This window comes from Actinophytocola sp. (assembly GCF_035762905.1).
Lineage (GTDB): Bacteria > Actinomycetota > Actinomycetes > Mycobacteriales > Pseudonocardiaceae > DASYTH01.
The window spans coordinates 57,161-114,105 of sequence record NZ_DASUCC010000035.1; the positions used below are offsets into that span (position 1 = coordinate 57,161).

At 70.2% G+C, this 56,945-nt stretch carries 52 protein-coding genes (2 of these 52 running past the window's edge); 27 read left to right on the plus strand and 25 right to left on the minus strand.

Annotated features, from left to right (window positions below):
* The 4 genes in view from VFV67_RS06240 to VFV67_RS06255 are tightly spaced (each overlapping or abutting the next) and all read right to left on the minus strand, a layout consistent with a single transcriptional unit that may run on beyond the window.
* Window positions 1-63, minus strand: partial view of an amino acid adenylation domain-containing protein gene (locus VFV67_RS06240; protein ID WP_326467926.1) — the 5' portion only. Its footprint begins 3,264 nt before the window's first position; the window shows 63 of its 3,327 coding nt (coding positions 1-63); it begins with the start codon at window positions 61-63; its stop codon lies beyond the left edge, outside the window.
* A complete protein-coding gene (locus tag VFV67_RS06245) occupies window positions 60-3,014 on the minus strand; it encodes an FAD-dependent oxidoreductase (protein WP_326467927.1) in 2,955 nt (984 codons plus the stop codon). The genes VFV67_RS06240 and VFV67_RS06245 overlap by 4 nt, the downstream gene beginning before the upstream one ends.
* A complete protein-coding gene (locus VFV67_RS06250) occupies window positions 3,011-3,358 on the minus strand; it encodes a cupin domain-containing protein (protein WP_326467929.1) in 348 nt (115 codons plus the stop codon). Before VFV67_RS06250 ends, VFV67_RS06245 begins: the two co-directional genes overlap by 4 nt.
* Window positions 3,355-4,701: a lysine N(6)-hydroxylase/L-ornithine N(5)-oxygenase family protein gene (locus VFV67_RS06255; protein WP_326467931.1), complete on the minus strand. Its 1,347-nt coding sequence runs from the start codon at window positions 4,699-4,701 to the stop codon at window positions 3,355-3,357. Before VFV67_RS06255 ends, VFV67_RS06250 begins: the two co-directional genes overlap by 4 nt.
* Window positions 4,702-5,243: 542 nt before the next feature.
* Here VFV67_RS06255 and VFV67_RS06260 point away from each other — a divergent pair.
* Both VFV67_RS06260 and VFV67_RS06265 read left to right on the plus strand, forming a co-directional pair.
* Complete coding sequence (locus VFV67_RS06260) at window positions 5,244-5,897, plus strand: hypothetical protein (RefSeq protein WP_326467932.1); 654 nt, start codon at window positions 5,244-5,246, stop codon at window positions 5,895-5,897.
* Between the two features lie 11 nt (window positions 5,898-5,908).
* The gene (locus VFV67_RS06265) at window positions 5,909-6,400 is read left to right on the plus strand and encodes a pyridoxamine 5'-phosphate oxidase family protein (RefSeq protein ID WP_326467934.1); all 492 of its coding nucleotides are present in this window, start codon (window positions 5,909-5,911) and stop codon (window positions 6,398-6,400) included.
* A 13-nt stretch (window positions 6,401-6,413) separates the two neighbouring features.
* Here the strand turns inward: VFV67_RS06265 and VFV67_RS06270 are convergent, their stop codons facing one another.
* Together VFV67_RS06270 and VFV67_RS06275 are read right to left on the minus strand one after the other, a co-directional pair.
* On the minus strand, window positions 6,414-7,577 hold the full coding sequence (locus VFV67_RS06270; RefSeq protein ID WP_326467936.1) for an LLM class flavin-dependent oxidoreductase: 1,164 nt from the start codon (window positions 7,575-7,577) through the stop codon (window positions 6,414-6,416).
* Window positions 7,574-8,383 carry an alpha/beta fold hydrolase gene (locus VFV67_RS06275; RefSeq protein ID WP_326467938.1) on the minus strand — a complete coding sequence of 270 codons (810 nt, stop codon included), beginning with the start codon at window positions 8,381-8,383 and terminating at the stop codon, window positions 7,574-7,576. The genes VFV67_RS06270 and VFV67_RS06275 overlap by 4 nt, the downstream gene beginning before the upstream one ends.
* Window positions 8,384-8,556: 173 nt before the next feature.
* Here VFV67_RS06275 and VFV67_RS06280 point away from each other — a divergent pair, with 173 nt between their 5' ends.
* A complete protein-coding gene (locus tag VFV67_RS06280; protein WP_326467942.1) occupies window positions 8,557-9,555 on the plus strand; it encodes an AraC family transcriptional regulator in 999 nt (332 codons plus the stop codon).
* On the opposite strand, the gene VFV67_RS06285 is transcribed toward VFV67_RS06280, so the two are convergent.
* Window positions 9,513-9,992, minus strand: a complete 480-nt coding sequence (locus VFV67_RS06285; protein ID WP_326467944.1) for a hypothetical protein — start codon at window positions 9,990-9,992, stop codon at window positions 9,513-9,515. The genes VFV67_RS06280 and VFV67_RS06285 overlap by 43 nt on opposite strands.
* Complete coding sequence (locus VFV67_RS06290; protein ID WP_414636188.1) at window positions 9,989-11,563, minus strand: multicopper oxidase family protein; 1,575 nt, start codon at window positions 11,561-11,563, stop codon at window positions 9,989-9,991. The genes VFV67_RS06285 and VFV67_RS06290 overlap by 4 nt, the downstream gene beginning before the upstream one ends.
* 241 nt (window positions 11,564-11,804) lie before the next feature.
* On the opposite strand from VFV67_RS06290, the gene VFV67_RS06295 reads away from it, so the two are divergent.
* The 5 genes from VFV67_RS06295 to VFV67_RS06315 all read left to right on the plus strand — a co-directional run bounded on the left by VFV67_RS06295 (window position 11,805) and on the right by VFV67_RS06315 (window position 17,309).
* A complete protein-coding gene (locus VFV67_RS06295; RefSeq protein ID WP_326467949.1) occupies window positions 11,805-13,439 on the plus strand; it encodes an ABC transporter substrate-binding protein in 1,635 nt (544 codons plus the stop codon).
* 5 nt (window positions 13,440-13,444) lie between these two features.
* The gene (locus VFV67_RS06300; protein WP_326467951.1) at window positions 13,445-14,401 is read left to right on the plus strand and encodes an ABC transporter permease; all 957 of its coding nucleotides are present in this window, start codon (window positions 13,445-13,447) and stop codon (window positions 14,399-14,401) included.
* A gap of 73 nt (window positions 14,402-14,474) precedes the next feature.
* Window positions 14,475-15,347: an ABC transporter permease gene (locus VFV67_RS06305; RefSeq protein ID WP_326468032.1), complete on the plus strand. Its 873-nt coding sequence runs from the start codon at window positions 14,475-14,477 to the stop codon at window positions 15,345-15,347.
* A complete protein-coding gene (locus tag VFV67_RS06310) occupies window positions 15,344-16,339 on the plus strand; it encodes an ABC transporter ATP-binding protein (RefSeq protein WP_326467953.1) in 996 nt (331 codons plus the stop codon). Before VFV67_RS06305 ends, VFV67_RS06310 begins: the two co-directional genes overlap by 4 nt.
* A complete protein-coding gene (locus VFV67_RS06315; protein ID WP_326467954.1) occupies window positions 16,332-17,309 on the plus strand; it encodes an oligopeptide/dipeptide ABC transporter ATP-binding protein in 978 nt (325 codons plus the stop codon). The genes VFV67_RS06310 and VFV67_RS06315 overlap by 8 nt, the downstream gene beginning before the upstream one ends.
* Before the next feature lie 41 nt (window positions 17,310-17,350).
* Here the strand turns inward: VFV67_RS06315 and VFV67_RS06320 are convergent, their stop codons facing one another.
* Together VFV67_RS06320 and VFV67_RS06325 are read right to left on the minus strand one after the other, a co-directional pair.
* The gene (locus VFV67_RS06320; RefSeq protein ID WP_326467955.1) at window positions 17,351-18,394 is read right to left on the minus strand and encodes an SPFH domain-containing protein; all 1,044 of its coding nucleotides are present in this window, start codon (window positions 18,392-18,394) and stop codon (window positions 17,351-17,353) included.
* A 2-nt stretch (window positions 18,395-18,396) separates the two neighbouring features.
* Window positions 18,397-18,828, minus strand: coding sequence for an NfeD family protein (locus VFV67_RS06325; RefSeq protein WP_326467956.1), 432 nt, complete (start codon window positions 18,826-18,828; stop codon window positions 18,397-18,399).
* Window positions 18,829-18,970: 142 nt separating this feature from the next.
* On the opposite strand from VFV67_RS06325, the gene VFV67_RS06330 reads away from it, so the two are divergent.
* Window positions 18,971-20,122, plus strand: coding sequence for a helix-turn-helix domain-containing protein (locus tag VFV67_RS06330; RefSeq protein ID WP_326467957.1), 1,152 nt, complete (start codon window positions 18,971-18,973; stop codon window positions 20,120-20,122).
* Window positions 20,123-20,876: 754 nt separating this feature from the next.
* Here the strand turns inward: VFV67_RS06330 and VFV67_RS06335 are convergent.
* On the minus strand, window positions 20,877-23,828 hold the full coding sequence (locus VFV67_RS06335) for a BTAD domain-containing putative transcriptional regulator (RefSeq protein WP_326467958.1): 2,952 nt from the start codon (window positions 23,826-23,828) through the stop codon (window positions 20,877-20,879).
* Between the two features lie 297 nt (window positions 23,829-24,125).
* Here VFV67_RS06335 and VFV67_RS06340 point away from each other — a divergent pair, with 297 nt between their 5' ends.
* The 3 genes from VFV67_RS06340 to VFV67_RS06350 all read left to right on the plus strand — a co-directional run bounded on the left by VFV67_RS06340 (window position 24,126) and on the right by VFV67_RS06350 (window position 29,230).
* On the plus strand, window positions 24,126-26,012 hold the full coding sequence (locus VFV67_RS06340) for a S8 family peptidase (protein WP_326467959.1): 1,887 nt from the start codon (window positions 24,126-24,128) through the stop codon (window positions 26,010-26,012).
* Between the two features lie 145 nt (window positions 26,013-26,157).
* Window positions 26,158-27,555 carry a type VII secretion-associated serine protease mycosin gene (gene mycP / locus VFV67_RS06345; protein WP_326467960.1) on the plus strand — a complete coding sequence of 466 codons (1,398 nt, stop codon included), beginning with the start codon at window positions 26,158-26,160 and terminating at the stop codon, window positions 27,553-27,555.
* 88 nt (window positions 27,556-27,643) lie between these two features.
* On the plus strand, window positions 27,644-29,230 hold the full coding sequence (locus tag VFV67_RS06350; protein ID WP_326467961.1) for a class I adenylate-forming enzyme family protein: 1,587 nt from the start codon (window positions 27,644-27,646) through the stop codon (window positions 29,228-29,230).
* On the opposite strand, the gene VFV67_RS06355 is transcribed toward VFV67_RS06350, so the two are convergent.
* Window positions 29,219-30,025, minus strand: a complete 807-nt coding sequence (locus VFV67_RS06355; RefSeq protein ID WP_326467962.1) for a DUF1206 domain-containing protein — start codon at window positions 30,023-30,025, stop codon at window positions 29,219-29,221. The genes VFV67_RS06350 and VFV67_RS06355 overlap by 12 nt on opposite strands.
* 19 nt (window positions 30,026-30,044) lie before the next feature.
* Window positions 30,045-31,676: an AAA family ATPase gene (locus VFV67_RS06360; protein WP_326467964.1), complete on the minus strand. Its 1,632-nt coding sequence runs from the start codon at window positions 31,674-31,676 to the stop codon at window positions 30,045-30,047.
* Window positions 31,677-31,731: 55 nt separating this feature from the next.
* On the opposite strand from VFV67_RS06360, the gene VFV67_RS06365 reads away from it, so the two are divergent.
* Window positions 31,732-32,778 carry a potassium channel family protein gene (locus VFV67_RS06365; RefSeq protein WP_326467965.1) on the plus strand — a complete coding sequence of 349 codons (1,047 nt, stop codon included), beginning with the start codon at window positions 31,732-31,734 and terminating at the stop codon, window positions 32,776-32,778.
* 259 nt (window positions 32,779-33,037) lie between these two features.
* Here VFV67_RS06365 and VFV67_RS06370 read toward each other — a convergent pair whose 3' ends face one another.
* Window positions 33,038-33,298: a hypothetical protein gene (locus VFV67_RS06370; RefSeq protein WP_326467966.1), complete on the minus strand. Its 261-nt coding sequence runs from the start codon at window positions 33,296-33,298 to the stop codon at window positions 33,038-33,040.
* A 428-nt stretch (window positions 33,299-33,726) separates the two neighbouring features.
* Here VFV67_RS06370 and VFV67_RS06375 point away from each other — a divergent pair, with 428 nt between their 5' ends.
* The 4 genes from VFV67_RS06375 to VFV67_RS06390 all read left to right on the plus strand — a co-directional run bounded on the left by VFV67_RS06375 (window position 33,727) and on the right by VFV67_RS06390 (window position 38,349).
* Entirely contained in the window at window positions 33,727-35,199 is a 1,473-nt protein-coding gene (locus VFV67_RS06375; protein ID WP_326467967.1) for a family 43 glycosylhydrolase, read from the plus strand.
* A gap of 9 nt (window positions 35,200-35,208) precedes the next feature.
* A complete protein-coding gene (locus tag VFV67_RS06380) occupies window positions 35,209-36,183 on the plus strand; it encodes an arabinan endo-1,5-alpha-L-arabinosidase (RefSeq protein ID WP_326467968.1) in 975 nt (324 codons plus the stop codon).
* 150 nt (window positions 36,184-36,333) lie between these two features.
* The gene (locus VFV67_RS06385; protein ID WP_326467969.1) at window positions 36,334-37,710 is read left to right on the plus strand and encodes a hypothetical protein; all 1,377 of its coding nucleotides are present in this window, start codon (window positions 36,334-36,336) and stop codon (window positions 37,708-37,710) included.
* 144 nt (window positions 37,711-37,854) lie between these two features.
* On the plus strand, window positions 37,855-38,349 hold the full coding sequence (locus VFV67_RS06390; RefSeq protein WP_326467970.1) for a hypothetical protein: 495 nt from the start codon (window positions 37,855-37,857) through the stop codon (window positions 38,347-38,349).
* A gap of 81 nt (window positions 38,350-38,430) precedes the next feature.
* Here the strand turns inward: VFV67_RS06390 and VFV67_RS06395 are convergent, their stop codons facing one another.
* Both VFV67_RS06395 and VFV67_RS06400 read right to left on the minus strand, forming a co-directional pair.
* Window positions 38,431-39,165 carry a hypothetical protein gene (locus VFV67_RS06395; RefSeq protein ID WP_326467971.1) on the minus strand — a complete coding sequence of 245 codons (735 nt, stop codon included), beginning with the start codon at window positions 39,163-39,165 and terminating at the stop codon, window positions 38,431-38,433.
* Between the two features lie 170 nt (window positions 39,166-39,335).
* Window positions 39,336-40,514 carry an aldose epimerase family protein gene (locus VFV67_RS06400; protein ID WP_326467973.1) on the minus strand — a complete coding sequence of 393 codons (1,179 nt, stop codon included), beginning with the start codon at window positions 40,512-40,514 and terminating at the stop codon, window positions 39,336-39,338.
* A gap of 265 nt (window positions 40,515-40,779) precedes the next feature.
* On the opposite strand from VFV67_RS06400, the gene VFV67_RS06405 reads away from it, so the two are divergent.
* A complete protein-coding gene (locus tag VFV67_RS06405; RefSeq protein WP_326467975.1) occupies window positions 40,780-42,171 on the plus strand; it encodes an alpha/beta hydrolase in 1,392 nt (463 codons plus the stop codon).
* On the opposite strand, the gene VFV67_RS06410 is transcribed toward VFV67_RS06405, so the two are convergent.
* On the minus strand, window positions 42,162-42,932 hold the full coding sequence (locus tag VFV67_RS06410) for an IclR family transcriptional regulator (RefSeq protein ID WP_326467976.1): 771 nt from the start codon (window positions 42,930-42,932) through the stop codon (window positions 42,162-42,164). The genes VFV67_RS06405 and VFV67_RS06410 overlap by 10 nt on opposite strands.
* 163 nt (window positions 42,933-43,095) lie before the next feature.
* On the opposite strand from VFV67_RS06410, the gene VFV67_RS06415 reads away from it, so the two are divergent.
* The gene (locus VFV67_RS06415; RefSeq protein WP_326467977.1) at window positions 43,096-43,953 is read left to right on the plus strand and encodes a U32 family peptidase; all 858 of its coding nucleotides are present in this window, start codon (window positions 43,096-43,098) and stop codon (window positions 43,951-43,953) included.
* Here VFV67_RS06415 and VFV67_RS06420 read toward each other — a convergent pair.
* On the minus strand, window positions 43,912-44,217 hold the full coding sequence (locus tag VFV67_RS06420; RefSeq protein ID WP_326467978.1) for a hypothetical protein: 306 nt from the start codon (window positions 44,215-44,217) through the stop codon (window positions 43,912-43,914). The two genes, VFV67_RS06415 and VFV67_RS06420, sit on opposite strands and share 42 nt — an antisense overlap.
* Complete coding sequence (locus VFV67_RS06425; protein WP_326467979.1) at window positions 44,214-44,456, minus strand: AMED_5909 family protein; 243 nt, start codon at window positions 44,454-44,456, stop codon at window positions 44,214-44,216. The genes VFV67_RS06420 and VFV67_RS06425 overlap by 4 nt, the downstream gene beginning before the upstream one ends.
* A 131-nt stretch (window positions 44,457-44,587) precedes the next feature.
* Between VFV67_RS06425 and VFV67_RS06430 the strand changes: the two genes are divergently transcribed.
* Entirely contained in the window at window positions 44,588-45,448 is an 861-nt protein-coding gene (locus VFV67_RS06430) for a helix-turn-helix transcriptional regulator (RefSeq protein WP_326467980.1), read from the plus strand.
* A gap of 20 nt (window positions 45,449-45,468) precedes the next feature.
* A complete protein-coding gene (locus tag VFV67_RS06435) occupies window positions 45,469-45,963 on the plus strand; it encodes a DUF397 domain-containing protein (RefSeq protein ID WP_326467981.1) in 495 nt (164 codons plus the stop codon).
* Window positions 45,964-46,134: 171 nt separating this feature from the next.
* Here VFV67_RS06435 and VFV67_RS06440 read toward each other — a convergent pair whose 3' ends face one another.
* The 5 genes from VFV67_RS06440 to VFV67_RS06460 all read right to left on the minus strand — a co-directional run bounded on the left by VFV67_RS06440 (window position 46,135) and on the right by VFV67_RS06460 (window position 50,678).
* Window positions 46,135-46,854: a KH domain-containing protein gene (locus VFV67_RS06440; protein ID WP_326467983.1), complete on the minus strand. Its 720-nt coding sequence runs from the start codon at window positions 46,852-46,854 to the stop codon at window positions 46,135-46,137.
* Between the two features lie 150 nt (window positions 46,855-47,004).
* Entirely contained in the window at window positions 47,005-47,787 is a 783-nt protein-coding gene (locus tag VFV67_RS06445; protein ID WP_326467984.1) for an ATP-binding cassette domain-containing protein, read from the minus strand.
* Window positions 47,784-48,749 carry an ABC transporter permease gene (locus VFV67_RS06450; RefSeq protein WP_326467985.1) on the minus strand — a complete coding sequence of 322 codons (966 nt, stop codon included), beginning with the start codon at window positions 48,747-48,749 and terminating at the stop codon, window positions 47,784-47,786. The genes VFV67_RS06445 and VFV67_RS06450 overlap by 4 nt, the downstream gene beginning before the upstream one ends.
* A gap of 4 nt (window positions 48,750-48,753) precedes the next feature.
* The gene (locus VFV67_RS06455) at window positions 48,754-49,860 is read right to left on the minus strand and encodes a substrate-binding domain-containing protein (RefSeq protein ID WP_326467986.1); all 1,107 of its coding nucleotides are present in this window, start codon (window positions 49,858-49,860) and stop codon (window positions 48,754-48,756) included.
* Window positions 49,861-49,922: 62 nt separating this feature from the next.
* Window positions 49,923-50,678 (minus strand): IclR family transcriptional regulator, encoded by a 756-nt coding sequence (locus VFV67_RS06460; RefSeq protein ID WP_326467987.1) that lies wholly within the window; start codon window positions 50,676-50,678, stop codon window positions 49,923-49,925.
* A gap of 135 nt (window positions 50,679-50,813) precedes the next feature.
* Here VFV67_RS06460 and VFV67_RS06465 point away from each other — a divergent pair, with 135 nt between their 5' ends.
* The 6 genes from VFV67_RS06465 to VFV67_RS06495 all read left to right on the plus strand — a co-directional run bounded on the left by VFV67_RS06465 (window position 50,814) and on the right by VFV67_RS06495 (window position 55,777).
* Window positions 50,814-51,206, plus strand: coding sequence for a metal-sulfur cluster assembly factor (locus tag VFV67_RS06465; protein WP_326467989.1), 393 nt, complete (start codon window positions 50,814-50,816; stop codon window positions 51,204-51,206).
* The gene (locus VFV67_RS06470; RefSeq protein WP_326467990.1) at window positions 51,196-52,173 is read left to right on the plus strand and encodes an amidohydrolase family protein; all 978 of its coding nucleotides are present in this window, start codon (window positions 51,196-51,198) and stop codon (window positions 52,171-52,173) included. Before VFV67_RS06465 ends, VFV67_RS06470 begins: the two co-directional genes overlap by 11 nt.
* 840 nt (window positions 52,174-53,013) lie before the next feature.
* The gene (locus VFV67_RS06480) at window positions 53,014-53,388 is read left to right on the plus strand and encodes a GntR family transcriptional regulator (RefSeq protein WP_326467992.1); all 375 of its coding nucleotides are present in this window, start codon (window positions 53,014-53,016) and stop codon (window positions 53,386-53,388) included.
* Window positions 53,385-54,227, plus strand: coding sequence for an ABC transporter ATP-binding protein (locus tag VFV67_RS06485; RefSeq protein WP_326467993.1), 843 nt, complete (start codon window positions 53,385-53,387; stop codon window positions 54,225-54,227). The genes VFV67_RS06480 and VFV67_RS06485 overlap by 4 nt, the downstream gene beginning before the upstream one ends.
* A gap of 1 nt (window position 54,228) precedes the next feature.
* Complete coding sequence (locus VFV67_RS06490; protein WP_326467995.1) at window positions 54,229-54,897, plus strand: ABC-2 transporter permease; 669 nt, start codon at window positions 54,229-54,231, stop codon at window positions 54,895-54,897.
* A gap of 322 nt (window positions 54,898-55,219) precedes the next feature.
* Window positions 55,220-55,777 (plus strand): IS5 family transposase, encoded by a 558-nt coding sequence (locus tag VFV67_RS06495; protein ID WP_326468033.1) that lies wholly within the window; start codon window positions 55,220-55,222, stop codon window positions 55,775-55,777.
* A gap of 39 nt (window positions 55,778-55,816) precedes the next feature.
* Here VFV67_RS06495 and kynU read toward each other — a convergent pair whose 3' ends face one another.
* Window positions 55,817-56,945, minus strand: partial view of a kynureninase gene (gene kynU / locus VFV67_RS06500; protein ID WP_326468035.1) — the 3' portion only. 80 nt of this gene lie beyond the right edge of the window; only the last 1,129 of its 1,209 coding nucleotides appear in the window; the start codon falls outside the window, past its right edge; its stop codon occupies window positions 55,817-55,819.

Genomic DNA, 56,945 nt, shown 5'->3' on the forward strand with positions numbered 1-56,945 from the left:
GGCCGCGGAGATGCGCAGCCCGCGCGCCTCGATCTCCCGGATGACCTCGGTGGGACTACTCATACCGTGACGCCCTCCGCGGCCACTCGTTGCTCGAGGATTCCGGCCAGCCCGGCCACGTTCGTGCCGAGCAGCTCGGGCAGCGGGAGGTCGACGTCGGTGTGCCGCAGGATCTGGAACTGCACCGCGACCGCCTGCAGTGAGCCGGCGCCCAGCTCGGTCAGGGTGCGCTCGTCGACCGCCGCATCCTCGGCGAGTTGGAGCGTCTCGCGCACCAGCGCGCGCAACCACGGCAGCGGCGTGGATTCCGGCGGGTCCGCGACGAAGAACACCTGGCCGGACAGGTGAACCGCGGTCCCGGCCGACACCGGATCGACCCGGTCCGGCCAGACCGCCGGTGGCGGATCGCCGAGCGCACCGGCCAGCCGGGCGGCGAACCGAGGCATCACCGGCGTGGCACAGCGGGCCAGCAGCCGGGCCGCGGCCAATTCGAGCCCGATCGCCGCGCGGGTCTCGTCCCGCCAGGCGGCGCTGTCCGCCACCGCGCCCTCCAGCCGGGCGAACGAGACGGTGTCCTCGACGATGCCGTGCAGCTCGGCCGCGGCCCGGTTGAGCGAGAAACCCTCGGCTCCGAGGCTGTTGGTGAGCGCGGCCAGCCGGACCTCGAGCCGGCCGAGGAAGGCGTTCTGTTCGGCGGTACGGGCCGGCGTCTCCGGTGCCCGGCCGGCGCAGTGCCGGGTGACCCGGTCACCCAGGTCGGTGAGCCACCGCTGCCAGGTGCCGATCAGCACGTCCCCCAACTCCGCTTCGTACGCGGCCCGCTCGAAGTTCGTCCGGCGGCCCTCCGGGCGGGTGCGCGACAGGTAGAAGCGGACCGCGTCCACGCTCTGCGGGCCGAGGATCTCCTTGCCCCAGATGGCGTGCTGACGACTCGTGGAGAACTTGGCGCCGTCGAGCAGATAGAACTCGTTGACGTGGTAGTCGATGTCCAGCGTCAGGTCCGGGAAGGCCAGCCGGTACAGCACCGGGTAGAGGATGGCGTGGTAGAAGCTGTTGTCGTAGCCGAAGAAGTGCACGATCTTCCAATCCGGCCGGGGTTGCGCGGCGTCCCAGCTCCGGCCGGTGCGCCGGCCGAGCGCGGCGATGCCGTGCAGGAAGCCGTAGGCCATCTCCGGCCACACCCAGATGACCTGTCCGTCCACGTCGGATTCGATGGGCGGCACCCCCCAGTCCGACGGGTGGCTCACCGCGATGTCCAGCCGGTCCCGGGCGAACAGTCGCTCGGCCAGCTCGCGCAGTCGGGCCGGCACCCGTCCGGCCCGGTGATGTGCGGCGACCTCCGCCCGGAACTCGTGCAGTGGCAGGGAGAACCGGGCCACGGTGCCCGGCTCCGGCGGTATGTCGGACCGGTTGGCGACCGGGTCCACGAGATCCGCGCAGGAGTTGGGTTCGCCGCACTCCTCACAGATGTTGCCGCCCGTCGGCTCGCCGCAGGTGGGACACCGGCCGCTCACCCAGGTCTCGTACAGGTACGCGCCGCTCAACCCCTCGAACAGGGCCGGCGCCGGCCGCGGGGCGACCGAACCGGACTCGACGAGCCGGCTGAAGAACGCCTGCAGTCCCTTCGGGTAGCCGGGATCGGCGTTGGTCACCGTGTACTGGTCCGGCTCGATGTCCATCAATCGCAGGGTCTCGGCGATCTCGGCGCTGTAGTGCGCGGCCGTGTCCGCCGGCGTGCGGCCCTCGCGCCGGGCGCATTCGACGACGTAGCTCTGGAAGTCGTCGCTGCCGGTGAGGTGCCAGGCCGCCGTGCCGTTCATCCGCTGGAACCGGACGAATGCGTCGGCACCGAGGTACGGCCCGGACAGGTGGCCGAGATGCAGGTCGCCGTTGGGGGTCGGCGGGGTGGAGAAGACGAAGACGGGTCGCGCGCCGAAGCCCGGCCCGGTGCTGCTGGTGGTCACGGGTGCCTCCTTGGGCGGGCTGGAACCGACGGCGCGCAACGCTTCGCCGGCAAGGGCCGGCGCGAGCCGGACGCCGGAGCCCGAGCCGCCTCGGATGGCGGCGAGCCCGGGGATGCCCGGATCCGACACGACCACCGGCAGGCGCGCGTCGGTATAGAGATCGCAGAAGGCCCGGCCGCCGGTCACCGCCGCGGCGGCGGCCGGGCTGCGCCGCCGCAGTGCCTCGGTGCCGAGCGTCAGGTCCGCGCGGTTGGCCACGCCATCCACCGTGGCCGGATCGGTGTCCCACTCGTCGCGGTAGTAGCTGACCAGCGCCGAGCCGGCGGACATGGGCAGCAGGAACAGATCGTCGTCGACGAAGTACACCAGCGGATCGCCGGCCACCACCGGCAGAGCGGCGTGCACGGCGGCGATCCGCTTGCGCCGGGCGCCCGGCGGGTCGGGCAGCGGTGTCGGCACCGACCACGGCCCGGAGGCGACGACCACCCGGCGGGCCAACCATTCCGCTCGGCCGGTGGCCAACCGGAAGGCGTCGCCGAGCGACTCGACGGTCTCGACCTGCGCGCCCAGCCGGACCTCGACCCGCTCGGCCACCAGCGCCTCGGAGAACTGCTTCGCGTCGACCGCGAACCCGGCTCCGTCGTGGGTCAGCAGCCGCTCGTCCGCGCCCAGCCGAAGGTCGGGCAGCATCCGCGTGACCCGGTGGCGCTCGTCGCCGGAGACCTCGCGCAGTTCGGCGTCGACCACCCGGTCGCGCAGCGCGGCGAGCCGCTCGCCGGAGACCACGTAGATCATCCGCACCGGACGGAGGAACCGTTTCGCGGTTGCCGGCAGCGCGGCGTATTCGGCGGCGCTGGCCCGCACCAACTCGCGATGCCGTGCCGTGGCGGCCAGCGGGAAGCTGACCCCGGCCGACCACCCGGTGGCGCCCGCGCCGATGGCGGACCGTTCGAGCAGCAGCACCCGCCAGTCCGGATGCGAGCGGATCGCCTGGTATGCGGTGCAGCAGCCGAGCACGCCGGCACCGACGACGGCCAGATCGTGCATCATGCCGGGGCGCCGTTCCACCACACGCTGAACAGCCGCATCGCGTCCGCGCCGGTGTTGGTCACCTGGTGCGGCACCCGGCCGGCGAAGTACACCATCTCGCCGGGGCCGACCTCGAGCGTGGTGCCGCCGGACCTCACCGTGCCGTGCCCGGACCGGACCAGCCACAGCTCGGCAACGTCGTGGATGTCCAGTTCGGTGGTCGCGCCCGGCGGCACCTCGAACCGGGAGGCCCGGAACGGCCAGTGCGGCGCGCCCGGCGTGGCGTCGGCGGCCACCTCCTCGATGACCATTCCGGACTCGTACGGTTCCGGTTCCTGGTAGGCGATGCGTGTTGGCCGGGTCATGGCAGGTTCACCCCCGCGGTGTCGGGCAACAGTTCGTCCTCCGGCCGGAACGCCTGGCCGGTGCCCCGCCACGAGATCGTCGACCGGGCGTCCTCGATCCGGTACGCGGGGCGGCCACAGATCGCGTTGACGATCCGAGCGCTGCGCCACGCGGCGAGGCTGAGGTTGGGATCGGCGATGCCGTGGGTCTGTTCGGCCGCGTTCTGGACGTAGATGCCCAGCCCGGGCGGCGCGTCCCAGTCGAGCGAGTAGTCCCGCCGGACCCGCAGCCCGCCGGAGCCGTCCAGCAGGCGCCCGCGCAACGGTTCGAGGTAGTCCGGGAACCCGCTGCGGTAGCCGGTCGCGCAGATCACGATGTCGGCGTCGGCGGTCTCGATGGTGTCGGTGTCCTCGTCATGAATCGTTGCCACCAGGCGGTTGTGGTCCAGGGCGAGGTCGATCACCCTGCGGCAGACCAGCAACCGGTGCCGCAGCCGGCCGGACTGCAGCGTGTCCAGGTCGTAGAGCCGCCGGTAGATCTCCCGCAGCAGCGACTCCGATACGCCGTCGCTGGCCAGCCGCTGCCGGTCGAGCAGGGCCCTGCGCCGCCCGGCGGGCAACCCGTAGAAGTGCTCCACATAGTCCGGTTGGAACCACTCGTTGGAGAACGGCGAGTCGTCGAGCGGGAGAAAGCCGAGCCGGCTGGAAACCCAGGTGACCGAACGGGGCAGGCCCAGTTCGCCGCCGAGCAGATGGTTGACCACCTCGGCGCCGCTCTGCCCGGCGCCGATCACCAGAATGTCCTGGCCGGCCACCGGACGGCGCATCATCCGGAACTCCGCGCTGTGCAATACCGTGCTGCCGCGCAGCTTCGCGGCGAACCCGGGCAGCTGCGGGGTGCGGCCGGAACCGAGCACCAGGTTGGCGGTGCGCACCGGATCTCGGCCGGCACAGCGCACCTCGAGCAGATCGTCGCGCAGCTCGACGGACTCCACCCGGTGATCCCAGGCGATGTCGGGCAGCCGGCTCGCCGCCCACTGGTAGTACTGCTCGAACTCCTGGCGTGAGCAGCGGTCGCCGTGCGCGATCAGGAAGCGGTAAAGCCGGCCCTGGCTGGCCAGGTAGTTGAGGAAGGAAAACGAGCTGCTTGGGTCGACCAGGGTCACCAGGTCCTTGAGGAACGAGACCTGCAGCTCGGCACCGGGCACCATGATCCCGCAGTGCCATTGGAAGGTGGACCGGGCCTCGACGAATCGGGCGCGGATCTCGGTGAGCGGCTCGAACAGGGCGGCGAGGCTCAGGTTGCACGGACCCAGTCCCACGCCGACGACGTCGAACCGGGCCGCAGATAGTTGTTTCGTCACAGATCGCCTCTCCGCGCGGTCAATGTCGCCTACGGCAGCGTTCAGCGTCACTTAATGCGGCTCGATGGTAATTTGTTTGCGGGGGGAACAAACTATCGCATTCGGACAGATCGGTCCCCAAACCCAACGAAGCCAACGGTTACCGACGACGCCCCCGTTTCCGACAGTGGGACATTAGATCGGGCAACGCGACGCCGGTCAAGAGACTCTCAGCAGGCGCCGGGCGCATAACAGCGCGGAGACTGGGCCACGCGGCCGAATCAGATGCGTCGGCTGATCGGCGCGGAACGGCCCCACCAGCAATTATCACCGCCAATGACCGAACATGACCGCACCGTGCGGCATCCGAGTGGAGTAACCCATGTGGACATAACGGCGGACCTTCTCGCGACACGCCGGTTGCGGTACGTTGTTGCCTTCCTGCGGTTATCCATCAACACAGTCCATAATAGACATTCGGGTCGCGTCCGTTTGCGCAGCCGATGTGTCCGTTTGTGCAGCCGGCGTTCCAGCGCGGGGCCCGGGCTGCCTAGCGTGCGCCCATGGCGATGGCGTGGCGCCCCTTCGACGGCGCGGTGATCGACCCGATATTGGCCCTCGCGCGGGCCTCGTGGGACCGCGCGGACCTCGACGCGACCTGGGCGGCCGCGGGTTGGCCGATGCCCTGGGGCAGGTCGGTGGCCACCGGGGTGTTCGAGAACGGGGACTATGCGTTCGGCGTGGGGAGCTACGTGGTCACGCTGGCCATGCGGTTCGAGCCCGTCGAGGAGATCACCGGCTTCGGCGTGGCGTACGCGACCCTCTGCGACGAAGCCGATGTCGACGATCCGGACGTGCGCGAGTTCGTGTCGGCCGCGGTCGGCGAGGGATGGTCGGGCGACATCGGCGCACTGCGGCCGGAGTTCGATGACAACTGGCGGACCGCACTCGGCCGGCTCACCGGGCGGCTCGGCCAACCCGATGTGACCGGGACGCACAGCCCGGAGTGGCGGCACGCGGTCTGGCGCCTCGGCGACCGGCTGATCGCTCTGGTGCAGGGCGAGAACTTCGACAGCTATGGCTGGCTGGACGACGCCAGCCTCTGGGTGCTGCACCACCCGGCGGCGGCCGAAATCCCCCGGGGCGAACGGTTCTACGCGTTCCTGTGCGGCGACACGGACCCGAATGAACTGGCCGGTTCGGCGCACCCGCCGTAATCTCGCCAGCCGTGAGCACATGGACTGACTTCATCGAGCACGCCCCCCGCATCGCCGCCGTCTTCACCCGCCGGCACGCCGCCACGGGCAAGCTCTGCCTGATGGCCACGCTGCGCTCGGACGGCTACCCCCGGATCAGCCCGATCGAACCGAGGGTGTTCGAGGACGAGTTGTGGCTCGTGGGAATGCCGGACACCACCAAGTTCCGGGATCTTGGTCGCGATCCACGATTCTGCCTGCACACCGCCACGGTCGACCCGAACGTCGCCGAGGGTGACGCGAAGCTCTGGGGCCTGGTCCGCGACGTCCGGGACAAGGCCCTGCACCAGCGGTTCGCCGAGGCGCTGTTCGAGGAGATCGGCCTGGACCTGCGCGGCCAGGAGTTCGACCACTTCTACGCGGCCGACCTGACCGGCGCATCCTCGGTCGAGATGAACGACGGCCACATGGACGTCACGATCTGGAAGCCGGGCGAGCCGGAACGCGTGGTCCGCAAGCACTGACCGCCGTTCCTCGCTACCCGGCCGCCACGGCGTCGCTCGCGACGCCGAGCGGGCGGAGCTCGGGAATGACCTGCGCGGCGAACAGCTCCATGCTGGTGCGGGTCTGTTCTGCGGTGATGTCACCGAGCGCGAACAGTCCGATCACCTGCCCGAAGCCGAGCGCGCCGTGCAGCTCGCCGAGCCGGTTGGCGACCGTGTCCGGGCTGCCGACGACCGCATACCCCTCGGTCACCAGCTCCTCGTAGGTCAGCTCGGGGAACGGTTTCATCCCGGCCGTCAGCAGCCCACGCATGGACGAGGAGGTCATGTACCCGGGCGGGAACATGATCTCCGGTCCCTGCTTGAGTCCCTTGTGGAACAACCACATCAGGTGCGGCTCGGCCTCGCGGTGGGCCCGATCGTCGGTCTCCGCCACGTAGATCGGGATGGACAGCCCGATCTTCTCCGGATCGGGCACATAGCCGAACTCCTCGGCCGCCTGCCGATACCCGTCGAACCAGCGGGCGACCACGGGCGTCGGCGCGTAGACCGACATGTACGTGTAGCGGTGCTCGGCGACGAACCGCATGGTCTCGGTGCTGCCCGCGCCGGGAATGTAGATCGGCGGGTGCGGCCGCTGCAACGGCCGGGGCCAGACGTTGACATAGCGGAACTCGTAGTTCGGGCTGATCCACTGGAACGGCTCGGTCGAGGTCCATGCCTTGATGATCAGATCGTGCGCCTCGTCGAACCGGGCCCGGGACCGGGTCGGGTTGATGCTGTGCGCGAAGTACTCCCAGCCGATGCCGCGGACGAAGCCGGAGACCAGGCGGCCGTCGGCGAGGTGGTCGAGCATGGCGATCTCCTCGGCCACCCGCAGAGGGTTGCCGCGGATGCCGATCGCGTTGCCCAGCACCATGATCTGTGCCCGCTCGGTACGCCGGGCAAGGGCCGCCGCCATGATGTTGGGCGAAGGCATCAGCCCGTAGGCGGTCTGGTGATGCTCGTTGACCGCGATTCCGTCGAACCCGATCCGCTCGGCGTGTTCCAGTTCGTCGAGGTAACGGTGGTAGAGCCGGTTTCCGCGCTCGGGATCGAAGTAACCGTTGGGGAAGTTCAGTGACGGCGACGGGAACCGCTCGTCGAAGTCGTCCGGCAGGTACGGGTAGGGCATCAGGTGGAAGAAGACGAACTTCATCGGCTCGCTCCGCTCAGCTCGGCGCCCGTCGCGAGGAAGTCCGCGGTGAGCCGGGCGAACTCGGTGGGTCGTTCGAAGTACATGGCATGCCCGCAGTCCTCGACCACCGCGAGCCACGCGTTCGGGATCTTCTCGGCGTAGCGCTCCCCGTGGGCGATCGGGATCAGCTTGTCCTGCGCCGGCCACACCACCAGGGTTGGCGCGCTGATCCGGCCCAACCGGCGCTCGAGCTTGGGATTGCACATGAACGGGACCCAGGAGAACCGGGCCAGCGCGGTCATGTCCCGGTAGATCGCCAGGATCGCGTCCACGTCCGGGTCGGGTGGGAAGGCGGCCGACGCCTTGGTGACGTCGTGGAACAGCACATCGACGACCTGCTCGGGGGTCATCAGGAACAGGTCCGCCACCGGGTGCGCCGGCAGCCGCAGCCCGGCCGCGGACAGCAGCACCATCGAGCCGACCGCCTGCGGGGTGTGCACGGCCAGTTCGGCGGCGAGCCAGCCGCCGAACGACCCCCCGACCACGTGCGGGCGGTCCAGGCCGAGCCGGTCGATCAGGTCCAGATAGTGGTAGACCAGATCGTCCATGCCCTCCACCTCGGGCAGTTCGTCCGAGCCGCCGAAGCCGGGGTGGTCCGGCGCGATCACCTCGAACCGCCGGGACAGCAGCTCGTGGTACTCCAGCCACCGCCCGGCGCCGCCGGCCGCGTGCAGGAACAGCAGCGGCGCGCCGGTTCCCCCGCGCAGCACATGCACCCGCCCACCGGAAACCTCCAGGTACTCCTCGGTGGGTCCACTGGCCGTCACCGCGCCACCTCCCGCTCGCCCGCGTCGACACCGACGCGCTCGAAGCTAGGAGACCGGCACCCCGGCGACGATCCACTTTCCGCACCGGCCGGCCGGTTTCCGCATCAACTTGACGTTGTCCCTGGCCGGCAGGATTCTGGTGGGACAGGCGTCTTGCGGGTGGAGGTGGGCCAATGCGCGGCCCGTCGGTGTTGCTGGCGGACGTGAACCTGCCCGACGCCAGGCTGCTGCAGACCACGGACCCCTACGAGGCCCGGGTCCGCACCCAGGAGCTGCTCCAGTGTCCGCACCGGATGACGGTGCTGGAGCGGGGCACGCCGTTTCTCGCCCGGGTGCAGCACCGGACGGCCGGCGGGCTTGGCCTGATGTCCTCCTCGTACGGCCCGGCGGTGGAGATCGGCTGCTCGCCGCCGATCGACAAGGTGACGGTCAGCTTCGTGCACGGTGGCCGGTTGCTGATCGACGACGGCGGGCGCACCGCGGTCGCCGATGCCCGGCACGCGGCCGTGTTCTGCTACCACGAGGATCTCAACCTGCGTTGGACGCCCGGGTTGCGCCAGCTGATGCTGACCGTCCGGCGCTCACACCTGGAGCGGTTCCTGCAGAACCTGCTGCACCAGCCGCTGCACCGGCCGTTGCGGTTCCAGACCAGGGTCGACCTCGGCAACGGCGGCCAAGCTCTCGCCGCGGCGGTGCTGACCCTGCGCGGCGCGCTGGAGCGGTGCGGCAAGGCCGGACCGTCGCCGGTGCTGGCCAGCGAGATCGAGCACACCGTGCTGACCACGCTGCTGCTCTGCCTGCGGCACAACTACACCGACGCCGTGTACGCCGCGCCCACCCTGCCGGCCCCTCGGGTGGTCCGCCGGGTGGTCGAGCTGATCGACTCCACCCCGCAGACGGCGTTCACCGTCGCCGATCTCGCCGGCCACGCCGGGGTCAGCGAGCGCTCCCTGCACGCGGCGTTCCGGCGCCAGCTCGGCGTCTCACCGATCTCCTACCTGCGTGGCCGCCGGCTCGAACAGGCCCACGACGAGCTGCTGCACAACGACTCCGGCACTGGTCTCACCGTCACCGACGTCGCCCTGCGGTACGGTTTCGCCCACCCCGGCCGGTTTGCCGCCGCCTACCGTCAGCGCTTCGGCGAGCCGCCGTCGGCCACGCTGCGCCGCTGACTCCTCGTGCGCAGGATCAGCAGTCCGGCCAGCGCGGTCTCGATCACGACGAGCGGGACCACCGCCCACAGCGGGAAGTTCAGGTAGAGCGGCACGCCGGCCAGCGCTCCGGCCGGCCAGGCCACCGGCAGCATCAGCCCGGCCGCAATGCCTGCCACGACGGCGATCCGGCCTGGTCCGAAGTAGACACTCACCGCGATCAGGCCGAATACGGCGGCGGCCAGCACGTGCACCAGGCCGCGGACCGGCGCGGCCGGCCATTCCACCAGCGCGGCGGCCAGGTGGCCGAGCTCGGCGCCGAGCGCGAGCAGCGCGGGCGGGTACGGGCTGGCGAGCCACGCCGGCGGCCGGGAGGTGCGGCGCGCGGCCACGGCGCGGTCGTGCAGCCGGGCGGTGTAGGAGCGGCCCGAGGAGCGGGACCGGGTGCGGGTACTCATGTGATGTCCAGCGTGGCCATCATGCCGGTGTCGCCGTGCTCGAGGTTGTGACAGTGGAAGACATACCTGCCGCGGTGACCGCCGAACTCCACCGCCAGCCGCATTCCCCCGTCGGGCAGGAACACCGTGTCCTTCCAGCCGGCGTCCTGGGGCTCGGGTACCGCCCCGTTGCGTTTGAGGATGCGGAACCGCGCGCCGTGCAGGTGCACCGGGTGGATCGGGTCCGCGGTGAGGTCCCAGATCTCCGTACTGCCAGCGGCCACGCGGGCGTCGATCCGGGTCATCCCGAAGGCCTGCCCGTTGATCATCGCGGGTCCCCTGACCCCGGGCGCGCCGCTGAAGAAGCTGAACCGCCGGTCCGCGGTCCCGGTGGTGCGCGGCGGCGGGGCCGGCTCGGGCGTGAGGACGGCCGGGATGCGGGCGTCGTCGGCGACCTTCGCGCCGACGTCGAACCGCATCACGTAGCCGGGGTCGCCCTCCGCCACGTTGTTCCTCAGCACCACCCGGGTTCCGGACGGGTAGCGGGAGAAGTCGATGAGCACGTCGTAGCGTTCGCCGGGCGAGAGCACGAACATGTCGTAGTGCGCCGGGCGGGGCAGCAGCCCCAGATCGCTGCCGATCTGGACGAACCCGCTGCCACCGGGCGGCGGCGGATCCAGCTCCAGCCGGTAGGGCCGGGCGTTGGAGGCGTTGAGGAACCGCAGCCGGTAGAGCGCGGCGTCCACCTCCAGATACGGCCAGGCCACGCCGTTGACCGTGACCGTCTCACCCACCATCCCGCTGTGGTGATACAGCGCGGTCACCCCGGGTTCGCGGCCGGTCGGGTCCACGGCCGGGTAGAACAACGAACCGTCGTCGGCGAACGCCCGGTCGGCGACCAGCAGCGGGACGTCGCGCCGCTCGCGGGGCAGCGGCAGGGCGTCCTCGACCTCGTCGTGGATCAGGTAGAAGCCGGCAAGGCCGCGGTAGACCGCGGGACCGGTGAACCCCATCCGGTGGTCGTGGTACCACAACGTGGCCGCCGGCTGATCGTTGGCGTAGCGGTACTCCCGGCTGCCGGTCGCCAGGCCGGCCACGCCGTGCCTGGCGTGCGCGGCGAGTTCGGCGTCGGCCGATCCGGCCGCCGGCAGCACGTAGTCGAGCGGATGGCCGTCCTGCTCCGGCGGCACCGCGCCGCCGTGCAGGTGCACCACCGTCGGCACCGAAAGCTCGTTGCGGTGTGCCAGCACCACCGGCCGGCCGCGCCGGGCACGGACCGTCGGGCCCGGGAACATCCCGTTGTAGCCCCAGATCTCGGTGTCCGAGTCCGGCAGGAGCCGCTGCCGCCCAACGGTCTGCCGGATCTCGTAGCGATCCACCCCGCCGTCCGTCGACTGTGGACTCAACACCGGCGGCACCGGCAGCGGTCGGGTGAACGCCCCGGCCGGCGGTCCCGCTGGCGCGCTCGCGCCGGCCGGGGTCACCCGTGGTCGCATTCCGGCCAACACCGCCGTTCCGGCGGGCAACGCCAGGCCCAGCGTGCCGGCCAGCCCCCACCGCAACACCGCACGCCGGTCGGTCAACCGTCCCACCTCCGGAGATCTCGATTCCTCCCATCATCGTCGGGGCCGCCGTGCCCTCACCATCCGTTGATGTGCCTAGGAACCCCACACACCACCTAGGTGGACCGGCATCCGATCGTCCATAGTGGACAAAATGAATCACCCCCTAGGGGGTTTGTGCACCCGTGTCACAGTTGGGCAACGGATCCGGCGGGTGGTGTCACACCTATGCAGGATGGTGCGGAGATCCATCACGCCACCGGGAGAGATCATGGCTCGTTCCCGGGCTCGCGGAGGCGCGCGCCTGCTCACCCTCATCGCGGCCGTTCTATTGGGGATCACCGGCTGTGCCAGCATCGACAGCCCGCAACAGGAAGGATCCGGGGACACCGGCGCGGACAACCGGGCGATCAAAGCCGGTGGCACGCTCCGGGTCGCGCTGTCCGCCGAACCGGACCGGCTGGACCCGACCCTGGCAAGAACCCTGGTCGGCCGCACCGTCTTCAACGCGATCTGCGAGAAGCTCTACGACCTCAACGACAAGCTCGAGATCGTGCCGCAGCTCGCCGCCGCGCTGCCGGAACTGTCCGGCGACGGCCGGACGGCCACCGTGAAGATCCGCACCGGGGTGAAGTTCGCCGACGGCACCGCCCTGGACGCCGCGGCGGTGAAGACCTCGCTTGACCGGCACCGCACGCTCGAGGGCTCGGCCCGGCGCAGCGAGCTGACCAGCGTCAAGGAAGTGACCGTCAAGGACCCGAGCACGATAGACATCCAGCTCAACGAGCCGTTCGCACCGCTGTCCGCGGTACTGGCCGACCGGGCCGGCATGATCATGTCGCCGGCCGTGGTCGCGGCCAAGGGTGCCGACTTCGCCACCGGGCCGGTCTGCGTCGGGCCGTTCAAGTTCACCACCCGGATCGCCCAGGACCGCATCGAGGTGGAGAAGGACCCGAACTACTACGACGCGGCGAACGTCAAGCTGGACAAGGTGATCTACAAGATCATCGCCGACCAGACCACCCGGTTCAACAACCTGCGTTCTGGCGACGTCGAGGTGCTCGACCGGGTCAGCCCGGTCAACGCCGAGGAGCTTGCCGGGACGCCGAACCTGCGCCTGATGTCCACCCGATCCCTTGGCTACCAGGGCATCACGGTCAACGTCGGCAACGTCAGCGGCCTCGGCAAGCCACCCGGCCCGCTCGCCGCCCCGTTCGCCGGACCGCTGGCCACCGAGGCGACCGTGCGCCGGGCGTTCGCCATGTCGATCGACCGGGATGCGCTGGTCCGCTCGGTGTTCCGCGGTCAGTTCGAGCCGGCCTGCGGACCGATCAGCCCGGCCAACCCGCTGTCCTCGGACGCCGCACAGGCCTGCGCGCCACATGATCCGGCCGGAGCCAAGAAACTGCTGTCCGACGCCGGCCTGACCACTCCGTTGCAGGTCAGCCTGATCGCCGCCAACACCCCGGACGGCACCCGGATCAGCGAGGCGATCAAGTCGATGGCCACCGAGGGCGGGTTCGACGTCCAGATCCAGCCCACCGAGTTCGCCAGCTCGCTCGACCTGACCGATGCCGGCAAGTTCCAGCTGTTCCAGATCGGTTGGTCCGGCCGGGTCGACCCGGACGGCAACATCACGCCGTTCGTGCAGACCAGGGGCTCGCAGAACATCTCGGGCTACTCCAGCCAGCAGGTCGACGACTGGCTCAATCAGGCGCGCGCCGAGCGGGACGCCAGCAAGCGCAAGGACCTCTACGGCAAGGTGGTGGGCACCCTGCAGCAGGACTCGCCGCTGATCTACCTGTGGCGGGAGAAGAACCTCACCGGGGTCAGCGACAAGGTCGGCCAGGTACGTGAGTACGGCGACGGCCTCGTCAGACTCGGTACCGCCGGCTTCTTCGAGTAGCGCCGATGAGTCGGTACCTGCTACGCCGGCTCGCCGAATCGGTGGTCACTCTGTGGCTCGCCACGGTCGTGGTGTTCCTCGGCATCCGGGCACTGCCCGGCGACCCGGCCAGGACCCTGGCCGGCGAGGAGAGCGACCCGGAGACGGTCGCCGAGATCAACGCGGCGTACGGGTTCGACCAGCCGCTTCCCGTGCAGTACCTGCGTTATCTCGGCAAGGCCGTGACCGGCGATCTCGGCGTGTCACCACGCACCGGCCTACAGGTGACCGACGCGATCCTGCACGCGCTGCCGGTGACGCTGGAGTTGGCCGTGCTGGCCATGCTGATCGCGGTGCTGATCGGGCTCGTCGCGGGCACGATCGCCGCGGTGCGCCGGCGCGGGCCGCTGGCCTGGGCGTCGAACTCGGTGGCCTTGATGGGACTGTCGGTGCCGAACTTCTGGTTCGGCCAGATGGGCGTGCTGCTGTTCGCGATCGTGCTCGGCTGGCTGCCGGCGTCGGGTTTCGTGCCGTTCTTCGAGGATCCGGTCGAGAACCTCAGTCACATGATCATGCCGGCGATCGTGCTCGGCACCGGGCTGGCCGCGCTGATCATGCGGCAGACCCGGTCGGCGATGCTGGACGCGCTCACCGCGGACTACGTGCGCACGGCCCGCGCCAAGGGCCTGCCCGGCCATCACGTGATCATCGGGCACGCGCTGCGCAACAGTCTCATCGTCGTGACCACGATCGTCGGCCTGGAACTGGGTGTGCTCATCTCCGGCGCGGTGGTCACCGAGTCGATCTTCGTGCTGCCCGGTTTCGGCCGGCTCACCCTGGACGCCGTGTTCACCAGGGACTACGCGATGATCCAGGGCGTGGTGCTGTTCACCGCCACCGCCTACATCGTGCTCAATCTGGTGGTGGACCTGCTGTACTCGGTGATCGATCCGCGGATCCGGGTCGGAGGTGGGGTGCCGTGAGCGAGCTTGCGAGCGAACAAATGGACACTGGCGGGGTCCAGCGGCACCGAGCTTGCGAGGCGTCGTCGTGACAATGGTGGAGCCCACCCCGGTCGTCCGGGCGCCCAGCCGTCGGCGGATCCTGCGCCGGCTGCGGCGCAACTCGATGGCGATGACCGGCGGCGTGATCGTCATCATCGCCGTGCTGGCCGCGCTGCTGGCCCCGATCATCGCGCCGTATCCGTTCGACGCCACGGACTTCACCGCGCCGGCTCCGCAGCCGCCGTCCCTCGAGCACTGGCTGGGCACCGACGAGTTGGGCCGGGACCAGCTCTCCCGGGTGCTCTACGGGCTGCGCGCGTCGCTCTCGGTCGGGGTGCTCACGGTTCTGCTCGCGGTGCTGCTCGGCGTGCCGCTCGGCCTGCTCGCCGGGTTCTACGGCTGGCTGGACCCGTTCGTCTCCCGGCTGACCGACCTGCTGCTGGCCTTCCCGTTCCTGATCCTGGCGGTCAGTCTCGCGGTGATCCTCGGTCCGTCGCTGTTCACCGCGGTGATCGCGATCGCGATCGGCGCCCAGGTGCCTGGCATGATCCGGATCACCCGGGGGGAAACGTTGCGGTTGCGCGACATGGACTTCGTGGCGGCGGCGATCGCCGGCGGCGCGCGGGACGGCGTCCTGCTGCGCCGGCACATCCTGCCCAACTCGGTGAACGCGATCATGGTGCAGGCCACCGTCTACGTGCCCGCGGCGATCATCGGCGAGGCGGTGCTCTCCTTCCTGGGTCTGGGAATCCGGCCGCCGACCCCGTCGCTCGGCGTGCTGCTGGCCAGCGCGCAGCCGTTCTACCGGCAGGCCCCGTGGCTCGCGGTGTTCCCCGGCCTGGTCATCGTCGCGCTCACCCTGGCGCTGAACCTGTTCGGCGACGGCATGCGCGACGCCCTCGACCCGCGGCAGGTCGACACATGACCCCGACGCTGCTGGAGGTGTCCGGGCTGAGCGTCCGGTTCCACACCGAGGACGGACCGCTGCTCGCGGTGGACGCCGCGTCCTTCACGATCACCGACGGCGAGGTGGTCGCGCTGGTCGGCGAGTCCGGGTGCGGCAAGAGCGTGACCGCCATGGCGCTGACCGGACTGCTGCCGCGCAACGCCGACGTCGAGGGCTCGGTGCGGTTCGCCGGGCGGGAGCTGACCAACGAGTCGCACCGGCGGCTGGTCTCGATCCGCGGCCGGGACATCGCCTACGTCTTCCAGGAGCCGATGAGCTCGCTCAACCCGGTGCTCACGGTCGGCCGGCAGATCGGCGAGGTGTTGCGCCGGCACCAGAACGCCTCCCGCGCGGCGGCCGAGCGCCGGGCCAGGGACCTGCTGGTGCTGGTGGGAATCCCGGAGCCGGCCCGGCGGCTGCGGGAGTACCCGCATCAGCTCTCCGGCGGCATGCGGCAGCGGGTGATGATCGCGATGGCGCTGGCCTGCCGGCCCCGGCTGCTGGTCGCCGACGAGCCGACCACGGCCCTGGACGTGACCATCCAGGCCGGCATCCTCGACCTGCTGCGCTCCGCGTCGGCCGAGACCGGGGCGTCGGTCCTGCTGATCACCCACGACCTCGGCGTGGTCGCCGACATCGCCGACCGCGTGGTGGTGATGTACGCCGGGCGCACCGTCGAGGAGTCCACTGTAGACAACCTGTTCGCCGCGCCGTCCCACCCGTACACCCGCGGCCTGCTCGGTGCGGTGCCGAATCCGGCCCGGCGGGCCTCCGGCGGGTTGCGCGAGATTCCCGGGCTGGTCCCGGTGCTGCGCTCGGCGGTGGACGCCTGCACCTTCGCCGATCGATGCCCGTCCGCGGACGACCAGTGCCGGACGCACCGGCCGGAGTCGCGGCCGGGCCCGGCCGGACACCCGGTGGCCTGCTGGCACCCGGCCACCGACGATGTGCGGGCGGAGGCACATGACTGATCCCGTGCTGGAACTCGTCGATCTGGTCAAGCACTTCGGCCCGGTGCGCGCGGTGGACGGCGTGAGCCTGGCCATCGAACCGGGCGAGGTGCTCGGCCTCGTCGGCGAGTCGGGCAGCGGCAAGAGCACCCTCGGCCGGTGCGTCGTGCGCCTGGTTTCGGTCACCTCCGGCCAGGTGCTGCTCCGCGGCCGTGATCTGGTTCCCTTGTCCCGCAACGAACTCCGCCGGCTGCGCCGGGACGTCAACATCGTCTTCCAGGACCCGTCCGGCTCGCTCAACCCACGGATGACCGTGGCCGACATCGTCACCGAACCCCTGCGGCTGCACCGGATCGGCAGCTCCGCGAGCCGCCGCGACCGGCTCAACGAACTCCTCGACCAGGTGGGCCTGCGCGCCGAACTGGCCCGCCGCCACCCGCACGAGCTTTCCGGCGGCCAGCGCCAGCGGGTCAGCCTGGCCCGGGCCCTGTCCGCCGGCCCCGCGCTGCTCGTCGCCGACGAACCCACCTCCGCGCTGGACGTCTCCGTCCAGGCCTCGGTGCTCAACCTGATCGCCCGGCTCCAGTCCGAGCTCGGCTTCGCCTGCCTGTTCATCACCCACGACCTGGCCGCCGTGGAGTTCCTCGCCCAGCGCATCGCCGTGATGTACCTGGGCCGCCTCGTCGAGGTCGCCGACCGCGCGGAGCTGTTCGCCACCCCCCGGCACCCCTACACCCAGGCCCTGCTCTCCGCCGCCCCGGTCCCCGACCCCGCCATCCAGCGCACCCGCAACCGCATCGTCCTCACCGGCGACGTCCCCAGCCCGGTACACCCCCCAACCGGCTGCCGCTTCCACACCCGCTGCCCGGTTGCCGAACTCGTGTGCAGCGTCGACCAACCCCCGCTCCGCCCGGTCGGCCCCGCCAACACCCTGGTCGCCTGCCACCTCGTCGCCGACGACGGCACCGGCCCACAGCTGACCAAGCCCTGAGCGGTGGAACGCAACCTGACGTCGCGTTCCACCGCGGCGGGTCAGCGGACGCGGCCGCCGTTGGGGGTGATGGGGTCGATGGTGGTGTCGGCCACGGCTTCGGCGTCGGCAACGGCTTCGGCGGCGGCTTCGGCTGCCCGGGCGGCGTCCTGCTCGGCCTTGGCGGTCAACTCGGAGACCGGCGCGGGCGCCTCGGTTGCGGCGACCTTGGGCAGGTTCTCGGTGAAGGCGCGGGACACACTCTGCAGCGCGGAGGTGACCTCACTGGGGATGACCCAGAACGTGTTGCCGCTCTGCGCCAGCGTGGGCAGCGTCTGAAGGTATTGGTAGGCAAGGAGTTTCGGGTCAGGATCGTTGCGGTGCACGGCCTGGAAGACCTGGTCGATCGCCAGCGCCTCGCCCTCGGCCTGGAGGATCTGGGCGCTCCGCTCGCCCTCCGCGCGCAGCACGGCGGCCTGCTTCTCACCTTCCGCGGTCAGGATCGCCGACTGGCGCTGGCCTTCGGCAGCCAGGATGACGGCGCGCTTGTCCCGCTCCGCGCGCATCTGCTTCTCCATGGCGTCCTTGATGGTCCGCGGCGGGTCGATCGCCTTGATCTCGACCCGGTTGACCCGGATGCCCCACTTGCCGGTGGCCTCGTCGAGCACCCCGCGCAGCTGGCTGTTGATCGTGTCGCGCGAGGTGAGCGTGCTCTCCAGATCCATGGAGCCGACCACGTTGCGCAGCGTGGTCACGGTGAGCTGCTCGACCGCCTGCAGGTAGCTGGCGATCTCGTAGGCCGCCGCCCGCGGGTCGGTGACCTGGAAGTACAGCACCGTGTCGATCTCCACGACCAGGTTGTCCTCGGTGATCACCGGCTGCGGCCGGAACGAGACCACCTGCTCGCGCAGATCCAGCGCCGGGTACACCCGGTCGACGAACGGGATCACGAAGTTCAAGCCGGGCTTGAGCGTCCGGCTGTACCGGCCGAGCCGCTCCACGTTACGGGCCCGCGCCTGGGGCACGATTCGCACCACGCGCATCACCGTGACGACGGCGAACAGCGCAATGAGTAGGCCGACGATCGCAAGGGCAGAGATATCCATGACTACTCCCTCGGGTAGACCAGCGCGGTGCTGCCGGTGATCTCCATGACGTCGACGACCGATCCCTCGGGGATCACGAGGGAGTCGTCGTACGCGCGGGCCGTCCACTCCTCGCCGCCGATGCGCACCAAGCCGTCCATCCCGGTGACCTCCCGGAGCACGTAGGCACGCTTGCCGACCAGGGCGTCGACCCCGAACCGCTCGACCTGGGGCCCGTGCATGTGCCGCAGGGCGATCGGCCGGACCAGCACGACGCCGATCGCCGAGGCGGCGGTGAACACGAGCAGTTCCACGAGCAGCGGCGCCCCGAACGCGGCCACTCCGGCGGTGACCAGAGCGGCGGCACCGAGCACACCGAGCGCTGCGGTGAGGGTGACGATCTCGGCAAGACCGAACACCAGCGCGAGAATCAACCAGATGACCCAGTCGTCCATCGCCAGACCTCCTGACCACTCGGGAGGCGTTCCCCACTGGCACCATCCTCTGCCGCGCCGCCGAAGGATTCAAGTCGGGTGGCCGGAAGGGCGCCGTTCGCTTCATTGCCGGAACCCGGCAATGAAGGGGATAACATGACATATGGCAACCACCGGACTGGACGTCACCCGCCTGGCCAAGCGCGCGGCGCAGGATGTGGGCGACATCGCGCCGGACCTGGTCGGCGGCTACATCGCCATGCTGGACGCGGTCAGCGCCACCGGTCGCCGGCTGATCCGGACCGAGCTGGACTCGCTGCGTCGGCTCGGCGCCGGCGCGGCCGAGGACGGTGTGCCGCTGCGCGCGCTCGTCGACCTGTATCTGAGCGCGAACTGGGTGGTGTGGCGCCAACTGCCGGCCGTCGCCGCCGCCGCGGACCGGGACCGGATGCAGACCATCGCCGAGGTGGTGCTGCATGCCGCGGACGACGCGGTGGTGGCGCTCGCCGAGGGCTACGACCGGGCGCAGCGGCTGATCCTGCGTCAGGAGGAGGCCGTGCGGCGGGAGTTCATCGACGATCTGCTGCACGGCCGGGGCGATCTGGGCGAGCGGGCGGAGCGCTACGGCCTGCGGCTGACCGGGCGGCACGTCGTCGCCGCGGCCCGCGCCGAGACCCGGTTCACCGACGGCGACTCCACCACGCGGCGGGTGGAGTCCGCGCTGCTGGACCGGTTCGACGCCCGCGAGGTGCTGATCACCACGAAGGACGGCCTGCTGGTGTGCATCACGTTCGGGGCCAACGCCGGGGCGCCCGCCGAGTTCGCCCGGCAAGTCGGCCTGCTGCCGTTGGGCCGGTCGGTCCAGGTCGGTGTCGGCCGCCCGTTCCCCGGCGCCGGCGGCGTACTGCGCTCCTACGAAGAGGCGCGCGGAACCCTCGAGCTCGCCACCCGGCTCGACCTCACCGCCCCGGTGCTGTCCGCCGCCGACCTGCTCGCCTTCCAGGTCCTGTTCCGCGACCGCACCGCCATCACCGACCTCGTCGCCACCGTCCTAGCCCCCCTGGAACGCACCCGCGGCGGCGCCACCCCCCTGCTCGACACCCTCTCGGCCTACTTCGCCACCGGCCAGGTCACCGCCGAAACCGCCCGCCGACTGTTCCTGTCGGTCCGCACGGTCACCTACCGCCTGGACCGCATCCGCCACCTCACCGGCCACGACCCCCGCGAACCCACCCAACGCTTCACCCTCGAAGCCGCCGCCCTCGGCGCCCGCCTCCTCGGCTGGCCCACCCACCCCCTCACCCCCCAAACCTGACCACCCCACCCCTCGGCGAGTCCCCTCCTCCGGCAGCCGAGCCACCGGTTCCAGCCCGGCGAATCCCCAATACGTGCGCGAGTCCCCAATCCCAGCACCACGATCCGCCACCGCACCCACCCCGCCGCACCCCGCAACGCCGCGCAACGCCGCCCCGCGCGCGACGGGCGGCGCGATGTGCACCCCGGCCGCGCGGCGCGCGCAGCGCGCCGCGCCGGCACGGTCCCGAACCAGGAGTCCGGTTACCCGACCCGGGGACTCGCCGAAGAATCGGCCCGACACCCGGCGAGTCCCCACCTCCGGCAACCGAACCACCGGCTCCAATCCGGCGAGTCCCCACCCCTCGGCGAGTCCCCTCCTCCGGCAGCCGAACCACCGGTTCCACCCGGCGAATCCCCAATACGTGCGCGAGTCCCCAATCCCAGCACCACGATCCGCCACCGCACCACACCTCGCCGCGCAACGCCGCGCTGCGCGCGGCGCGCGCAGCGCGCCGCACCGGCGAGGTCCCGAACCAGGAGTCCGGTTGCCCGACCCGGGGACTCGCCGAAGAATCGGCCCGACACTCGGCGAGTCCCCACCTCCGGCAACCGAACCACCGGCTCCAGCCCGGCAAGTCCCCAGCACATGCGCGAGTCCCCAAATCCAGCACCACGATCCGCCAACTCACCGCACCCCGCCGCGCGCTGCGCGCGCCGCGCGCTGCGGTCCCGAACCAGGAGTTCGGTTGCCCGGCTCGGGGACTCGCCGACGGTCAGGCGGTGATGGGGCGTAGGCCGGCCGGGGCCTGGAGGGCGGTGATCACCTCGGGGACCGTGCGGGTGGCGCCACGGTTCGCGGCCGCGCGGCGTTCGGGGTCGGGGAGGCAGCGGCGCAGGCGGGCCTGGGTGCGGGACCGGCCGGGCTGCTCCTGCGCGGGGACCGGCACGGCCAGAACGTCCCGGATGGCGGTGGCCAGCCCGGCGAGTTCGGCCGCACAGCTCGCGCCGCCGCCGGCCAGCACGGCTTCGGCCAGATGATCGAGCACCCCCGCCTGCCGCCACCGGTCGCCGATCGCCCAGTGTAGTTCGAGGCTGGTCCGCAGCGCGCCGACGGCCGCACAGCTTTGGTTGCGGCGCAAGGCGATCAGGCCGATCACGTTCCACGCCCAGGCGATGTGCTCCTTGAGGTCCAGCTCGGTGGACCGGGCCAGGCCGTCGCGAGCCAGCCGGTCGGCCCGGCCCAGTTGACCGCGGTGCAGGGCGACGGCGGCCAGGTGCGTGCTGCCGGAGGCCAGCCCGACGGGATCGCCGAGCGACTCGGACCAGCGCAGCGCCTCGGTCAGCGAGCGCTCGGCGGCGTCGAGGTCGCCGGCCAGCCAGTGGGTGAAGCCGATCTGGTGCTGCACGGCCGCGGTCGCCGGAATGTCGCCCGGCTCCACCAGGTTCATCGCCCGGTCCAGCTCGGCCAGCGCGCGCCGGTACTCGCCGCGTTCCCGGGCGACCGAGGCCAGCAACCGCAGGGTCCGCGCCTCGCCGATCCGGTCGCCACACTGCCGCAGCAGCCCCAACGCCCGCTCCCCCAGCCGTTGCGCGTCGTGGTAGTCACAGGTGAGCAGCGCGAAACCAGCGGTGGCCCAGAGCGCGCAGCCGACCAGCGACCGCGGACCCGCCGACTCGCGCGCCAGCGCGGTCTCCAGCCACCGCCTGCCCTCGCCGTAGCGGCCGCGCAGCTGACAGTACTGCGCGAGCGCGACGGCCAGCCGCAGCTGCGCGCCCGGATCGCCGCCCCCGCCGGCGAACCAGGCCAGCGCCGCGCGCAGGTTCTCGTGCTCGGCCGCCAACCTCGCCAGCCACCCGCCGGTCTCCGGCCGGCGCAGCTGACGATCGGCCTCCTCGGCCAGCGCCAGGTAGTAGCCGGCATGCGCGTCCCGGGCGGCCCGCTCGGCCGCCGGCACACCGGAAAGCTTCCGCGCCGCCCAGCGGCCGATCGTCTCCAGCAGCCGGTACCGCGCACCGGCCGCGGTGTGCTCCACCACCACGAGGGATTTGCCGACCAGGTCGGCGAGTTGGTCGACCGCGGCCGGATCCCCCCACACCGCCTCGGCCGCGGCCAGGGTGAACCCGCCGGCGAACACCGCGAGCCGGCGGAACCGGTCCTGCGTCGGCGCGTCGAGCAGGTCGTAGCTCCATGCGATCGTGCTGTGCATGGCCTGGTGCTGCGGCCGGTCCGGTTGGCACGAGGTGCGCAGCAGCGCCGGATCGTGCAGTCGGTCGGTGATCTCGGCGACGGTGAGCACGGCGGTGCGGGCCGCGGCCAGCTCGATGGCCAGCGGCAGGCCGTCCAGCCGGGCGCACAGCGCGGCGATGTCCGGCGCGTCCCCGTCACCGAGCGCGCGCACCGCGGAAACCGCCGCGCGGTCGAGGAAGAGCCGAACCGCGTCGTACCGGCTCAATGCGGCGAGGCCGGGCGTCCCGGTGACCGGCGGGGTGGACAGCGGCGGCACCGGCCAGGCCAGCTCGCCGGGCACGCCGAGCGTCTCCCGGCTGGTGGCCAGCACCCGCAGGTCGGGGCAGGCCCGCAACAGTGCGCCGACCAACCCACCGCAGGCGGCCACCACGTGCTCGCAGTTGTCCAGCACCAGCAGGCAGTTCCGGCCACGCAGCGCGTCGGCCGGCGCCAGCTCGGCGGCGACCAGCCCGGGATCGGCCAGCGGCGCCAGGTCCACGAACTGCACGCCACCGGGGAACCGGCCGGCCACCCGCTCGGCCACGGCGACCGCGAGCCGGGTCTTGCCGCACCCGCCGACCCCGGTCAGCGTGATCAGCCGGCGCTGCGCGAGCAGCGCGCTCAGCTCGGCGATCTCGGCGTCCCGGCCGATCAGCGTGGTCAGCGGCGCCGGAACCCCGCAGCCCACCGGTTCTCCGCCCACCGGAACGGATTCCGACGCCGCCGGCAGTTCCCGGCCGGCGAGGATGGCCGCCTCCAGCCGCTGCAGCCCGGCTCCTGGCTCAACCCCGATCTCAGTGACCAGCCGGGCCCGGGCCCGCCGGTAGGCGGCCAGCGCGTCACCCTGCCGCCCGGCCCGGTACAGCGCGAGCATGAGCAGCTCCCAAAGCCGCTCGCGCAACGGGAACCGAGCCACCAGCGACTCCAACTCCGGTGTCGCGGCCGCGTGCCGGCCCACCGCCAGCTCGGCGGCGAGCAGGTCCTCGGTCGCGCCGAGCCGCAGCTCCTCCAGCCGGGTTGCCTCCGCCCGAACCCAGTCCCCCGCTTGACATCCGGCCAGCACGTCGCCGCGCCACAGGCCGAGCGCGACCCGCAGCGTCTCGGCGGTGGTGCCGGCGGCCGGGGTCGCCCGGGCCCGGTCGAGCAGCTCCTGGAACCGGTGCACGTCGATCCGCTCGATCGGGACGGTCAGCGCGTAGCCGGGCGCCCGGGTGGTCACCAACTCGCCGAACCCGCCCGCGCTCAGTGCGCGCCGCAGGTAGGCCACGTGGGCCCGCAGGGTTTTCGCCGCACCGGGGGGAAGATGTGTGTCCCAGACGGCTTCGGCGAGAGCGTCCCGGGAGACCACGGCCGGCGCCCGCAACGCCAGCGCACCGATCAGCGTGCGCGGACGCGGACCGCCGAGCGGGGCGGTCCGGTCGCCATCGACCACTTCGACCGGGCCGAGCACCCGGATCTCGATCGACGCGACGGTCATCGCCCTCGCCTTCGCCGTCATGAGGACACGATGATACGCAGGGCGTGTTCGTCCGGACACTGTCCGTTCAGGCTAACTTGGCCGCCCATCGGGGCAATGTCCACTGCGGACACTTCGGCAGCCGGACGAACACCGTAGGCCGCTGGGACGAATTGCCCAACGGTTTCCGGGCGATTGTTTTCCACCGCATACTAATCTAATCTGCAAATTACGTTCGCGCGGACGTGCACATCCCTGACCCTGCAACCAAGGGAGACCCCTGCCATGGGACGTGTCCGCGCGACCTCGGTCCGGCGCCTGGTCGGATTGGGAACGGTTGTGGTAACGGCAATTGCCCTGACCGCGACCGGTACCACACCCGCCGCGGCCGAGGGCGAGATTCTCGGCACCGCCAACCCAACCGCCATTCCCGACAGTTACATCGTCGTCTACAAGGACGGCGCCGCGGTCCAGGACGTTGACACCCGCACCACCACATTGGCCGGGAAGTACGGCGCCACCGTGGACCACACCTACCGGCACGCGCTGCGCGGGTTCGCCGGATCCCTCAGCGAGAAGGCCGCCCGGCAGCTCGCCGCCGAGCCGGATGTGGCCTACGTGCAACAGAACGGCACGGTGACCGCGTCCGACATCCAGCCGAACCCGCCATCCTGGGGTCTGGACCGGATCGACCAGCGCAACCGCCCACTGGACAGCAGCTACACCTATCCGAACACGGCAGCCGCCGTCACCGCCTACATCATCGACACCGGAATCCGGATCACCCATCAGGACTTCGGCGGCCGGGCGGTCTGGGGCACCAACACCACCGGGGACGGCAACGACACCGACTGCAACGGGCACGGCACCCACGTCGCCGGCACCACCGGCGGCACCGCCCACGGGGTGGCCAAGGGCGTGCGCCTGGTGGCGGTGAAGGTGCTCAACTGCGCGGGATCCGGCAGCTTCGCGGGGGTCGCCGCCGGAATCGACTGGGTGACCGGGAACCACACCTCCGGCCCTGCGGTGGCCAACATGAGCCTGGGCGGGCCGGGTTCGGACGCGGCGACCGAGAACGCGGTGCGCAACTCCATCGCCGACGGCGTGACCTACGCGATCGCGTCCGGCAACTCCAGCTCCGACGCCTGCAACTTCACGCCGGCGCGGGTGGCCGAGGCGATCACGGTGAACGCGTCGGACATCAACGATGCCCGCGCGTCGTTCTCCAACTTCGGCACCTGCACGGACATCTTCGGCCCTGGCGTCAGCATCACCTCGGCCTGGAGCACCAGCGACACCGCCACCAACACGATCAGCGGCACCTCGATGGCCACCCCGCACGTGTCCGGCGGCGCGGCCCTGATCCTCGGCGGCGACCCGAGCCTGACCCCGGCCCAGGTGACGGCGGCGATGATCGCCAATTCCACCCCGGGCGTGGTGTCCAACCCGGGTGCGGGATCCCCGAACCGACTGCTGTTCGTCAACACCGGCGGCGGGCAGCCGGGCGATCCGGCGGTGACCAACCCGGGCAACCAGACCAGCACGGTGGGCAGCCCGGTAAGCCTGCAACTGACCGCGTCCGGCGGCACCCCGCCGTACTCCTGGTCGGCCGCCGGCCTACCGGACGGCCTGGCGATCGACGCCGCAACCGGCCTGATCTCCGGCACGCCGACCACGGCGGGCTCGGCCACGGTGACCGCGACCGCCACCGACACCGGCGGCCGGGCGGGCAGCGCCACGTTCGGCTGGACGGTCAACCCGCCGGGTACCTGCGGCAGCCCGGGCGAGAAGCTGGCCAACCCCGGCTTCGAAAGCGGCGCCGCCGGGTGGGCGAACGCCACCTGGACCATCGCGCCGTGGACCGGTGACGCCACGCCGCGCTCCGGCGCCTGGTCGTCGTGGATCAGCGGCTACGGCTTCACGCAGACGGAAACTCTGCAGCAGACGGTGTCCATTCCGGCCGGCTGCACCAACTCCACCCTGTCGCTGCACCTGAAGATCACCACCGCCGAGTTCGATCCGATCGTGTTCGACACGTTCCGGATCAGCATCGGCGGCACCACCCTGGCCACCTTCAGCAACCTCGATCCGTCCCCGTACACCCTGCGATCGTTCAACATCGGCGCCTTCGCGGGCCAGACCGTGACGATCAGCTTCACCGGCACCGAGGACTGGTCACTGCAAACCTCGTTCATCCTCGACGATCTGTCCCTTACCGCGAACTAGGCACCGTCCACACCGGACATCCCGGCCGGGCACCGACCGCCGCCTCGCATCGACATCAGTCTTGTCGTCGATTTCGGCGTGCGGCGCCCGGCCGGCGTGGTTTGATGGAGGGCTGCCCACCAGGGCCGCGAATGGGGGAAGAACCATGCCGCGGTTGCTCGTTCTGGTCCTGACCACGATCTTCCTGATGACCGGAACCGCGGCGGCGGACCCGGCCATGGCGGATCCGCCGCCGCTGCCGCCCGGCACACCGCTGCCGTCCGATTCGGTCGCGCCGGACCTGGACTACCAGGTGAAGACCCGGTGCGTCCAATCCGCGCCGGGCACCGAAACGCTGTTGCAGATGCCATGGGGTCAGACCCGGCTGCGGGTCGACGAGTTGCACCGGTTCGTCGAGCACCCCGGTGCCGGGCAGACGGTGGTGGTGATCGACACCGGGGTGCACCCGCACGACTTCCTCGGCGATCGGCTCTCCGGCGGCGGCGACCTCGTCGTGCCCGCGGACAACGGGTTGGCGGACTGCGACGGGCACGGCACGCTGGTGGCCGGGATCATCGCGGCGAGCCCGCCGGAGGGCAGCCGGATCGGGTTCCGGGGCATCGCACCGGAGGCACGCATCATCAGCATCCGGCAGACCAGCAAGCACTACGAAGGCACGCCGGCACCGACTCCGGACGACCCCCGCCCGCAGGCGCGCCCCGCCGGCACCGTGCCGACCCTGGCCCGGGCGATCATGCGCGCGGCGAACCTGGCTCAGCACGGCGTACTGACCATGTCGGTGAACCGCTGCCGGTCGGCGGCCGAGGGACCGATTCTCGCCGAGGAGCGCCAGGTCCAGGCCGCGCTGCGGTTCGCAGTCGAGGACCGTGACGTGGTCGTGGTCGCCTCGGCCGGCAACACCGGCGAGGGCGGCTGCCCGGCGCAGAACCCCGACAGCGATCCGGATCCGAGCCGGCCGTCGCGCATCGTGATCCCGGCCTGGTTCGACGACCACGTCCTGTCGGTCGCCGCGATCGACCGGGACGGCAATCCGGCGTCGTTCAGCGTGGCCGGACCGTGGGTGGGCGTCGGCGCGCCGGGCACCGAGGTCACCTCGCTGGATCCGGGCAACTCCACGACCCTGGCCAACCGGCTCTACGACAAGGAGGGCCGGCCCACCCAGATCCAGGGCACCAGCTTCGCCGCCCCGTACGTCGCCGGCACCGCCGCACTGGTCCGGCAGCGGTTCCCGACGCTGACCGCACGGCAGGTGATGCACCGGATCAAGGCCACCGCCGTGCATCCGGCCACGGCCACCGGCCGGGACGACCGGGTCGGCTCCGGGATGATCAACCCGATGGCGGCGCTGACCGCGATGATTCCCGAGGAGCACGGCATTCCGGCCGATCGGCCCACCACCATCACCGCGACCCTGCCGCCGCCTGCGCACCGGGACCGGACCCCCGCCGTGGTCGCGCTGATCGGCGCGGCCGGCGGCGGCGTTGCGCTGCTGGTCACGCTGTTCGTGGTGCACACGGTCCGGCGCACCCGGCGCCCCGGCTAGGGCTTGTGGAACACTCCGGCTTGCTGTTACATCGGATGGATCGGTCCCGGCACCAGGGCCGACCGACCGTCCACTCGGGAGTGTCGACATGCCGCAACGCAGCGCGCTGAACTGGCCACCCGGATTCCCCGAATCGCTGGACTACCCGGAGGTACCGGTCGGTGCCATCGTGTTCGGCGCGGCCAACCGGTTCGGCGACCGGACCGCATTCGCCAGGGGCGGTGCGGAGCTGAGCTATGCCCGGCTCGCCGGCAGCGCGGCGCAACTGGCCAACAGCCTGGTCGCGGCCGGCGTGCGGCCCGGCGACCGGGTGGCCCTGCGGATGCCGAACTGCCTGGAGTACCCGGTCGCCTACTACGGCGTGCTGCTGGCCGGCGCGGTGTTCGTGCCGGTCAACCCGCTGCTGCCGGAACCGGCGGCCGTCGCGCAGATCGCCGACGCCGGTGCGGTGCGCGTGATCCTCGCCGCCGACGTGGCCGGGCTGTGCGAGGGTCGCTCGGAGACCCCGCCGAACGTGGCCATCGACGTCCACAACGACCTGGCGCACCTGGCCTACACCGGCGGAACCACCGGTGTCTCGAAGGGTGTCCGGTTGCCACACCGCAACGTGGTGGTCAACGCGCTGCAGTACGCCTGCTGGGGAACGGGTTCCCTGCCGGCGGTGGACTCGGCGGGCGGCGTGCTGGTCGATCAGGTCGGTCCGGCCGAGGAGTGGCCGGTCCGGCACGGCTCCGGCATCGCGATCAACCTCACCCCGTGGTTCCACGCCATGGGCACGATCGCCGGGCTGAACGCCCCGATGCTGACCGGAACCACCCTGGTGCTGCACGACCGGCTGGACCCGGCCGCCTATCTGGCCGACGCCGAGCGCCTGCGGGTCACCTCGATGGGCGGCGCGCCGGCCCTGTTCGCCGCGCTGCTGAGCTGCCCGGACATCGACAAGCGGGACCTGTCCTCGTTGCGCGGCATCGGATCCGGCGCGGCGCCGATGCCGATGGAGATGAGTAGGCGGCTCTACGAGCTGGCCCCGGACGCGGTGATCACCGAGGGCTACGGGCTGACCGAGGTGACCATGGGCGCCACCAGCGGGCCGAGCCACCGGTCCGGCGTGCGCAAGATCGGCACCGTCGGAGTGCCGGTGTTCGACACCCAGGTCCGGATCATGCCGGCGGACGAGTCCGGCGGCGACCCGCTGCCCGCCGGCGAGCGCGGCGAGGTCTGCATCAGCGGCCCGCAGGTCATGCTCGGCTACCACAACCGGCCGGAGGCCACCGCCGAGGTGCTCGCCGACGGCTGGCTGCGCACCGGCGACATCGGCGTGCTGGACGACGAGGGCTATCTGTCCATTGTGGATCGCAAAAAGGACATGCTGCTCTACAAGGGTTACAACGTCTACCCGCGGGAACTGGAGGAGCTGCTGGCGGCCCACGACGGCGTGCTGGCCGCGGCCGTGGTCGGCAAGCCGGACACCGCGGTCGGCGAGCTGCCGGTGGCGTTCGTGGTGCCGGCCCGCCCGAACCTCACCGCGGACGAGGTGCTCAGCGCGGTCAACGACCAGGTGGTCGCCTACAAGAAGCTCCGCGAGGTGTACTTCGTCGACCAGATTCCGGTCTCGGCGGCCGGCAAGATCCTCAAGCGGGAGCTGCGCGCCCGGCTGACCGGCTCAGCCGGGTAGCCGGAACCGCGCGGCGAAGATGTTGTAGACGCCGTACGCGGCCAGCCCGAACGCGACGACCAGCAACATGATCTGGCCGTACGGTTGCGCTACAAGGGTTTTCAGTGCGGCGTCCAGGCCGCGGGTCTTGCTCGGGTCGGCCTGCACCGCGGCAGACACGATCAGCACGCCGGCGATGCCCCAGGCCACCCCGAGAGCGATGTGGCCCACCTGACCGATCCTGGTCACCCCTCGCCGGAGCGGCATGCCGGCCGAGGACAGGTCCAGATCGTGCAGGAACTTCTTCTTCAGCCCGCGGTAGAACAGGTACGCCGCGCCGCCGAGTACCGCGATGCCGGCGGCGCCCACCAGCACCCTGCCCCAGGTGTGCGTGAGCAGCCCGCCGACCTGCTGCTGTTGCTGACTGTCGGACGCCGCGCCCGGGCCGCTGGCCGCGACCTTCGCGGCGGAGAACGAAAGGTAGCCGTACATCAGGGTCTTGAACGCGCCGACCGCCCGGTCCGACCACTCGTGGGCCTTGCGCCCCCAGATCACCTCGTAGATCCGCCACAGCGCCATCGCGGCGAGTCCGACCGCGATGACCCACAGCAACCAGACCATGCCGCCGGACGCGATCGTCTGCAGGGCTCCGGCCTTGTCCGGCTGGCCGCCCGCGCCGAGCGCCACCTGCGCCGCCAACCAGGCGATCAGCAGGTACACCAGCCCGTAGGCGACCATCCCGATCCGGGCCACAAGCTGGAACGGTGCGCTTTTTGCGACCCGGTGCGCCGTGCGGTCGCCGCTGTGCAATGCCACGCCGAGGAGATACCCGGGGTCAACCTCCCGAAACGTCGTCGCCGACGGCGCCGCCGAGCAATGCGTCGGCCGGGTTGTTGCCGGCTCGCCGGGACCAGGCGGCGGCCTCTTCGGCCCGCCCCGCTCTGGCCAGGTGCGCGGCGACGTCGAACACCCGGGTCCGGTCCCGCGTCGCGATCGGAATCATCGCGTCGGCGATCCGGCCGTGCAGCGCGGCCCGCTCGGCCGGACCGAGCGACACGTACGCGGTCTCCCAGATCAGGTCGTGGACGAACGAGTGCCGGTCACCCCCGACGCCGCGGCGCAGGATTCCGTCCTGTACCAACCGGGCGAACGTGGCCAGCACGGTCTGCTCCGGGACACCGAGCACCGCGGCGAGCACGCCCGGGTCCAGGTGCCGGCCCAGCCCCGCCGCGACGTCCACGGTGGACCGTTCGTCCGCATCGAGCCGGCCGAGCATCTCGGTGAGCACGGCCTCCGCGCCGACCGGGATGTCGTCCACACTGGACGATCCAGCCCGGGCGCGGACCAGAGCGTTGATCACGAACGGACTGCCGCCGGAGCGTTCGGCGATCGTCCGGGCCACCCGGGGCGGCACCAGCCGGCCGAGCGCCGCGACCACCTCGTCCGTCCCAACCGGACGGAGGTCGATTCGCGGGCCGTCCGGCGCCGACGTGAGGTCCCGGCCGGCGACCCAGATCAGCACCCGGGCCGCGCCGAGCAGCCCGGCGACCGAGCGCAGCAGCCGTGCCGACGGCCGGTCCAGCCACTGGAGGTCGTCGAACAGCAGCACCAGCGGCTCGGCCCGGGCCAGGCTGCCGAGCAGCCCGGCCAGCTCGGCCGGCTGCGGTACCGCGACGGGCACCTGCGCGTCGGCGTCCGGCCGGATCTTCCGCAGGGTGGCCAGCAGACCCCGCCAGGCCAGCAGTTCCCGGGCACCGGCCCCGGTACCGCTGCGGGCCCACAGGGCGAGGAAACCGCGCCGGACGGCCAGCCGGGCCAACTCCTCACCGAGCCGGGTCTTTCCCGCACCCGCGGGCGCCAGCACCTGCACCACCCGGCCGCGGCCGGCCTCGGCGTCATCGAGCATTCCGCGCAGTACGGCCAACTCCGCGTGCCGGCCGATCAGCGGCAGCGGTTCGGGCCGCCGCCGGGTCAGCCGCTGCGCGGTGTCCGCCCGGTCGTCGATGGCACCGCGGCGCAGCTCGTCCAGCCGCGCCGCCTCCCGGCCGGCCCACGGCGTGTCGGCGAACCCGGCGTAGCTGGCTCCCCGCCAGCGCGCCAGGGCGTCGTCGAACACGGCGAGCGCGGCGCGCGGCTCGCCGGCCGCGCGGGCGGTCGCGATCAGCTGCTCGGCCAGCCGGCTGTCCAGCCCGTCGCCCGGACGCAGCACGAAGCCGTCGGGCTCCTCGGCGAGTACCGGCGCGAGCAGGCGCCGCAGGTCCGCGAGAACCTCGAGGAGCGTGGCCCGCTGGCCCCCGAGGTCGGCGAGCAGCAGGTCCGGCGGGACGACCCGGTCCGCGTCGACGAGTAGTCGGGCGAGCACCCTGCGCGGCACCGGATCCAGCCGCACCTGCGCTCCGTCCCGGCGCACGTCGAGGTCCCCCAGTACCCGGAACTCGTACGTCCCAGCCGGCCGTGCGGCTACCACGGTTGCCGAATGTACGCTCCCCCGATCGGATGCTCAGACCGACTCCAGGAGTGCCGTGCCGATCTTCCTGTCGCGATTGTTCGCCCACTTCGCCAAGCCGCGCAGCTGGGCGACGCCGGTCGCGCTGATCGGGTTCGTGTTCGCCACCAGCTGGCCGCTGATGACCCTCGCCGAGCCGGACAGTGACCTGGTGGCACCGCACAACTACTGGTGGTACTTCGTGGTCACCGCGGCCACCGTCGGCTATGGCGACTACTTCCCGAAGACGGGCACCGGGCACGTGGTCGGCCTGTACGTGATCTTCGGCGGGATCGCCACGCTCACCACGGTGTTCACCCGGCTGGCGACAGTGATGGACAAGGCGAAGGGGCGGCGCATGCAGGGCGCGATCTCTACTACGGCGCGCGACCATGTCGTGCTGATCGGTTACACGGCGGGCCGCACCGAGCGGATCGTCGCCGAGCTGCTCGCCGAGTCCGGACCCCCGGTCGTGCTCTGTGGCTGGGACGAGGTGCCGGCCCATCCCATGCCCGAGGAGGGCATCGACTTCGTCCGCGGCGACCCGTCCGACGAGGCCACGCTGCGCCGGGCCGGGCTGGCCACCGCGCGCACCGTGCTGGTGGACGCCCGGGACGACAACGAGGCGCTCGCCGTCACGGTCACCGTGAACCACGTCAACCCCGGCGCGCACGTGGTCGTGGCCCTGCGCGACCTCAGCCGCGCCGCGCTCGTGCACTACGTCGACGCCGCCATCCGCTGTGTGCAGTGGCACAGCCCGTGGATGGTCACCGAGGAGCTCACCTCCCCCGGCATCGCCGAGGTCTACACCGAGCTGATGACCCCCGGCGGCGTCAACACCTACTCCATGCGGCTGCCGGCCGACCTCGGCCCCGTCCAGGTCGGCCGCTGCCAGACCGCGCTCGGCCGCCACCACGGCGTCACCGTGCTCGCCGCCCGCACCGAACACGAACTTCTGGTCAACCCCACCTGGGACACCGAACTCCCCGCCGGCGCCGAGATCTACTACCTGGCCGCCGGCCGCCTCACCCCCGACCAGATCACCACGGCTGTCCGCCACACTGTTCCGCCTCTCCGGGATTAACTGCTGTTGTTGCGTTCCAGCGAGAAGTGCGGTTGGCGGGGTGATTGTGGCTGGGTTGCGTCACGGTGCCCCTGAGGTTGCGTTGGGTGGGGCGAGAATTTGTCTCAGTGATCCAGTGTGAGGGGTCAGGCCTACTCCTCATCCGCCTCAGCGAGTCCCCGGGCCGGGCACGCGAATTCCGCGTTCGGCCACCGCGAGTCCCCGGGCCGGGAACTGAGTCGCGCGTTCGACCACGCGGGAGTCCCCAGCACCAGTCGGGTTACTCGGCGCCCGCTTCGAGGACGACTTGGCGTCGGCATTCGCGGGCCAGGTCGTCGAGGCGTTCGGCGAGTTCGGTCCAGGTTCCGGCGCCGCTGATCACCTCGGCGAGGAGGCGGCGGGCGCGCAGGACCATGTCCACCTGTTCCGGGGTGATCGAGGTGCTCGGTGCGCGGGGCCGGGACCTGGCGAGCGGCAACGCGGTCGCGGTGAGCAGTTCGGCCAGTTGGTCGGCGGATCGTTCCTGGGCCCGCTCATCCATGGCAGCGCCGCCGGTGCCGCACCAGCCGGTCGATGGCCTCGGTGCGCGAACCGCCGAACACCGTTGTCGGGCACCGTTCACAGTCCAGCGGCACCCGCGGGCCGGACGGCACCGGATTTGCCGGCCGAACCCCCGTTCCCGCAATGATTTCCGCGCCCCGCACCCATTCGCAGAACAGTCTGAGCAGACCGCTGTCCTTCGGGACCTTTTGTTCACTCACGATCAGACACCCCCCCGGGCTCTTCACCAACAAGTTCGGAGCCGCCCCCTTCTTGTATCGCTCTGGCCGCCGAAAATATGCCCAGCTCCCCTAAGTGGGTTCCGAGAGATCATTGACGGCCCTGTGATGAAGCCATTACCGTCAGCGCATAGCGGCGCGCTCGAACTGTGTTCGAAATACCGAACATCCTCGTCGGGGAGGAGCAACGGTGGGCAGGCTCAGGCGAGTGGTCGCCGCTTTCGCGGTGGTTCTGTTGGCCGCGACGTTGTCCGCGCCACCCGCGGCGGCGGCGCCCGGCCGGCCGTTCAGCAACCCGATCAAGGCACAGAAGGGCGCCGATCCCTGGCTGGTCTTCAGCAACGGCAACTACTACCAGATCTCCACCACGTTCACGAACTCCCTGCTGATGCGCCGGTCGCCGACCCTCGCCGGAATCGCCACCGCGCCGAGCATTCAGGTCTGGCAGGACACCACGCCGTCGCGCGGCGCCAACTTCTGGGCGCCGGAGCTGCATTTCCTCAATGGACGGTGGTACCTCTACTACTCCGGCGCCCAGACCGGCGCACCGTGCTGTGACACCCAGCGCACGCACGTGCTGGAGAGCGCCGGCAGCGACCCGCTCGGCCCGTACACCTATCGCAACATCCTCACCCACTCCAGCCTCGGCATCGGTGGCTGGCTGATCGACGCGAGCGTGCTTCAACTCAACGGATCGCTGTACCTGTTGGGCAGCGGGTTCATCAACGGCAGCACGCAGAGCCTGGTGATCGCACCGATGGCCAACCCGTTCACGCTCAGCGGCGGGTTCTCCCTGATCTCCAGCCCGACCCAGGCCTGGGAACGACAGGGCGGCACGGTGAACGAAGCACCGGTTGCCCTGCAACGCAACGGACGGACGTTCATCATCTACTCGGCCAGCGCCTGCTGGGGTCCGGACTACAAGCTCGGCCGGCTGACCCACAACGGCGGCAACCCGCTGGCCGGGTCGTCGTGGAGCAAGACCGGACCGGTGTTCCAGCGCAGCGACGCGAACGGCGTCTTCGGTCCGGGTCACAACGGGTTCTTCACCTCACCGGACGGCACCGAGAACTGGATCGTCTACCACGGCAACGACTCGGCCGGCGACGGCTGCGACAACGGCCGGACCACACGAGCCCAGCGGTTCACCTGGAACTCCGACGGCACACCGAACTTCGGCACCCCGGTACGGCTGGGGACCACAATGGACGGTCCGGCCGGCGAGACCGCGGCGACCCCGACCGGCTACCGGATCGTCAACCGGAACAGCGGCAAGTGCCTCGAGGTGGCCGGCGGGTCGACGGCGGACGGCGCCAACATTCAGCAGTGGGCCTGCACCGGCGGCGCCAACCAGCGCTGGCGGATCGAGGACTTGGCCGACGACACCAGCCGGCTGGTGAACGTGGCCACCGGCAAGGCGGCCGACGTGACCAACTGCGGCACCGCCGACGGCGCCGACATCCGGCAGTGGGCCTGGCTGAACAACACCTGCCAGCGGTTCCGCCTGGTGTACACCAACACCGGTGGCTGGGTGCGACTGGTCAACGTGAACAGCGGCCGGGTCGCCGACGTGGCCGACTGCGGCACCGCCGACGGCGCCGACGTCCGGCAGTGGGCCTGGCTGAACAACAACTGCCAGCAGTGGAGCCTGCAACCCGTCTAGGAGCGACCGATGCGCGCGATGCTCGTGGTGGCCGGCCTGGTGCTGACGCTGGTCGTTCCGGTCGGCGGTGCGACGGCCGCGCCGGCCGACTACCCCGACCCGGGCCGGGTCACCGGTTCGGTCAACGGGGTGCACGATCCGACGATGCAGAAGGCCGCCGACGGCCGCTATCTGTTGGTCTCCACCGGGAACAACCTGCCGATCCGCACCTCGACCGACCGCGTCGCGTACCGCACCGCCGGCTCGGTGTGGCCGAACGGCGCGCCCTGGGCGCACCCGTTCACCAACGGCACCAACACACTCTGGGCACCCGACCTGTCGTTCCGCAACGGCCGCTACTACCTGTACTACTCGGCGTCCACGTTCGGCTCGCGCAACTCGGCGATCTTCCTTGCCACCAGCCCGACCGCCGCGTCCAGCAGCTGGACCAACCTCGGGATCGTGTGGCAGACCAACAACTCCAACGACTACAACGCGATCGACCCCAACCTCGTCGTGGACGCAGCCGGGGCCTGGTGGCTGTCCTTCGGTTCGTTCTGGACCGGCATCAAGATGATCCGGATCGACCCGGCGACCGGCAAGCAGCACGCCACCGACCGGACGCTGTACAACCTGGCCCGCAGGCCCACCGCCGGCGGCGCCATCGAGGCGCCGTTCATCGTGCGGCAGGGTGGGTTCTACTACATGTTCGTCTCGTTCGACCTGTGCTGCCGGGGAACCAACAGCACCTACCGGATCATGGTCGGCCGGTCCGCGTCGATCACCGGCCCGTATGTCGACCGCGCGGGCGTGGCGCTGAACTCGGGCGGCGGCACCGAGATCCTGGCCGCGCACGGCAGCGTGGTCGGTCCCGGCCACCAGGCGGTGTTCCAGGACGCCGACGCGTGGGTGCTGGCCTACCACTACTACACCAGCTCGGCCCAGGGCGGCCGGCTCGGCCTCAACCTCATCGACTTCTCCGACGGCTGGCCGAGAGTGTTCTGACCCGCGCGGCCATTTCCGTCCCTGCCCTGCTCAAAACTGTCCACCTGACAGATCCTGGGCGATCTTTCCTCCGCCGTAACACGACGTCAGGCCGGGCAGATACAGAAGTCAACTTTCGGGTAGACGATCAGCAGGCGGGAGGTGTGGACCATGGGCGTGCCCGGCCACGGCTCCACGCAGCAGCAGGTCCGGGTGATCAGCGTCTATGCGACCACCTGGCGGCACCGGTGGGAGGGTGTCGACGACAGCGAACCGCCCGTGGAGCTGGGCCGCCTTGCGGAGTTCTACCAGCTGTTCCAGGGTCAGCTGCCGCGCCGGTTGCGTCGGGTGGAACAGGACCCGCGGACCGTCACCCTCGCTCCGATCGGCGCAACCTCGAGCGCCCCGGCCAAAGCGCCCGAGATCGAAGCGACCAGAGCGGTTCTGTGGCTCTTCGCGCTGCCTTCCGACCGGGTGGTCGCGGCACTCGATCTCGTCTTCGAAAGCCCGCCGCTCGACGTCGACGTGACCCGAACCACCAACGTGCTGGAACACGGCGCATACGGCCAGATCGAGATCGACGGCATCGGGATCGAGGCGGTCATCGCCACGCTGGCCAAGGAAGCCGGTGCCGTCAGCGCGGACGGCACGATAACCGGGCTTCCGCCGGAACGGCACCAGATCGTCTTCGCCCCGCCCATCCGCGGCGACGCCGACCAGGTGGAGGAGACCATCGGTCTGTTCCTCTACCGGTCCGACCCGCCGTACCGGCCCGAGTTCATGAAGGTCAGGCGTCCGTCCGGACTCAACACCGACGGCGAGATCGGCGCGGTCACCCCCTACGTCAGCCTGATGTCCGGCCATCCCACCTATGTCGAGAACAGCGTGTTCCTCACCGTCGTCCAGGCGGTGGGCACCGCCGCGCGGTTCCGGCAGATCTGGCATCAGGCGCATGGCCGGGTGCGCGACTTCCGGTACCGGGGCCAGGCGAAGGTGGTTGGCCTACAACGCAAGACGGCCATGGAGTTTCTCGCCGACGAGTTGGGAAACCTCGAGCTGGACCTGAGCTTCAGCGTGGAGGCCTCCGCCGATCTCGGCCTGCTGATCCCGGTGCTGCGGATCGAAAGCTTCCACAAGGACCTCTACGAGGCGATGGAGTTGCGCGAGCGGGCCCGGACGGTCAGCCGGATGTTCCAACGGCTCGACGCCAGCATCCGCTCGGAGCTCACGGCGATCGAGATTCGCGACCAGCACGCGGAGGAACAACGACGCCTGCGCCGCGGGGCCGCGGTCAGCGTGTTGAGTGTCATCGCGGTGCCCCTCGGTTTCCTGCTGACCTTCTTCGGGATCAACGCCAAGCAGGTGGAACAGGACTGGTCGATGTTCGACTGGAACCACTACCTACCGGTGTGGCTGACCGCGGGTGCGCTCGCGGTCACCCCTCTGATCGTGTTCCTGGCCCTGAACGGACGCGCCTGGCTGCTCAGCCGGCGCGAGCGGAAGGACCGCAACGAGCGCTTTCAGCGAGAGCTCGACTTGGTTCATTGACGAATGCGCGGCTTGTGATATCCTGACGCCGGGTTGACTGACAACCGCAACTGGGGATCCATCGCTGATTGACGGGGTTTCTTCGCTGACCGTGGCGTACGCCATCGAAACGGCGCCGTGGTCATTTACTTGGGGGAGTAAACAATGTTATTTCGTGCGCTCTGCGTCATTTTATCCGTCTTCACCATGCTCATTTCCGGTATTTTGGCCAACACTGCGACCGCATCCGCCGCGCCCACGGGAAATTACTGCACCGGGTTCGCGGAGCCGGTCGCGCCGGGCAGTCGCGACCTGGTCATCACGGACGTGACCTGCAGCGACACCCTGACACAGGTCGCCGTTCCGGCAGTCAAAATCGCCGAATTCTACGAACACGGCGGCTTCGGCGGCCGTCGATTCGACCTTCTGGTCAGCGTTGCGTGCGATGGCGCGGGTTACAGTGTCAACAATATGGACGGCGTCAACGCGCAGATCGGCGGCATGTCTTCCTATCGGTTGATGGGCCAATGCTCGCGTTCCACGATTTACACGGGCCTGAGCAAAACCGGGAGTAGTTCCGGCACTCTGTACGGTGACCAGTCACAGGTTTCGGGAACGTTCAACGATAGAACCCGTTCCTTCCGAGCCTGGCGGGGGTAACCGGCGGATCCCCTTTCCGAGGAACGTCACGTTCACCGGGCAGCGGCCCATGAACGCGACGTTCCTCGGAATCCGGCGGCTTCAGCGCGCGAGGTTAGGCGCGGTGCCGCCGCTCGGTGCGCTGCCGGTGGTCGGCACGGTTCCGGTGGGTGTCGGTGCCGGCTGAGTCGAGGTCGGCACCTCGCGCGGCGGTGGCGCCTGGGCCGGGCGCTCGGACGGGAAGTTGCGGCAGGCAGGGTTGTCCGCGATCCGCCTGCGCTGATCGGCGATGCGCTGCTCGGCCTGCTGCCGCTCGATCGTGGCGACCTGCGCGGCCAGCCGCAGCCGCTCCAACTCCTGCTGCGAGATCGCGTTCCGGCGGGCCAACTGCAGGCCCACGTTGTACTCCTCGATGGCCAGCCGCTCGAGTTCCCGGCGCAGCGGCAGCTCGTCGATGAGCCGGTTGAGCTCCAACGCCAGCGCGATGCACGCCTTGTTCGCGGCGTTGCCGAGGTTGTTGCGGCACGCCGCCTCGGCGTACTTGGCCGCGTTGAGCCGGATGCCGGCCTGGTGCAGGGCCCGCTCGGCGGCGCGCAGCTCCGACATCGATGCGGCACCGCGCGCGACGAGTTGCGCGGTCCGGTCGTAGTCTCTTCGGGCCTGGTCGAACTCGAGTTGCTGCCGCTGGATCTCGAGCTTCTCCACCTGGCACACGTCGGCATTGGCCGGAACATTCGGATAGACGTCGGTCGGGGTGACCGGTGCGGCCAGCGCGACCGCCGTGGCTGCCGTGAACATCACGGCCACCGGCGCCACGATCTTGATGAGCAGCTTCACCTGAGGTTCCTTTCCCGGACTGGAGCGGGGACGGCGCGCACAGCGTGGCGCATCCCCCGTCGCGGGAAACGGTCCGGAGCGAAGCGGTCACCGAAAGGTAAGAACTCCAAGCAACCTACGACGTCGCCGGCACCCATGCGGGCGCCGGCGACGTCAGCGGGGTCGCGCGGTCAGCGGGTCGTGGAGAACTGGTAGATCGTGGTGGTCTGGTAGGTCTGGTTGGGGCGCAGCACCGTGGTGGGGAACTGCGGCTTGTTCGGCGAGTCCGGGAAGTGCTGGGTCTCCAGGGCGAAACCGTCGGTCTGGCGGTACACCCGGCCGCTGGTGCCGACCAGCGTGCCGTCCAGGAAGTTGCCGGAGTAGAACTGGATTCCCGGCTCGGTGGTGCGGATCGAGAGCACCCGGCCGGACTCCGGGTCGACCACCGTCGCCGCCTGCTCGAGCTGGCGGAAGGTGTTGTCGCGCCGGTCGAGCACGTAGTTGTGATCGTAGCCCTGGCCGATCACCAGCTGCTCGAAGTTGTTCCGGATCCGCTCACCGATCGCGGTCGAGCGCCGGAAGTCCATCGGGGTACCGGCCACCGGGTCGAGCGTTCCGGTGGGGATCAGCGTGGTGTCCACCGGGGTGTAGCGGCTGGCGTTGACGGTCAGCTTGTGGTCCTCGATGGTTCCGCTGCCCTCACCGGCCAGGTTGAAGTAGGTGTGGTTGGTCAGGTTGACGATGGTCGCGGCGTCGGTGGTGGCCCGGTAGTCCATCCGGATCTCGTTGTCCCTGGTCAACCGGTAGGTGACGGTGGTGGTCAGGGTTCCGGGGTAGTTCTCCTCACCGGCCGGGCTGACATAGGTCATCCGCAGGCCGACCGTGTCCCGCTCGCGGAACTCGGTGGTCGTCCAGATCCGCTTGTCGAAGCCGACGTTGCCGCCGTGCAGATGGTTGACCCCGTTGTTCTGGGCGAGTTGGTAGGTGACGTTGTCGAGGGTGAACCGGCCATTGGCGATCCGGTTGGCATAGCGCCCGGTGATGCATCCGAAGTACGGGCTGCGCTCGATGTAGTCGGTGAGGTTGTTGAAGCCGAGGGCCACGTTTCCGGTGCGGCCCCGGCGGTCCGGCACCTCGATGGTCTGGATGATCCCGCCGTAGGTGAGCACCCGGATCCGCATGCCGTTGCCGTTGCTGAGCGTGAAGCGGTCGACCCGGGTGCCGTCCGGCATCGTGCCGAAGACGTCCCGGTCGATCCGGGGTGGGTTCGCGCCGGCCGCGGGCGGCGCGGCCGGGCCTAATGCGGCAAGCCCGGACATCAACAGCACGGTCGCCGTGACGTTGCCGGCCATGCGGGTGAACCGTCTCATGAGGACACCTCCGCGTTCGGTATTTCGAACAAGATTCGGTATGTCCGACCGCAGAGTGACGCTAGTGGGGTCCGAAATGGGGTGTCAACAGCCCCAATGAAGATCGCCTGCCCAAAACGCTTGCCCCAGGTCGTAGCCTCGGGGTATGCGAGGGGTTGCTGTCCTGATTTCCGTATTCGCCGCCATTGCCTCCGTCACCGCAGTTCCGCCTGCCGCCGCCGAACCCGCCGGATCGCTCGACTGGGGTCCGTGTCCGGAGCTGGCGTTGCCGTCGCCCCAGTTACAGTGTGCGACCCTGGACGTCCCGCTGGACTACCGGAACCCGAGCGGCGCCACGATCGAAGTGGCGGTGTCCCGGTTGGCCAGCCCGAACCCGGCCAAGCGGCGCGGAGTTCTGCTGATGAACCCGGGCGGCCCGGGCGGCGAGGGACTGGATCTGCCGGTCGCGTTCGCCATCCTGGCCGAGCCGGAGGTCGCCGAGTCCTACGACCTGATCGGCTTCGATCCGCGTGGAATGCAGTACAGCACGCCGGTCACCTGCCAGTTCCCGCCCGAGCTGCAGACGACCAACGTCCCGCCGTACGCACGCGACGCGGCCGACGTCCGGCGGCGGGCCGTGGAGGTGGCCGGGATCGCGCGGCTGTGCGGCGATTCGCCGACGGCGGCGATCCTGCCGCACATCAGCACCGCGAACACGGCCAGGGACATGGACCGGATCCGGGCCGCGCTCGGCGAGCCGACGATCTCCTACTGGGGCCTGTCCTACGGCACCTACCTCGGCGCGGTGTACGCGACGCTGTTCCCGCACCGCACGGACCGGATCGTGCTGGACAGCGCGGTCGGCCCCGAAGGCTTCGACGTGACCGCCTCGCGCCGGCTCGCCCTCGGGTTCCAGATCCGGTTCCCCGACTTCGCCGCCTGGGCCGCACAGCGGGACGCCACCTATGGCCTCGGCGCCACCCCGGCCGCGATCACGGCCAAGTACTTCGAACTGGCCACGCGGCTCGACCGCGAGCCGTTCCAAGGGGCGGACGGCGCGCTGTTCCGCACGTTCACGTTCAGCCGGCTCTACGACGACCGGACCTTCCCCGAACTGGCCGAGGTCTGGCAGGCGGTCGACGCCGCCGGCCCGCTACCCGGCAGGGCGTTGGCCGCACAGGACATCGAGAACGTCCTGGCTTCCCAGCTGCACGTGATCTGCAACGACACCGAATGGCCCGAGTCGGTGCGCACCTACCAGCACAGCGTGGCCGTCGACCGGATCCGGTTCCCGATGTTCGGTGCCGCGGCGGCGAACATCTGGCCGTGCGCGTTCTGGCCGATCGATCCGGTCGAACGTCCGGTGCGCATCGACGACCGCGGCCCGGCCAACATCCTGATCATGGAGAACCTGCGCGACCCGGCCACCCCGCTACCCGGCGCGGTCGAGCTGCGGCTGGCATTCGGCCACCGCGCCCGGCTGGTCACGGTGGACCAGGGCGGTCACGGCGTGTACCTGCTGTCGGCCAGCGCCTGCGGCAACGACATGGTCAGCGAGTTCCTGCTCACCGGCCGGCGCCCGGCCCGGGACACGTTCTGCCCACGGGAGACCGGCGCAACCGCGACCCGGGACGTGCGCCCGCTCGCCGCGCTGCTGCGTCCGTTGGGTCAGCGGTAGCCGAGCCGGCGGGACAGGGCGTCGGCGCCGGAGCGCACCAGCTCGGTCCACTCCTCCCGGGACCGGTCGTCCCACCGGATGTTGGGCACCGAGATGCTCATCGCCGCGACCATCGCACCGGACCGCTCGTAGACCGGCGCGGCCACGCAGTGCACGGCCGTGTTGGACTCGCAGTCGTCGTAGGCGATCCCGGCCTTGCGGACCGCGGCCAGGTGGGTGCGCAGCTTGGTCGGCGAGGTGATGCTGCGCGGGGTCATGGCCAGCAGCGTGCGGTTGCGCGGGTACAGCGCGTCCAGTTCGTCGGAGCCCAGTCCGGAGAGCAGCATTTTGCCCACACCGGTGCAGTGCGCGGGCAGCCTGCGGCCGACCGCGGACACCATGCGCACCGGATGCGTGCTGTCCATCTTCGCGATGTAGACGACCTCGGTGCCCTCGAGCAGTGCCACGTGGACCGTCTCGTCGCAACTCGCGGCGACCTCCTGCGCGACCTGCTGTGCCTCATGGGAAATGTCCAGCCGCTCGGCAAAGCTGCTGCCGAGCAGGAACAGCCGCAATCCCAGGCGGTACCGGGTCGGCTGGCCGGGAATCGGAATCAGGTAGGAGCGGTCGGCCAGGGTGGTGACCAGTTCGTGCACCGTGGTCCGCGGCAGGCCAAGCCGCTCGGTGATCTCCGGGGCGGAAATTTCGGGAGTGTCCAGCAGAAGCTCGAGGATGTCCAGGGCACGACCGACCGCCGGAACCGCGCGACCCAACGGCGTCACCTCGTCGAATGGGGTACGAAATGTTGGACGGGAGCTTAGGTAAGGCGGGACTGAGCTGTCAAAACGCCGGTAGTGGATCTTGACCCAGCGACCCGGCAGCCCGTAGATTCGACGGTAATTCGAAGTCGAACGGATTTCGGTATTTCGAACAAGGAGGGGGCGGGTGCCACGCTTCCCGGACGGCGCGCATTACCGGGTGGAGATCCCCAGCGTCGAGGGGCCACGGTGTCTCGACGCGGTACTGACCGAGGCGGACCGGCTCGAGGTGCCGGTCTCCCGCGTGTCGCAGGGCAGCGGCGTGGGCCTGATGACCGATGCGGACATCGGCGAGATGGTCAAGCTGGCCGCCGCGGCCGGTGTCGAGCTGAGCCTGTTCGCCCGGCCGTGCGCGGCCTGGGGCACGTCGGCCATGGCTCGCACCCCGGCCGGTGCGGTGCTCGCGCCAACGGCGTGGGGCCAGGATCAGCTGTCCGCGGTGATGGACGAGATCCGGCGGGCCGCCGATCTCGGTGTGCGCAGCGTGCTGGTGTCCGACCTCGGGGTGCTGGCCACGCTGGGCCGGCTGCGCGCGGCCGGTGAGCTGCCGGCCGACCTGCAGGCGAAGGTGTCGGTGATGCTGCCGGTGGCCAACCCGGCCACCGCCGAGGTGCTGGTCGGGCTGGGCGCGAACACGCTGAACCTGCCGACCGACCTGAGCCTGGCGCAGATCGCCGAGATCCGGGCCGCGGTCGACGTCCCGCTGGACGTCTACGTCGAGGCGCCGGACAACCTCGGCGGGTTCGTGCGGCACCACGAGCTGCCCCGGCTGGTCGAGCTGGCCGCGCCGGTCTACACCAAGTTCGGGCTGCGCAACGCGCCGGACGTGTACCCGTCCGGCAGCCACCTCGAGGACCTCACCGTCGGCCTGTCCCGGGAACGCGTCCGCCGCGCCCGGCTCGGATTGGACCTGTTGCACCGCTCCGGAAGCACGGCGATCTGCTCACCCCCCGGCGCCGCCGGGCTCGCCCTGCCCGTCCCCTGAGATCCGGGGCAGGATCACGGTCGGATACTGGCCCCGGTCATCCGGCCGGATCGGACTGAACTCGCGGTCGTCGGTCGGCCAGTTCAGCCGCACCCCCGCCCGGCGCTCGGCCGCGTCGTCCAGCAACTCGGCCACCGTGATCGCCTCCCCCTGTCCTCGGAACACGTGCATCTGTGCGGTGCGCTTGTCAGCCACCAGGCAGCAGATCGCCCAGGCGAGCCCCACCGCCAACGCACCCGAGGCGAAGGCCAGCACCCCGGTCAACCCGCCGACATCTTCCGGGCGATGGTGTCGGCCTCTTCCCGTTCCAGCTGCGCCCAATAGAGCGCCTCATGATGGTGGAACCGGTCGACGTCGGCCATCTCGGCGTACACCCGCGCGGCCAGCAACCGGTAGTTCCGCCACGCCGTCAGCGAAGCCTGCCGGGCGGGCCGAATCTTCATCAGCGCCTCGTGCGCCTCGGCCAGGGTGTTCGGCGTCGAGGTCAGGCCGGTCCGTTGCACATCTAGCAGAGTAACTTTCAAATCAGCTAGGCCTATAGTTCTCGCCGTAGCACGATCGGGTGGAAGATCGGCCCCGGCACACGCTTCGCCGGCAGACTGTCCGGCGACTGGCGAACGAGAAAGGCGGCCCGGTGGCGGAACGAAGCGATCCCCCGGCCCTGCGGTGGCTGATCGGCGTCGAACTGACCAACTACCGCAAGCAGTCCGGAGTGTCCCAAGCCGTCGCCGCCAAAGCCCTCGGCATCTCGGCGGGCATGGTCGGCCACTTCGAGGCCGGCAGGTACTTTCCGGCCCCCGAACAGATCGCCACCATGCTCGACCTCTACGGCGCCCCCAAATACGACGTCGAGCGCCTGTCAGCCTTGGCCGGCCGCGCCGGCCAAAGCAGTTGGCTGGCCCGCTGGAACGACATCCTCCCCGACTGGGCCAAAACCTACGTCGGCCTCGAAGGCCTGGCCTCACACGTGATCACCTACATGCCGCTGGTCCTCCCCGCCCTCGTGCAGACCAAGGAGTATTCGGCCGGGGTGACCTCACCAAGCGCGCGGGTGCGACCGGACCAGCAGGAGCGCCTGGTCGGCCTGCGCATGGAACGCCAACAGCGGCTGTTCAACGATGACCATCCGCTCCGGCTCACCGCGCTCATCGAGGAATCCATCCTGGACCGACCGATCGGCGGCGACAACGCCCGGCACGTCATGCGCGACCAACTCCGCCACCTGATCGACCTGTCGAAACGCCACAACGTCGAGATCCTGATCCTGCCGATCGCCATCGGCCGCCATGATGGCCTGGAGGGCCAGTTCACCGTGCTGCACTTCGATCAGGCGCAGCCGGTCGGCTATGTCGGAATCCCCGATGACGCCGTGTACATCCAAGATCAGCATCAGGTCGAGAAGTACACTAAGAGCGCGGAACTCTTGCGCTCCATTGCGTTGTCGCAGCCGCAATCCGTCGCAGCGATCACGGCCCGGCTGGCAGCGCTCGATTGACGGCTGGAAGGAGCCTCCCGATGCCCACCGCACCCCGTAGCCTTCGGTGGCGGACGTCAAGCTTCAGCAGCAACGGACCGAACTGCGTGCAGGTCGCCCACGACCTCACGGCCCTCCGCGATTCCAAGAACCCCACCGGCCCCATCCTGCAGGCCAACCTCCGCACCTTCCTCGGCGCGGTCCGGTGGCGGGTCTCAAGCTTCAGCAGCAACGGCACGAACTGTGTCGAAGTCGCCCACGACCTCACCGCCCTCCGCGACTCCAAGAACCCCACCGGCCCGGTCCTGCAGGCCAACCTCCGCACCTTCCTGCGCGCCGTTCAGGACGGACCGGATCACCTCCGGTGGCGAACCTCCAGCTTCAGCAGCAACGGCCCCGACTGCGTCGAAGTCGCCCACGACCTCACCGCCCTGCGCGACTCCAAGAACCCGACCGGCCCCCTCCTGCGCGCCGACCTCCGCCACCTCTTACAAGCCGTACAGACAATCGAGTTCCGCCCAACCGCGACCCGCTGACCCACGCCACGGCTCGTGTCCCGGCCCCGGCCGCAGGCCGGCGCCTGCGGCGATCTTTGTTCGCTGCCGCCTCGATTGCTGTGGCCGACAGGGGCGCCGACCATCTCGCCGAACGCGCGGCAGGCCGGTTCCGGGACAGGACCGACCGTGCACAGACCGGCGCACCGGTCCTCAGCCCGCGCGCTCGGACCCTGCGCTCCGCGACTCCTCCTGCGGGTCAGGCACCTCCCGGATGTCCAGCCGCACCCGCCTGCCGGTCAACTCCTCCAACTCGCCGCGGAGCCGGTCGGCCTCCGCACCGCGAGGACCGGCCAGCAAGATCGGCCGGGCGGCGCGGATATCGACCCGCAGCCGATCCGCGGCCCGGCTCACCTCCACCGCCGACAGCCCGACCGCCCGTTCCACCCCCCGCTGCACCACACCGCGGACCGCGGCGTCCTGCGCGGCCTCCGCCTCGGCGCGCAACTCCAGGTCCGTCACCACCTTCGAACCAGCGGCAAGTCCCGCGTCCGCCCCGGCCACCTCGATCTGCTCCGCCAGCAGCCGGCCCACGATCTCCCGGCGCCCCTGCTCATCAGCCGCGGCATACGCCCGACCCGCCTCGGCGGTCAGCGCCACATCCACGTTCGGATTCAGATAAACCCGCAACACCACCGGCGGCTGGCCGGCAGCACGCCCGGCAACCACCATCCGACGGGCGACGGTGTACTTCTCCCCGGTCTCGGCCATCCGGGCCCGGATCTGCTTCTTCAACGCGCTGTCGTCAGTCACGCCATGCCCCTCACGGCGATACCGCCCCGCGCCCTGATCGCCTGGCTCAGCAATGACCGAACTCACCGACAGCGCGAACCAGCGGCCCTTGTCCTCACCGCCGCCGCGGGCACGGGCCACGGACAGCTCGGAGTGCGGCAGGCGCTCCTGCCGGCACCCAGACTACCCGGCACCTCCATCACGACAACCAGATAATCCCGCCCCACGAACCAATTTCAGCCGCAAGCCAGATACAGACCTATCCAATACACCCGGAGGGCAGGTTCAAACTCATGAATGGTCGGCCTGGGTGGGGTTGAGGCGGTACTCGGCGTGCACCAGTTCGAGGAGTTCGGCGACCGAGGTGTCCTTCGAGGCGCGGTCGAAGGTGATCTCGCCGTGCTGCAGCAGGTTCACCCGGTCGCAGATGTCGACGATCTGGCTGTAGTTGTGTGCGATCAGGATGATCGCGAGGTCGCCGCGGCGCTTGAGCGAGTCGAGCAGGCGCAGGATCAGGCCGCTTTCCTTGGCGCCCATGGCGGCCAGCGGCTCGTCCAGCAACAGCAGTTTCGCGTTGGAGTAGACGGACCGGGCCACCGCGATCGCCTGGCGCTGGCCGCCGGAGAGCAGGGCGACCTCGATGTTGACCGAGGGAATGCGGATGCCGATCGAGTCGAGGGCCTCGCGGGCCCGGCGGCGCATCTCCTTGCGGCGCAGGAACGGGATCGGGCGGTGCACCAGTTCCTTGTTCAGGTGCAGGTTGAGGTAGACGGGCAGGTCGTTGACCAGGGCCAGATCCTGGAACACGGTCTCGATGCCGAGCGAGCGGGCGTGCACCACCGAGCGGAGCGTCACGTCCTCGCCCTCGAATTGCAGCGACCCGCCGTCGGGCTGGTGGTACCCGGTCAGGATCTTGATCAGCGTGGACTTGCCGGCGCCGTTGTCGCCGATCAGGCCGAGGATCTCGCCCTTGCGCACGTGCAGGTTGATGTCGCGCAGCGCGGTGACCGGGCCGAACTTCTTGCTGATGTTCCTGGCCTCCATCACCATCGGGATGCCGTTGTCCTCGGTCATGTCACCCCCCGGGTGCCGAACCGTTTTCGCAGCACGATCAGTGACACGTTGAGAATCATGGCGAACAGGATGGCGATGCCCAGCACCACGTTGAACGCGTTGGCGCTGACCCCGGTGAGGTTGAACCCGTCGAACACGATGCCGAGCAGCAGCGCGCCGAGGAACGCCCCGATCACCGTCCCGGATCCGCCGAGCAGCGCCGTACCGCCGATGACCGCCGACGCCACGGCGAAGAACATCACGTTGAAACCGCCGTTGGTCGGGTCGTAGGAGTCGACCCGGGTGCCCTGCAGGATGCCGGCCAGCCCGGCGAGCGTGCTGCAGATCGCGAAGTTGACCACCTTGACCCGGTTCACCCGGATCCCAGACTCGGCGGCTCCGATCGGGTTTCCGCCGGTGGCCTGGGTGTAGATGCCGAACCTGGTGGCGGACAACAGCGTCTGCATGATCGCCACGATCACCAGCGCCCACATGAACTCCGACCACCGCGCCCCGCCGAACACCTCCAGGATCCCGTGCCCGGTCGGCACGCTGACCGGCCGGGCGTTGGAGATGATCAGGACCAGACCCTGGAGCAGGAACGCCATGCCCAGCGTGGTGATGAACGACGGCAGTGTGAGCACGGTCCGAATCAACCCGTTGACCGTCCCGATCAGCGTGCAGATCAGGATCGCGCCGAACAGCGCCACGGCCATCGGCGCCCCGTTGACGTAGAACAGCATCAGCACGAACGGAGACAGCGTGAACACGAACCCGGCGGACAGGTCGATCTCACCGCAGATGAGCAGCATCACCTCGCCCGCCGCGACGATCGCCCAGGGGGCGACGTACTGGGCGATCGTCTGGTAGTTCGCGAGCGAGTTGAACGCGTCGCTGGTGACGGTGAAGTAGATGCCTGCGGCGATCGTCACCAGCAGGATGCTGAGTTCCTTGATCCGGGTCAGACCGACCAGGAACGACATGTCGCTACCGGTTCAACTGCTGCGGCGGCGGCAGCGGGATCGCCGACGGCATGTTGATCAGTTCGCTCTTCGAGCCGCCCTCGAACTTGCTGTCCGCCGACAGGTACAGGTCGGCGACCTCCTTGGTCACGAAGGTCAGGCCGGTGTCGGTGACCGGCGGGGAGACCAACGTGCCGGACAGCCGGTACAGGTACAGGTACAGCACGGTCAGGAAGCCCTGCAGGTACGGCGACTGGTCGATGGTGAAGTCCAGCGCGCCCGACTTCACGCCCTCGAGCGAGCCCTTGAGCAGGTCGAACCCGCCGCCGCGGATCTGACCGGTCAGGCCGCGGTCGGTGATCAGCTTCGCGCAGGCCTCGGTGCTGCCGGCGTCGACCGCGTAGATGCCCTTGGCGCCCTGGTTCCCGGTGTAGGCGGCGGTCATCGCGTTCAGCTCGCCGGCCTGCTCGGCGCCGGTGTTGACCGACCGCACGGTCACGCCGGGCGCGGCCACCCGCAGGGCGTCGATGATCCCGTCCAGCCGGGGCTGCACGTTGTTGCCGCCCGGCTGGGAGATGCCGACCAGGATGTCGCCGGACTGGACGTCCCGGGCGATCCGCTGGCCCATGAGGAAACCGGATAAGTACAGGTCCTGCCCGACGTAGGACAGCGGGAAGTTGTTGGCCGCGTTGGCGTTGTAGGCGATGACCGGGATGCCCTTGCCGAGCGCGGTCTTGGTCGGCTCGATGAACGCGCTGTTGTCGGTCAGCGCGATGGCGATGCCGGGTGCGTTGGCGTTGATCGCGGTCTCCATGGCGCTGGCCATCTGGGCCACGTTGCCGTTCTCCGAGCCGGTCCACTGCGGCTCGGGGATGCCGAGCAGGGCCGCCGCGTCGGCCATGCCGGTCTTGGTCGGGACGAAGAACGAGTTCGTGGTCACGTGGTTGACGAACACGAACCGCCAGTCCGGGGTATCCGGGAAGTTGCCGGTGGCGGCAGCGTTCTCGCCGCCCTGGCCCTCCTGGACGCCGGTGCACGACGCCAGCAGCGCGCTCGCCGCTGCCGCACCGCCTCCGACGCCGAGATACCTCAGTGCCGTCCTACGAGAAGGGTTGCCAGCCTGGTACGTCATCGTATGCCCCCGCGTCCATCTCGGCGGTAGTGCATGAATCATTCGATGATTGGTCCATTTAGTCAAGAGCCCAGGTCCCGGGCGGCCCGCACGGTGTGCCAGACCAGCTCACCGGGCACCTCGTCGTCCAAAGTGGACGAAACCACGGTCCACCACGGGTCCTCGGCGCAGTCCCGCCGGATCAGCGCGCCGACGCAGGACACCCCGTCCCGGAACTGGCCGTGCTCGAGCACCGCCCGGCCGGCCCGGATGCCGGACAGCTCCGCCTCCAGCTCGTCGGTGTCCACCGTCGTGCGCGCGGTGAACCGGGGCATGCCCTGCTCGGCCAGGTACTCGGCCCGCCGGGATCGGGGCAGCGCGGCGAGCAGCGTCTTGCCGATCACCGTGGCGTGCGCGGCCACGTCCAGGCCGACCTCGAGATCCTCCAGGTACGGCGAGTCCGGGCCCTCGACCAGATCGGTGATCATGATCCGGCCGGAGACGAACCTACCGAGGTAGGCGGTGCGCCGGGTGAGCGCCGACAGGTGCCGCAGCACCTGGTGCGCCTGCGGTGGCCGGTGCAGCGAGGACAGCATCTCGTGGAACCGCATGGCCACCGAGGAGCCCAGCCGGTAGTGGCCGTCGTCGCCCCGGGTGAGGTAACCCTCGTAGGTCAACGTGCGGACCAGGTGATAGGCGGTGGACAGGTTCAGCTCGCAGCGGCGGGCGATCGCCTTCACGGTCAGCGGGGCCGGGCTCGCGCCCACCTCCTCGAGCACCCGGAACGCCCGGGACACCGAGCGAACCAGGTCGGACGGTTCGGGTGCCGCGTCGCGCATGGCTCACCGTCCCACGACCTCGGGGTCACCGGCGCACCCATTGTGCGCCGCCACCGCGGGCGTCGGCCATCCCCCGTTTTCGTCATTTGAAATCTCCGAGTTGAGGCCGGCGGTGCGGACTGCGAGGGTCGAGGGATGGAGCGGATTCCGAAACGCTTCGCCGACGCGCTGTCCGACGTGTTCGACCCGTGCTGCCGGGAGAAGGGCATCTCCGTGGTGGACATGGGATTGCTGCACTCGGTGTCGGAGCACGACGGGCACGCCCGGGTGGAGCTGCTGCTCACCTCCGGCTGGTGCCCGTTCGCCGCGCGGGTGCTCACCGACGTGCGCGAGCGGGTCGAGGCCCTGCCCGGCGTGGACACCGCCGAGGTCGAGATCGTCTGGCACACCCCGTGGACCACTGACCGGCTGTCCGACTCGGCCCGGTCCAAGCTGCGCTTCCTGCCCGACCCGGTGGCGGTCGCCGACCGGGACGCCTACATCGCCGCACACCAACCGACCCGGAAGGAGGCCGGCCGTGATCGATGACGTCTTCGTGTTCGACGGGGTGGCCCACCCGTTCAACTTCGAGCCGAAGAACGCGTTCGGCAAGCCGGGCGAGATGTTCTCCAACCACCTCTACGCCTTCCACGCCACGCTGACCCCGGACGACGCCACCCACCTGTCCGCCGAGCAGTTCCTGCGCAAGTGGACGATCGAGGACATCCGGCGGATGGTCTACGAGGAGTCGGACACCGACATGCTGGTGGCGATGCCGCTGCCGCTGACCGACCTGTACGCCGACGGGCTGTCCCCGTGGGAGGAGTGCGCGGAGCTGGCCGCGCGCGACCCGGACAAGACGGTGTTCTGGGGTTCGGTGAACCCGCTTGAGGGCCGGCGCGCGCTGGACCTGATGGAGCGTCAGGTCGGCGAGTTCGGCGCGAAGGCGTTCAAGTTCTACAACGTGCGCTACGACTACGGCCAGCCGTTCCCCTGGCGGATGGACGATCCGCGGGTGGCCTTCCCGGTGTTCGAGAAGGCGCAGGAACTCGGCGTGAACCTGATCGGTGTGCACAAGGGCGTGCCGCTCGGCCCCCAACCGATCGAGCACACGCAGACCTGGGACATGGACGGCGCCGCGGCCAACTTCCCGGACATCAACTTCGTGATCTACCACGTCGGCCTGCCGTTCCTGGACGAGACGTGCTGGCAGCTCATCCGCTACCCGAACCTGTACGCCTCGATCGCCGCCACGATCAACTTCGTGGTCCGGGCGCCCCGCATGTTCGCCGAGATCATCGGGAAACTGCTGTTCTGGTGCGGCGAAGACAAGATCGTCTACGGCAGCGAGGCGCCGATCTTCCACCCGCAGTGGGCATTGCGTGCCTTCATGGACTTCCAGATCCCGCAGGACCTCTGCGACGGCTACGGCTATCCCCAGCTCACCGACACCGCCAAACGCAAGATCCTCGGCGAGAACCTCCTGCGCCTGCACGGCATCGACAAACCGCGTTAAGCGCCCGCCGCCACCACCCCGGATCCACCGGCGGCGACCGCCCGGCGGAGCAGGGCCGCCGATCGCCGGTTCCGGCGCTTACCCCCTGGCGCCGGAACCGGCACTCACCACCCCCAGAACCCAAGACTCGCCCACCCGGACCCAGCAACTCACCAACCCGGACCCGGCAACTCGTCGACCCCGACCCAGCAACTCGCCGAACGCCCGGCGCCCTCCGGCGAGTCCCCGGCTCCAGCACCCGAACCCCCGGCTCCAACACCCGAATCGCCGATTCCAGCCCCCGAACCGCCGATCCGGGATGCAGCGGACTGGCCGGTTCCGGCAGCCCACCCCGCACCCACACCGCCGCACCGCACCGCCGCCGCTGCGCGGCGGCCGCGCCGCGCAGCGGCGGCGATCGGCCCGACGTAACGACTCGCCGGTCCGGAGCCGGGAACTCGCCGGGGCCTGAGCGCTAGGACCTGTTTAGAAAGTGGTGTTGGCGAGGGCGCGTAGCCAGATGTCGATGGTGGCGACGTGCACGGTGGCTTGGTAGCGCAGGGCGAGTCGTACCTGGTGGCCACGGCGCGGTGGCGTTTGAGTCGGTTGATGCCGCATTCCACGGCGTGGCGCTGCTTGTAGAGCTGTGGATCGAACGCTGGTGGCCGTCCTCCGGCCGAGCCTTTGGCTCGGCGATGGGTGTGTTGGTCGGCCTTGACGGGGATCGTCGCGGGCGATCCGGTGGCGGCGCGGGTAGGCCGGTTGGCCCGGGAGGAGTCGGCGCGACCTCGCCCTCTTGACTCCGCAGCCGGCATCTGTCCATACTGAGCATAGACAGTAGATGTGGTGGAGGCTTTGCGGATGCACGTCATCGTCTCGCCTGTGCCCGGAGTACCCCTGTATGAGCAGATCGTTGAGCAGATTCGACAGCAGATCATGGCCGGGGAGCTCGCGGCCGGGACGCCGCTGCCGTCATTGCGCGCGCTGGCCGCAGAGTTGCGGGTCAGCCTGATCACGACCACGCGGGCGTACAACGACCTGGCCGCCGAGGGGCTGATCGTGAACGTGCCTGGCAAGGGCTCGTTCGTCGCGCAGATCGACCCAGAGCAGGCCCGCTGGGACTGTCTGGACCGGGCGCGGGCGGAGTTTCGGCAGATCGTCGAGCGCACCCGGCACATCGGCCTGGTCTCGCTGGAGGAGTTGACTGCGATGCTCGCGCAGGAATGGGAGCGATGAACACGACAGAGCACATTGTGGAGGCCGTCGGGCTCGTGAAGCGCCGCGGAGACTTCACCCTCGGCCCGCTGGACCTTCGCGTTCCGCGGGGCTTCGTCACCGGGATGGTCGGTGCCAACGGCTCGGGCAAGACGACGACGCTGCGCACGCTGCTCGGGCTCGTCCGCTCGGACGCGGGAACGATCGCGATGCCGCCGATCGGCGAGGTCGGGGTCGTGTTCGACCAACCGTTCGTGCTGCCGTACTGGCGCGTCCGTGACGCGGCGGCCGCCTATGCCGCGTCTCGACCCGGTTGGGACCAGGACTGGTTCGACCGGCTGTGCCGCCGGTTCAGGCTGGGGGCCAACGAGCGAGTGAACAAGCTGTCGCGGGGCCAGGGCAACAAGCTGATGATCGGGCTGGCGATGGGCAATCATCCCGATCTGCTGATCCTGGATGAGCCCACCAGCGGCCTTGACCCGGCCGCGCGTGCCGACCTGGTCGATCTGCTGCGCGAGCACATGCGCCGTCCGGAGGCGTCGATACTGTTCTCCACGCACATCACCAGCGACCTGGAGCACTTCGCCGACTACCTAGTGTTCGTCGATGGCGGTCAGGTCATCTACTCCGGCGCCGTGGACGAACTCATCGAGGAGTTCGCCTACATTCGAGGAGCGTTGACGGACCTCACCGCGGAGAACACACCACTGATCCGGGGCCTGCGCCGCGGTCAGCACAACTTCGACGGCATCATCCGCACCGCCGACACCGCCGGGTTCGGCTCGGGCGTCCAGATCGAGACCCCGACGATCGAGCGGGTCGTCGTTCATCATGTGCGGTCCAGCGACGAGGAGCCCTGACATGCATGCCATTGCCCGCTTCGTCGGCCTGGACCTGCGGTCCATGCGGCCCAACGCGAAGTTCTTGATCATCCCTGCGGCGATCGTCGGCGTCTCGACGCTGGTGGCCAGCGCCGTGCTCCTCAGCCCGTACCTGCTGATCCCGGGGATATCCTGCTTGGCGGTTCTCAACACCCCGATGCACCTGTTCGGAAACGACGAACGCGGCCGCCTCGACACCCTCTACGCCGCGCTCGGCATCCGGCGCCAGCACGTCGTCCTCGGCCGTTATGCGACCTGCCTACTGCTGCTGATCGCACTCACCGTCGCAGGGACCCTCGTGGCTCCGGTTGCCGCGCTCGCCTTCGGCGCCGAGTTCGAGTGGGCCGTCGTCGCCGTCGTCGCCGCCGCCAGCGTCACGCTCATCGGCATTCTGCTTGTCGCCCAACTACCCGCGTTCTTCGCGACCGGCCCGGGCCCGATTCGCATCGTCGCCGTCTTCCCTCCCGCCATCATCATCGCCGTCCTATTCCTCGCATGGGGGTTCCCCGCTGTCCGCACCGGGCTGCTGTCGTGGCTCGAGGACGCGAACCCCGCCCGGCTCACCGTCGCCGCGATCGCGGCCCTCAGCATCCTCGGACTCGCCTCCACCGCGCTCTCCGCGCGCCTCTACGCTCGGCGCGATCTCTAGCGCTCGACCGCTTTCACTTACACGGTCCCGATGCTCGGATTGATGAAGCGCTGAACCCCCAAAGTCCGGCCCTACCCAGAACACAAACCACCGATGCGGTTCCCGCACTCCCAACTCCACGGGGCCCGGACGCCACGCGGCGCCCCCGATCGCGGGGGGACGCCCCGTTGTCCTGTGCGCGCACCGTCAAGCCGCCCACTGACCGGGCCGCCGATCGGGCCGGTTGGCACGCCGGTCCAGCAGCGCGGCTAGGACCTGTGTAGAGATCGATCATCGACCAAGACGATCAAGAAGACCGGAGACCTCGTCGGTGAGCGTTGCGGTGACGGGGCGGGCCGATCTGTCCGACGTCCAGTGGGCGGTCCTGGAACCGCTGCTGCCGGTCGGGAAGAGGCCGGGCCGCCCGCCGAAGTGGCCGAAGCGGCAGTTGATCAACGGGATCCGCTGGCGGGTTCGGGTTGGCGCACCGTGGCGGGATGTGCCGTCTGCGTATGGATCCTGGCAGGCGGTCTATGGGTTGTTTCGTCGTTGGCAGCGGGCCGGGGTCTGGGCGGCGATCCTCGCTCGGTTACAGGCCCGGGCCGACGCTGCGGGGTGGATTACCTGGGATGTCAGCGTCGACTCGACCATCGCTCGGGCGCATCAGCACGCTGCCGGGGCGCGGAAAAGGGGGGCGCGCAGAAAGAGCCACCGGCTGGAGTGGGCCAACCGGGAGCCAGCCGATCACGCGCTCGGGCGGTCGCGGGGTGGCTGGAGCACCAAGCTGCATCCGGCCACCGAGCAAGGCCAGACGGTCGAGCAGATCGTGCCACCCGGCGGCACCGAGCCCAGCCCGGTGATCACGATCGCGCTGGCCACCAGACCGCCACTCCGGGATTGACTGCTGTCGTTGCGTTCCAGCGAAACAGTCCGGGAATGTCTAACCGGACAAGCGGCGGATCACGTCCAGCCCGGCCCACAGCTCGGCGAAGCTGGTGGACAGCGCGGCCGGGCCGAGCCGGATCCCGTGCGGCGCACGGAAGTCGAGGATCACCCCGGCGTTCACGAACCGCTCGGTCAGCACCGCGGCCCGCGGATGGTCGAGGGTGACGTGGCCGCCGCGCTCATCGTCCGCGCGCGGTGAGGCCAGGGTGTAGCCGAGCGGGGCCAGCCACTCGTCGGCCAGCTCGATCAGCATTCGGGTGAGCGCGGTGGACTTGGCCCGCACCCGGTCGATCCCGGCCTCGGCGAGCAACTCCACGCCCGCGGCGACACAGAGCAGACCCGCGATCGGCGGGGTGCCGGAGAGCACCCGGCGCATCCCGGGCGCCGGACGGAAGTCGTCGTCCATCGCGAAGATGTTCTCGGTGCCGATCCAGCCACGCAGCGGCGCCGCGAAGTCCGGCTGGTGCGCGGCGCGCACGTAGAGGAACGCGGGCGCGCCCGGGCCGGCGTTGAGGAACTTGTAGGTGCAGCCGACCGCGAAGTCCGCGCCGCCCGCGTCCAGCCGCACCGGGACCGCGCCGGCGCTGTGGCACAGGTCCCAGACCACCAGGGCGCCGGCTTCGTGCACCAATTCGGTGATCGCGGCCAGATCGGCCAGGTAGGCCGAGCGGTAGGCGACGTGCGAGAGGGTGACCACCGCGGTCGACTCGCCGACGACCTCGGCCAGCTGCGCCGCGGTGACCCCGGCCCGCAGGTCCGGCCGGACCCAGCGCACGGTCAGGCCGAGATCCTCGGCGACCGCCTCGGTGACGTACCGGTCGGTGGGGAAGTTCAGCGCGTCGGTGACCAGCTCGGTGCGGCCGGGCCGCAGCGCCGCCGCGGCCCGGATCGCCTTGTGCAGGCAGATCGTCGTGGAGTCGGCCACGATCACCTGGCCGGGCGCGGCGCCGAGGCACACCTCGCCGAGCCGGTCACCGATCCGCTCCGGCAGCTCAAGCCAGCCCTCGCCCCAGGCCCGGATCATCCGTGAACCCCATTGCCGGACAAGGAGATCGTTCAAACTGTCTACAGTGGACTTCGGTGGCCGGCCCAGCGAGTTGCCGTCCAGGTACGCCACCACGGCG

Excerpts from the sequence above, each read along its gene's own strand:
- VFV67_RS06305 (WP_326468032.1), top strand. The coding sequence starts at position 14,475 with ATGGTGGAGCCCACCCCGGTCGTCCGGGCGCCCAGCCGTCGGCGGATC.
- VFV67_RS06285 (WP_326467944.1), bottom strand. The coding sequence starts at position 9,992 with ATGAGTACCCGCACCCGGTCCCGCTCCTCGGGCCGCTCCTACACCGCC.
- VFV67_RS06450 (WP_326467985.1), bottom strand. The coding sequence starts at position 48,749 with ATGTCGTTCCTGGTCGGTCTGACCCGGATCAAGGAACTCAGCATCCTG.
- VFV67_RS06485 (WP_326467993.1), top strand. The coding sequence starts at position 53,385 with ATGAACACGACAGAGCACATTGTGGAGGCCGTCGGGCTCGTGAAGCGC.
- VFV67_RS06330 (WP_326467957.1), top strand. The coding sequence starts at position 18,971 with ATGGCAACCACCGGACTGGACGTCACCCGCCTGGCCAAGCGCGCGGCG.
- VFV67_RS06400 (WP_326467973.1), bottom strand. The coding sequence starts at position 40,514 with ATGAGACGGTTCACCCGCATGGCCGGCAACGTCACGGCGACCGTGCTG.
- VFV67_RS06245 (WP_326467927.1), bottom strand. The coding sequence starts at position 3,014 with ATGATGCACGATCTGGCCGTCGTCGGTGCCGGCGTGCTCGGCTGCTGC.
- VFV67_RS06320 (WP_326467955.1), bottom strand. The coding sequence starts at position 18,394 with ATGGATATCTCTGCCCTTGCGATCGTCGGCCTACTCATTGCGCTGTTC.
- VFV67_RS06435 (WP_326467981.1), top strand. The coding sequence starts at position 45,469 with ATGCCCACCGCACCCCGTAGCCTTCGGTGGCGGACGTCAAGCTTCAGC.
- VFV67_RS06310 (WP_326467953.1), top strand. The coding sequence starts at position 15,344 with ATGACCCCGACGCTGCTGGAGGTGTCCGGGCTGAGCGTCCGGTTCCAC.
- VFV67_RS06335 (WP_326467958.1), bottom strand. The coding sequence starts at position 23,828 with ATGACGGCGAAGGCGAGGGCGATGACCGTCGCGTCGATCGAGATCCGG.
- VFV67_RS06300 (WP_326467951.1), top strand. The coding sequence starts at position 13,445 with ATGAGTCGGTACCTGCTACGCCGGCTCGCCGAATCGGTGGTCACTCTG.
- VFV67_RS06350 (WP_326467961.1), top strand. The coding sequence starts at position 27,644 with ATGCCGCAACGCAGCGCGCTGAACTGGCCACCCGGATTCCCCGAATCG.
- VFV67_RS06465 (WP_326467989.1), top strand. The coding sequence starts at position 50,814 with ATGGAGCGGATTCCGAAACGCTTCGCCGACGCGCTGTCCGACGTGTTC.
- VFV67_RS06445 (WP_326467984.1), bottom strand. The coding sequence starts at position 47,787 with ATGACCGAGGACAACGGCATCCCGATGGTGATGGAGGCCAGGAACATC.
- VFV67_RS06280 (WP_326467942.1), top strand. The coding sequence starts at position 8,557 with ATGCGCGGCCCGTCGGTGTTGCTGGCGGACGTGAACCTGCCCGACGCC.
- VFV67_RS06370 (WP_326467966.1), bottom strand. The coding sequence starts at position 33,298 with ATGGATGAGCGGGCCCAGGAACGATCCGCCGACCAACTGGCCGAACTG.
- mycP (WP_326467960.1), top strand. The coding sequence starts at position 26,158 with ATGCCGCGGTTGCTCGTTCTGGTCCTGACCACGATCTTCCTGATGACC.
- VFV67_RS06325 (WP_326467956.1), bottom strand. The coding sequence starts at position 18,828 with ATGGACGACTGGGTCATCTGGTTGATTCTCGCGCTGGTGTTCGGTCTT.
- VFV67_RS06390 (WP_326467970.1), top strand. The coding sequence starts at position 37,855 with ATGTTATTTCGTGCGCTCTGCGTCATTTTATCCGTCTTCACCATGCTC.
- VFV67_RS06260 (WP_326467932.1), top strand. The coding sequence starts at position 5,244 with ATGGCGATGGCGTGGCGCCCCTTCGACGGCGCGGTGATCGACCCGATA.
- VFV67_RS06295 (WP_326467949.1), top strand. The coding sequence starts at position 11,805 with ATGGCTCGTTCCCGGGCTCGCGGAGGCGCGCGCCTGCTCACCCTCATC.
- VFV67_RS06460 (WP_326467987.1), bottom strand. The coding sequence starts at position 50,678 with ATGCGCGACGCGGCACCCGAACCGTCCGACCTGGTTCGCTCGGTGTCC.
- VFV67_RS06270 (WP_326467936.1), bottom strand. The coding sequence starts at position 7,577 with ATGAAGTTCGTCTTCTTCCACCTGATGCCCTACCCGTACCTGCCGGAC.
- VFV67_RS06385 (WP_326467969.1), top strand. The coding sequence starts at position 36,334 with ATGGGCGTGCCCGGCCACGGCTCCACGCAGCAGCAGGTCCGGGTGATC.
- VFV67_RS06455 (WP_326467986.1), bottom strand. The coding sequence starts at position 49,860 with ATGACGTACCAGGCTGGCAACCCTTCTCGTAGGACGGCACTGAGGTAT.
- VFV67_RS06380 (WP_326467968.1), top strand. The coding sequence starts at position 35,209 with ATGCGCGCGATGCTCGTGGTGGCCGGCCTGGTGCTGACGCTGGTCGTT.
- VFV67_RS06480 (WP_326467992.1), top strand. The coding sequence starts at position 53,014 with ATGCACGTCATCGTCTCGCCTGTGCCCGGAGTACCCCTGTATGAGCAG.
- VFV67_RS06315 (WP_326467954.1), top strand. The coding sequence starts at position 16,332 with ATGACTGATCCCGTGCTGGAACTCGTCGATCTGGTCAAGCACTTCGGC.
- VFV67_RS06490 (WP_326467995.1), top strand. The coding sequence starts at position 54,229 with ATGCATGCCATTGCCCGCTTCGTCGGCCTGGACCTGCGGTCCATGCGG.
- VFV67_RS06250 (WP_326467929.1), bottom strand. The coding sequence starts at position 3,358 with ATGACCCGGCCAACACGCATCGCCTACCAGGAACCGGAACCGTACGAG.